Here is a 52726-nt window from a genome sequence, read left to right as displayed (position 1 = left end):
TCCCTGACCTCGGCCTCGAACGGGCCGGACGACCAGGCCGTCGCCTCGCCCGTCGGGACGACGTCCGTGTGACCGGCGAAACAGAGGTTGGGCGAGGCCGTGCCCCGGCGGGCATACAGGTTCTCGATCCGGGCATCGGTCGCGGCCCCGGTCGAACCTTCGAACGCCATGCGCCGGCAGGTGAAGCCCAGATCGGTCAGCACCCGCTCCAGCGTGTCCATCGCGCCCGCATCGACCGGCGTCACCGACGGCCGCCGGATCAGACGCTGCGTCAGTTCGACAGGATCGATCACAGGAGTTGATGCGCCGCTCATGCGGTCATGCTTTAGGGGGACTTCGCCGCCACGAGAAGTGCATGCCCAGGATCGACATCGACGCAGCCCCCGAACGCAACGGGACCGCCTATCCGCCGCCTTTCGACGCGCCGTGCCGGGATCGCCGACGCCGACGGCTGGGCAATGCCGTCGGCCTGACCCAGTTCGGCGTCAACCGGCTGGTTCTGGCCCCGGGCTGCTGGTCGTCCCAGCGACATTGGCACACGGCCGAAGACGAGTTCGTCTGGGTCGTGTCGGGCGAGGTCGTGCTGATCGAGAACGAGGGCGAGGTCGTCCTGAAGGCGGGCGATTGCGCGGGCTTTCCAAAGGGCGTGGCCAACGGGCATCAGCTGGTCAATCGCTCCGCCGAACCCGCCGTGATCCTTGAGGTGGGCGGCCGGAACCCCGAACAGGATGCGGTCGACTATCCCGATATCGATCTGATGATCGCGGGAGACGGCGACACGGCCTATCGACACAAGGATGGAACGCCCTATGAAACTCCGTCCGGACGCGTGAAGTGACCGACGCACCCGGGGCCCACGACACCAATCCGTGGGCGATCAACGATTTCCGGCTGATCTGGCTGGGGCGGATCGCCGCCGTCCTGGCCATCCAGATCCAGTCCTCCGCCCTGCTGTGGCAGGTCTATGAGATCGCACGCCGGGACCATCCGATCGCCGAGGCCAGCCTGTATCTGGGCCTCGTCGGTCTGGCCCAGTTCATCCCGCTGCTGGCCCTGACCCTGCCGGCGGGCGAGATGGCGGACCGGCGCGACCGCAAGGGCACGGTGATCCTGGCCATCGTCGCCGAAGGGGTCTGCGCCCTGTCCTTCCTGGCCATGGCGATCCACGGCAGCCCACCGCTGTGGGGGCTGTTGCTGGTGGCGGTCGGGTTCGGGGCCTCGCGGGCGTTTCTGGCCCCGGCCAGCCAGGCCTTCCTGCCCATGGTCGTCGGCCGGGCCGCCCTGCCGCGCGCCATCGCGGCCCAGTCCATCGCCTTCCAGACCGGGGCCATCGCGGGTCCCGCTCTGGGTGGAGTCATCGTCGGCGTGTCGGTCCCCCTGGCCTATGGCACCGCCCTGGCCCTGTTTCTGCTTGGCCTCTGCTGTTTCCTGTTGATCCGCACCAGCGGCAGACCCGAGGTGATCGAGACCGGGGGCGGCCGCTGGCAGGCGGTGGTGGACGGACTGAAATATGTCTGGGACACCAGGATTGTGCTGGGTGCGATCTCGCTGGACCTGATCGTGGTCCTGTTCGCCGGCGTCGCCCTGCTGACCCCCATCTTCGCGCGCGACATCCTGCATGTCGGCCCCGAGGGGTTCGGCCTGCTGCGGGCCTCGTTCGGGGCCGGGGCCTTTCTGATGGCGCTGGTGCTGGCCCGCTATCCCCTTCCGGGCAAGGGCGGCCTGATGATGTTCGCCTCCGTGGCCGTGTTCGGCCTGTGTACCGTGGTGTTCGGCCTGTCGAAGATCGTCTGGCTCAGCGCGGCCGCCCTGTTCATCGGCGGCGCGGCCGACATGATCAGCGTCAACATCCGCCAGACCCTGATCCAGCTGTCGACGCCCGACCACATGCGCGGGCGGGTGTCGTCGGTGTCCATGCTGTTCATCGGCGCGTCAAACGAACTGGGCGAGGCCTATTCCGGTGTGATGGTGCGGTTCCTGGGGCCGATCGGTGCGGCCGTGTTCGGCGGGGTCGGGGCCCTGACCGCGACGGGAGTGTGGGCCAGGCTGTTCCCGGACCTTAGGAAGGCGGACAAGCTGGTGTGAAGGGGAGGCAGTAGGCAGTAGGCAGTAGGGATTAGGCAGTAGGGATTAGGGAATAGGGATTAGGGTCTGGTTGGCTGCGGCCCAGGCGATCCTTCCACCGCCTACTGCCTACTGCCTACTGCCCCCCTTCATCCCCACGCCCTGAAATGCTTCGACAGCTTCAGCCCCTGACGCTGATAGTGGCTGCCGCCCTCGCCATACAGCCGCGTCGGCCGCTCGGTCAGGGGTTCGTAGACCAGACGGGCGACGATCTGGCCGTGTTCGAGCAGGAAGGGCATGTCGTGGGTGCGGACCTCCAGCACGCCTTTCGAGCCTGCCCCGTGCGCCTCATCGGTGCCGAAGCCGGGGTCGAAGAAGCCGGCGTAGTGGACCCGGAACTCGCCCACGCTGGGGTCGATCGGCGTCATCTCGGCCGCCTGCGTGACCGGGATCTCGACGGCTTCGTTGGACGCCAGGATGTAGAACTCACCCGGATCGAGCAGCAGTTCGCCCCGGCGCAGGGTCAGGGGCTCCCAGAAGTCCTTCGGATCGTGGCCGTCGATCCGGTCCAGATCGACGACGCCCGCATGGCGACGGCCCCGGAAGCCGACGATGTCGCCGCCCTGCAGATCGACGCCGACGCTGCGGGTTTCCAGCTTCGGCGGCTCGCCGGTCTTGAGGCGGAGCTGGTTCAGCCGCGTGCCGGGGCGGACCAGGATGGAGAAGGTCTGGGGCGCGATCTCGAGATACAGCGGCCCCTCATAGCCCTCGTTCACATCGTCGAACGACCCGCCGCGATCGGTCAGCAGCCGCACGAAGACATCGACCCGGCCGGTCGAGGACTTCGGATTGGCGCGGGCGATCAGACCCCCGGGCAGGCTGAGCCTCTCCTGCAGAAGGACGATATAGACGCAGCCCTTTTCCAGCACATAGCCGCCCGACAGATCGATCGAATGCATCGACACGTCAGCGATCCGGTCGGCGACCAGCCGCTGTCCCGGCAGGAAGGAGGCCCGAACCCGCCAGGCGCGCCCGGACAGCCGCAGGTCCAGACTGGCGGGCTGGACCTGATCGGCGTCGAACGGGGTCGCCGAGGTGATCGCGCCCGTGGCGATCAGGGCCTCGATGGACTGGCAGGGCAGGATGCCGGGGACGGAAGATTCGAAGGTCATGCTGAACGCCATACACAGGGATGGTGCCGGACGCACCTCCGGCCGGGCCCGCTGACGCCTGCGGCGCGGTCGCTTGCCGCTTGAGCGTGCTTGAATCGAGCGGCGCGCCGGGCGACGATGCATCATGCACGACGCCCGACCCTATGAAGCCGAAACCGATGGCGTGATCGTTCGGGTCCGGCCCAGCTATCTGGCCGGCCAGTCCGATCCCGACGAGGGACGCTGGGTCTGGGCCTATCAGGTGGAGATCGAGAACCGGGGATCGCAGGCCGTCCAGTTGATGGCCCGGCGCTGGATCATCACCGATGCGACCGGCCATGTGGAAACCGTGCGCGGACCCGGCGTGGTGGGCGAACAGCCGCTGATCGGCCCGGGCGACAGCTATTCCTACGCCTCGGGTTGCCCCCTGCCGACGCCGTCGGGAACGATGGAGGGGGCCTATGTGATGACCGACGCGACGGGCCGCGAGTTCGAGGCCACCATCCCCGCCTTCAGCCTCGACGTGCCGGGCGGCCGGGTGCTGAACTGAAGCGGGCTGATCGTGTACGGGCTTGAGGGCTCAAGCAGCGAGGCTCCGCGAGCCGAGCGTTGGCCCCCTTCTTGAGAAAGAGGTGTGGGGCTGCGTCAACCCGGATAACCGCAGCCCCGTCCCCGCCTTCGCGGGGATGACGATCGACGGGTTGCGCCCACGCCGCGAACGACCGCGTCGCGCGCGACAGGCCCGCGACCCGCGCTCAAGCAGCGAGCGACCGCGTCGCGAACGGTAGCGCCCTTCGCCTAGATGTAACGCCGCAGGCTGCGGGCCAGCTCGTCCTTGCCGCCGCGCTTCATCTGCGGCTGATAGGCGACGCGGGCGTGTTCCTGGCAATAGACGCCCTCCGAGGCGCGACGGCCGCAGAAGCTGAACTCGGTCGAGGACGGATCGCCGATCGGCCATTTGCACATGTGCGCCCCCAGGGTCATCACCGTGGCGGTGCCGGGCATCTCGGCGACGGCAGGCAGGCTGGGCGCGGCCACGGCGGGCCGGGCGGCGGCGGGCTGGGCGGCCTCGGTCCGGCCCGCCTCAAGGCGTCGGGGCGCCGAGGGTTGTGCGGGCGGCGTGGTCCGGGTGCGGGCCGGGCGGAAGGTCGCGGTGCGGGCGGGCTGGGACGGCGTCGCGCGACCCGACAGGCCCAGGCGGTGCACCTTGCCGATCACGGCGTTGCGGGTGACGCCGCCGCCCAGCTGCTTGGCGATCTGGGAGGCCGACTGGCCTTCCAGCCACAGCTTCTTCAGTGCGCCGACGCGATCTTCGGTCCAGCCTGCGGTCATGACACCCTCCGGGTCGAGCGATTCAATATGTGGCGCCTGAAGCCCCCCTCGGGTCCCCTCAGCCACAACTAATCGTAAACGAGCCGTTAAGGGACGCAAGATGTGCGAATCACTCCGTCCACAGAAACCACATCTTGAATCGGCGTTCGACGAGAGGGTCGGTCAGAGTGCGGGTGTCGAAAAAAGTGACTCTGACGTCTTCCGATCGCCGGGGCGCGTCGGCTGGATAGTGACGTCAGTTCCGGTCGTGCCGGAATTAGCGGGCCGAGATCCGGATCAGCTGGCCGTTGTCCTCGTCGGTGATGGCCCAGACGGCACCGTCCGCCGCCACGGCCAGGTCGCGGATACGCTTGCCAAAGTCGGCGATCAGCCGCTCCTCGCCCACCACCCGGTCGCCGTCGAGCACCAGACGGGTGATCGCCTTGCCGCCCAGGCCCGCGATCAGCAGATTGCCGTCCCACCCGCGGAACATCGCCCCGGAATAGAAGGTCTGACCCCCCGGGGCTATGACGGGATCCCAGTAATAGACCGGCTGCTCCAGGCCCTCGCGCGCCGTGATGCCGTCGTTGATGGGGCCGCCCGCATATTCGATCCCATAGGCGATGATGGGCCAGCCATAGTTCCCGCCCGCCTCGGGCCGGTTCAGCTCATCGCCGCCACGGGTGCCGTGTTCGATGGTCCAGACGTGGCCGTTGCCGGGCTGGACGGCCACGCCCTGGACGTTGCGGTGACCCAGGGACCAGATCTCGGGCCGCGCCCCCGCCGTGTTCACGAAGGGATTGTCGGCCGGCACCGAGCCGTCGGCGTTGATGCGGATGACCTTGCCCATGTGCGAGCCGAGGTCCTGGGCCTGGGGCCGCATCGGCCTGTCCGACCGCTCGCCCAGGGTGACGAACAGGTGGCCGGCCGGATCGAAGGCCAGGGAGGATCCGAAATGCTTGTCGCCGTCATAGGTGGGCAGGGCCCGGAAGATGACGCGGACATCGCCCACCGAGGTGCCGTCATCGGACAGCCGCCCGCGCGCGACCGAGGTCGCATTGCCCCCCTCGCGCGGCTCTGCATAGCTCCAGAAGATGGTCCGGTCGGTCGCGAACGACGGCGACAGGACGACGTCCAGCAGGCCGCCCTGGCCGCGCGCATCGACGGCGGGCAGGCCGGAGATCGGCGCGCCGACCTCGCCCCCGGCGGTGATGATCCGCAGGCGGCCCGGCCGCTCGGTGACCAGCCAGCGGCCGTCCGGCAGCAGGGCCAGGCCCCAGGGATGGGACAGGCCGGAGGCCATCACCGTGGTCGTCAGGGCCTGTTCGGTGCGCACGCCCGGCGCGCGCGTCTGGCCCTCGAAAGCCGGGGTCTGGTTCGCACCGTTGGCGGGCCGTGTCTCCACCGGGGCACCGGCGGCCGGGGGCTGGGACTGGCCGCTGGCCTGACAGGCGGCGGCGAGCACGAGGATGGACGTCGAGACGGCGAGCAGCAGCGGGCGCATGGCGATCTCCGGGCCAGTCAGGATGGTCATCTTTGCCCCGAACGGCGCGCGAACTCCAGCGTTCCGACCACCTGCCCTGCCGCGTCTCGCTGTCGCGCGAGGTGCGCACGGAATGGCGACTTGAACCGTGCGGGCCTGAACGATATACGCACGCCTCTCGCGCGCGGCCCCGGCCGCCCGTGCTCTGCCCCACGGGCCAGAGGCTGGGTAGCTCAGATGGTTAGAGCGGTGGATTCATAACCCACAGGTCGGCGGTTCGATCCCGCCTCCAGCCACCAACCGTACGATACTGACGCTCGAGACGGGCTTCGCCGGCCGGGCCTATGCGCCGGACGGTGTTCGATCGATCCGGATCGGCCGGGCGCTTGCGATCAGAGTGTCTAGACGGGAGGACAGGGCCAGCCCGGACTCCGTCAGATACAGATGCCGGGACACCGCTTCGCGACTGTTTGCGGCCATGAACAGCCATCCGCGGGCGGGCGGCAGAACGCCGGGGTCCTCGGCCCCCAGGAGCGCTCGCGAGGCGCGTGACGCGGTCGCGGCGGTCGTCTGCATCAGGGCAGCGAGTTCCTTGACCCGGACGCCGGGATTTTCCGCCACATAGAGAAAGGCCAGAATCTCGGACACCGTGATGCCCGGAGCTTCCCGACGTATCAACACCAGGCTGGCCAGAAGCGTGTTGCGACGACGTCCGGCAGCCTCAGTCGTCAGCATATGGCATCACGACGATCGTCGGGGTGGCCGGGCGACGCGATACCCTGGGTTTTCGCCGCCGGACGTTCAGAATCGTGTGCGGGAAGCGGCGCCGGAGTGCCTGGAATTGCTGCTGAACGGCTGCGGTCTGGCGATCAGCTTCGGACTGATCCGCCGCATCGATGTCGATGGTTACGGTCGCCCGCAAACGGATCGGCGCGTCCGGACCGGGCTCGACCGGTCCGGCCCCGGCCCTGCGATGCTGCCGGGCACCGGCTGCCTGAACCGCGAGCATCGCCCATGCGATGCTGGACTGGACAAGCAGAAGCCACTCGGTACGAAACGGGTGCGTCATGAACCGTGCCTCCTCTGTCGTCGCCCATCCGATGGGCACCCGGTGCCCATGACAATAATGTCGCAAAATGGAGCGTGCGGTAAGTCCATGACCCAGGTCCGGCTTCCCGTGTGATAACCGGTCGCATATTCGCCATCATGGATGGAGGTCGGCGGTGCCGATCCGATGCGGTCCAGAGACGCTTTTTCGCAACCGATCGATCGGACCAGCGTTCACGGCGAAGGTTCATCCCTTTTCGAGGACACTCATGATCAAGCGCCCTGCCTCTCTTTCGATCGCCCTGGCCATCGCTTGTCTGGGAATGGTCGCCTGCTCGCCCGCCGAACAGGAACAGACCGAAGCCCGGGCCGACGCGGCCGGTGACAAGGCCGAGGTCACGGCCGGGAAGGCGGGATCGGCCCTGAAGGAAGAGGCGTCCCAGGTCGGGTCGGCCATCGCCGCCGGTGCCTCCGAAGCCGCTCAGGAGGTCGACGAGGCCACCGACTCCCTGGCCCGAAAGGCCGATGCGCAGAAGGCCGAGACCGCCTCGGACACCCAGGGCAACGCCACGCCGGACTAAGACGACGGCCGGCGTCAGCGCTCCGCCAGCACCGTGTCGATCAGGGCCCGCGCTTCCGGGCTCGACCAGTCCGCTTCGCCCGCGAAGGCCGCGCGGATGCGCCCCTGACGGTCCAGCAGGATCGTCTGGGGCATCTTGCCCTTGCCCGGAAACTCGAACGGCAGCTGGAATTTCGGGTCGCTGTAGAAGGGCAGGGGGTCGTGGACGTCGATGAAGCTCTTCGCATCGGCCAGGGCATCCGCCCCGACGTCGACATTGATCGGCAGGACGACCAGATCGCCGTCTGGATAGGCCGAGGCCAGGGTCGCCAGGGTCGGCATCTCGGTGCGGCACGGCGCGCACCACATGGCCCACAGATTGACCAGCACCACCTTGCCCCGGAAGTCGGCGAAACGGGTGTCGGTGTCGTCGCGGGTCTTGAACACATAGTCGGGGGCGACATCCAAGGCGGCGGGGGTCTCCAGCGCGGTCAACGGACCGGTCGCGAACCGGGACAGTTCGCTCTTTTCGGCCACGACAGGCGCGGACGCTTTGAACGGACCGGCCTTCATCGCATATAGGGTGCCGATCGTCCCGCCCGCGAGGACGCCCGCGATCGCACCCGCGATCAAAACGACCTTCAACGAGCCGCCCATGCCTCAGTCCCCTGCGCCGACGCCCGATGCGGGCGAGACGGCCACGCCGCAATCCGGCCAGACCCTATGGGGTGGACGCTTTTCCGCCAAGCCCGCCGACATCATGCAGGCGATCAACGTCTCGATCGGCGTGGACAGGCGCCTTTGGGCACAGGACCTGGCAGGATCGCGGGCGCATTGCCGCATGCTGATCGCCCGGGGGATCGTCACGGCCGGCGATGGCGCAGCCATCCTGTCCGGTCTCGACACCATCCAGGCCGAGATCGAGGCCGGAACCTTCCCCTTCCGCGACGAATACGAGGACATCCATCTGAACGTGGAGGCCCGGCTGTCCGAGCTGATCGGCGAGCCGTCGGGGCGGCTGCATACGGCTCGCAGCCGGAACGACCAGGTGGCGCTGGATTTCCGCCTGTGGGTCCGCGATGCCTGTGACCGCACCATTGCGCAGCTGATCGCGCTGCAGCAGGCCCTGCTGGCCCGGGCCGAACAGCACGCCGGCGACCTGATGCCCGGCTTCACCCATCTGCAGACCGCCCAGCCGGTGACCCTGGGTCATCACCTGATGGCCTATGTCGAGATGTTCGGACGCGACGCAGGCCGGTTCGCCGACGCCCGCGCCCGGATGAATGAGAGCCCGCTGGGGGCCGCGGCCCTGGCCGGCTCGCCCTTCCCCATCGACCGCCACGCGACGGCGCAGGCCCTGGGATTCGACCGGCCGATGGGCAATTCGCTCGACGCCGTGTCCGACCGGGATTTCGCGCTGGAGACGCTGGCGGCCGCCTCGATCACGGCGGGCCACCTGTCGCGGTTCGCCGAGGAGATCGTGGTCTGGATGACGCCGATGTTCGGCTTTGCGTCCCTGCCCGACGACCTGACGACCGGCTCCTCGATCATGCCGCAGAAGCGCAACCCCGACGCCGCCGAACTGGTGCGGGCCAAGACCGGCCGCATCCTGGGATCGTTCGTCGCCCTGTCGACCGTGATGAAGGGCCTGCCGCTGGCCTATTCCAAGGACATGCAGGAGGACAAGCCGCCGGTGTTCGAGGCTATGGACGCGCTGGACCTGGCCCTGACGGCCATGACGGCGATGGTGACGGCGTTCCGGCCGAACACCGTCCGGATGGCCGAGTCAGCGGGCTGGGGCTTTTCGACCGCCACCGACCTGGCCGACTGGCTGGTGCGCGAGGCCGACCTGCCGTTCCGCCAGGCGCACCATGTGACGGGCGCGGCAGTGAAGCGGGCGGAGGCTCTGGGCGTGGGTCTGGCGCAACTGCCGCTGAAAGAACTGCAGGCCCTGCATCCCGCCATCACCGAAGAGGTTTACAAGGTGCTGACCCCTGAGGCTTCCTGCGCCAGCCGCCAGAGTTTCGGGGGCACCGCGCCGGAACAGGTCCGCGCGCGCATCGTCGAATGGAAGGCGCGTCTCGCATGAAAAAGCTGATCCTCGCGGGCACGCTGGCCCTCACCGCCCTCGCTGCCGCCGGATGTGGTCGAATCGCGGACCTGGAAACGCCCGCCCCGCGCGAGACCGAACGCGCCCAGCGCGACGCCCGCGCGCCTGACCTCCCGGATCCCGCGACCGTCAACCGCCCGTCCAGCCAGGTGCCGATCGACGGCGGCCCGTCGAACCCGTTCGGCTCGCCCGCCGCCGCGCGCGATCCGCGATAGGCCGGCCGGCGCCTTGGATCATTTCCAGCTGCGGGACGGCACCCTTCACGCCGAAGACGTGCCGCTCGACGCCCTCGCGGTCGAGGTCGGGACACCGGCCTATGTCTATTCGACCGCGACCCTGAGCCGGCACTATGGCGTGCTGAGGGACGCCGTCGCCGCCCATCCGGCCGCGTTCGGCGACGCCCTGATCGCCTTTGCGGTCAAGGCCAACGCCAATCTGTCGGTGCTGGCGACCCTGGCCCGGCTGGGATCGGGGGCGGACACGGTGTCGGAGGGCGAGATCCGCCGCGCCCTGAGGGCGGGCATTCCGGCCGGAAAGATCATCTTCTCCGGCGTCGGCAAGACCGATGCCGAGCTGGCCTGGGCGCTGGACGTCGGGGTGCGCCAGATCAATGTCGAGAGCCCGGCCGAGCTGGATCGCCTGATCGCGGTGGCGGCCGAGAAGGGGCGCGTTCCCGACATCGCCATCCGGGTGAACCCCAAGATCGGCGCGGGCGGCCATGCCAAGATCACCACGGGCGGCGAGGGCGACAAGTTCGGCATCCCGGCCGACGAGGCCATGGCCCTGTATGCCCGCGCGGCCGCCAGCCCGCATGTGACTCCCGTCGGTCTGGCCTGCCATATCGGCAGCCAGATCATCGACCTGTCTCCGCTGGAGGCCGCCTTTCGCCTGCTGCGCGAGATGACATTGACCCTGCGCGGACAGGGCCTGTCGGTCACCCGGCTGGACCTCGGCGGCGGTCTGGGCGTGCCCTATTCCGGTGGGGCCGAGACGGCGTCGGTCGCCGACTATGCGGCCATGGCGGCGGGCGTGCTGGACGGGCTGGCGGTCGAGGCCGCGTTCGAGCCGGGCCGCCTGCTGGCCGCCAACGCGGGCGTGCTGCTGGCCCGGGTGATCCAGATCACGGAGCGGGCGGACGGCCGGCGGTTTCTGGTGCTGGACGCCGCCATGAACGACCTGGTCCGGCCGGCCATGTATGACGCCTTCCATGAGGTGAAGCCGGTCACGCCGCGCGACGGCGACCGGATCGCCTATGACATCGTCGGCCCCGTCTGCGAGACCGGCGACACCTTCGCCCGCGCCCGCGACCTGCCCCCGCTCCAGGCCGGAGACCTGGTCGTCTTCACCGGGGCCGGGGCTTACGGCGCAGTCATGGCGAGCGAATACAACAGCCGCCCTCTGGTGCCGGAGGTGCTGGTGGACGGGGAGCGCCGGGCGGTGGTGCGCGGGCGGCCGACGTATGAGGAGATGCTGGCGCGGGAAGCCGTGGCGGGGTGGCTCAGCTAGCTGACTGCCGTTTCTTCAAGACCTCGACGCATCGGCCGTCCCTGACCACGAACTCAAAGTTCTGACCAAGTCCTGGGGTGACGTATCCGACAGCGCAACTGACCGTCTGCCGGTTGGTGAACGACACGCGGATTTCTCCGGTGCCTTCGCATGAGGTGCGACGTCTCCCTCTGAAGCCGTCGCGGGTCTGAGAGAGTGGAAACTCTGAGCCGCAAAGTCCCAATACAGCGCCGGTCGCAGAGCTGTCGGCCACCTGAACCTCGAAGCTGTCGGACGAGGTGCTGCAGGCCGCCAGACCCAAAGCGGTCAATAGTGCGATCGACTTCATCGTCGGCTCCTAACTTAAAAACCGCGTCACCGCCGCCAGGAACCGCCCCGGCTGGTCGATCATGACCATGTGCTCGGCCCCCTCGATCCGCTCGAAGCGTGCGGGGCGGGGCAGGTTGCGGTACCCGGCCTGGAACAGGCCGTCCAGATGCGCCCGGGGCGACCGGTCGTCGGGGCTCCAGCCGTAGACGACGGTGACGGGGGCCATGATGTCGGGCAGGCGGTTCCTCAGGTCGGTGGTCATGACCTCGTACAACCCTTGCGCCAGGACCTGGCGGTCGCCGCCCTGCCAGCCGACGGCGGAAAAGACACTGTCCGACGCTCCGCCCAGCTGGTCGCCCAGCGCCGTGCCCTGGGTGCGCAGGGCCTCGTCGCCGAGGAACAGCAGGGCCTGATAGGCGATCCGCGCGATCGGCTCGACGTCGCCGACCGTGGCTCCGGGGCTGATCAGGGAGGGGAAGAAGGGCGTGGCGTCCACCACCATGACCCGGCCGATGGCCCCGCCCCGCTGGTCCCGCCCGGCATCGGCGGCGGCCCGCAGCGCCACCAGACCGCCCATGGAGTGGCCGATGATGGCCGGGCGATCGAGCCGCGCCCCGGCGATATAGCGGCGCAGCTCGGCCGCGACCGGCCCGACCAGTGTCCCATGGGTGTTGGCTCCGGACGGCACGTCACCGAAGCCCCGGATCGAGACGATGTGGACCCGGTGGGTGTCGTCCAGCCGGTCGGCCGTGCGCCGCCACACCGCGCCGGTCGAGGCCAGACCGGGGATCAGGATGACGTCCGGGCCGCTGCCACGGACCGAAACCACGATCCGGTCGGAGGTGAACGGCCGGGATGGCACCTGGGCCTGGGCCACGGCCAGACCGGGCAGGGTCAGCAGGGCGAGGATCAGCAGGAGGAAGCGGCGCATCCCGACCCCATGGACGGCCATCGCGGCATTTGGTTGGCACCCTTGAAATCCGCGTCTCACAGGCGTGAAATACCGGCAACAACCTCGGGGGAGGACGCGATGAGGACACGTTATCGGCTCAACATCATGACCGCGATGGGCGGCGTTCTGGCCATGGCGGGCCCCGCCCTGGCCCAGGAGGCCCCGGCTCCACAGGAGATGTCGGTTCAGACGCCGCCGCCCGCGCCCGTCGGTCCGGACTGGTGGGTGCTTTCGCGGTCCGACCAGCGCGGCTATCTGATCGACGTGAACAGCGTCGTCCGGACCGGAGACGAACTGACCGTCAGGATCGCGCGGGTCCCGCGCCAGGGTGATCCGTCCGACTACAGCCACACCGAGGATGTGTTCGGCATCCGGTGCGCCGCGCGCGAGGCGCATGTCGATACGTCGATGGACGTGTTCGAGGACGGCGCGCCGACCGAACCCTATGCCACGGGCGAACCGTGGGAGTCCGTTCGGCCGGGCTCGCTGGACGAAGGTGCCCTGGTGATCGCCTGCGAGGACCGTCGCCCGCCCGGTCCGTCCTACCCCGACATCAAGGCCTGGATCGACGCCGGTCGACCCTGAGGCCTGGCGCAAGACGGCCCCGGACTCGCATCCGGGGCCGTCTTCGTCTCAGGCGTGGAGCGGGATCAGGCGGCGGCCTTCACCCCGGTGAAGTTGCCGTAGAAGGTCTCGCCCCTGGCGGCCATGTCGCGCAGCAGCTGCGGTACGTGGAACCGGTCACCGTAACGGTCAGCGTATTCGTCCGCCTGGGCCACAAAGGCCTTCAGCCCGATCTGGTCGATCATGGTGATGGGGCCGCCGGTCCAGGGCGCAAAGCCCCAGGCCAGGATGGCGCCGACGTCGGCCTCGCGCGGGTCGTCGATGACGCCCTCTTCCCAGCATTTGGCGACCTCGACGGCCTGGCGGTAAAGCAGGCGGCGCTTCTGGTCCTCGATCAGCTCGGGTGTGGAGTCGTTGATGGTGACCGTGGCCAGATCCGACAGGCCGGACCAGAGTGTCTTGGGCTTGGTGTCATAGTCGTAGAAGCCCTTGCCGTTCTTGCGGCCATAGCGACCCAGGTCCTCGACCATCTTGCGGACGATCTCGTGGCCCTCGATCGGCACATAGGCGTCGCCGAGGTCCAGCGCCGTCTGTTTGGCGATCTTGACCGACAGGTCCAGCGCGACGTCGTCGTGCATTTCCAGCGGGCCGCGCGGCATGCCGGTCATCCGGCCCAGGTTGTCGATCAGGGCGGGGGCGTAACCCTCCTCCAGCATCGCCAGCCCCTCGGCCACATAGGTGCCGAAGCAGCGCGAGGTGTAGAAGCCGCGGCCGTCGTTGACGACGATCGGCGTCTTCTTGATCTTGATGATATAGTCCAGAGCCTTGGCGATCGCGGCCGGGCCGGTCTTTTCGCCCAGGATGATCTCGACCAGCATCATCTTGTCGACGGGCGAGAAGAAGTGAATGCCGATGAAGTCCTCGGGCCGCACGCTGGCCTCGGCCAGACCGGTGATCGGCAGGGTCGAGGTGTTGGAGCCGAACACGGCACCGGGGGCCAGCTGGGCCTCGGCCCGCTTCGTCACATCGGCCTTGATCTCGCGGTTCTCGAACACCGCCTCGATGACCAGGTCCGAGCCCTTGATCTGGTCGTAGTCCGTGGTGGCGACGACGGAGGCCAGCAGGGCGTCAAACTTCTCTTGCGTAATCTGTCCCTTGGACAGGCGCTTCTTCAGCAGCTCCTCGACATGGGCCTTGCCCTTGTCGGCGCTCTCCTGATCGCGGTCGATCAGGATGGTCTGGATTCCGGCGAGCGCCTGCACATAGGCGATGCCCGCGCCCATCATGCCGGCCCCGATGACGGTGACCTTCTTCGGGTCGGAGGCGGGGATACCGGCGGGACGCACGGCCCCCTTGTCCAGCTCCTGCTTGGACAGGAACAGCGACCGGATCATGCCCTGGGCCTGGGGCGTCATCAGGGTCTTGATGAAATAGCGGGTCTCGATCCGCAGGGCCGCATCCATCGGCACCTGAATCCCTTCATAGACGGCCTTCATCAGGTTCACCACGGCCGGATAGTTGCCGTAGGACTGCTTCCTCAGCATCGCATTGCCGACGAGGAAGTTCTGGATGCCGGCCGGGTGATAGGGGCCGCCGCCGGGCTGTTTGAACGACTTGTCATCCCACGGCTGGACGGCCTTGCCGCCGCCCCTGATCCAGGCCTTGGCCGCCTCGACCTCGGTGCCGGCGGGCACGACCTCATGCACCACGCCCGCACCCCTGGCGTCGTTCGGACGCCAGGACGAACCCGAGCTCATCGCCGTCATCGCCGCCTGGACGCCGATCAGGCGCGTCAGCCGCTGGGTGGCGCCGCCACCGGGGAACAGGCCGACCTTGATCTCGGGCAGGCCCAGCTGGATCTTCGGACTGTCGCCGACCACGCGGTAGTGGCAGGCCAGGGTGACTTCCAGACCGCCGCCCAGCGCCAGGCCGTTGATCGCGGCCGCCACCGGCTTGCCGCAGATCTCCAGCGCCCGCAGCGAGCCGTTCATCTTCCAGCCCGCATCGAAGGCGGCCTGAAGGTCGCCCGAGCCGGACAGCATGCCCGACGCCATGTCGCCCAGGTCCGCCCCGGCGCAGAAGCCGGACGCCTTGCCCGAGGTGATGACCGCGCCCTTGATGGCGTCGTCGGTCCTGATGCGCTCGACCAGGGTCGGCAGCTCATCCATGACCTTGCCGGTCAGGGTGTTCATCGACCGTCCCGGGACGTCGAAGGTGATCAGGGCGATGCCGTCGGCGTCGACGTCGATCTTGAAGTTTTCCATCGTAGTTCCTCCCGAAATCCTCCCCCGTTGGGGAAGGGGGACCGCGAAGCGGTGGAGGGGGCCCACCGCAGACGCTGGCGTATGGGGCCAGCCCCCTCAGTCAGCTTCGCTGACAGCTCCCCCGACGGGGGAGCATTGCGAAAATCAAACGCGCTCGATCACCGTGGCGGTGCCCATGCCGCCGCCGATGCACAGGGTGATCAGGGCGGTTTCCTTGCCGGAGCGTTCCAGCTCATCGAGGGCGATGCCCGTGATCATGGCCCCGGTCGCGCCCAGGGGGTGGCCCATGGAGATGCCGCCGCCGTTCACGTTCATCTTGTCGTGCGGGATATCCAGTGCCTGCATATAGCGCAGGACGACGGCGGCGAAGGCCTCGTTCAGCTCCCACACGTCGATGTCGGCGACGGTCATGCCCAGCTTGCCGAGCAGTTTCTTCGTCACGAACTCCGGACCGGTCAGCATGATCGAGGGCTCCGATCCGATCGAGGCGGCGCCCTTGATGCGGGCGCGCGGCTTCAGGCCCAGGGCCTTGCCGGCTTCCAGGCTGCCGATCAGCACGCCGGCCGAACCGTCGACGATGCCGGAGGAGTTGCCCGGCGTGTGGACATGGTTGACGCGCTCGACCTCGGGATAGCGCTGGTTGATGACGGCGTCGAAGGCCATCTCGCCCATCATGGCGAAGGAGGGGTTCAGCCCGCCCAGCGACTGCATGTCGGTGTTCGGGCGGATGGTCTCGTCGCGGTCCAGCTGGACCAGACCCAGCTGGTTCTTCACCGGCACGACCGACTTCGAGAAGTTTCCGGCGGCCCAGGCGGCGGCGGCGCGCTTGTGGCTTTCCATCGAATAGGCGTCGACGTCGTCGCGGCTGAAGCCGTATTTCGAGGCGATCATGTCGGCGGAGACGCCCTGGGGCACGAAATAGGTCGGGAAGGCGCTGGACGGATCGACCGGCCAGGCCCCGCCGTCCGAGCCCATCGGCACCCGGCTCATGGCCTCGACGCCGCCGCCGACGGCGAAGTCGGCCTCGCCGGACTTCACCTTGGCGGCGGCCATGTTCACGGCTTCGAGGCCCGAGGCGCAGAAACGGTTGATCTGGACGCCGGCCACCGTCTGGGCCCAGCCCGCCGACAGGACCGCCGTGCGGGCGATGTCCGCGCCCTGTTCGCCCACCGGCGAGACGCAGCCCAGGATGACGTCGTCGACCTTCGACGTGTCCAGGCCGTTGCGATCACGCAGGGCTTCCAGCACCTGGGTCGCCAGGCTCAGGCCGGTGATCTCGTGCAGAGACCCGTCCTTCTTGCCCTTGCCGCGCGGGGTCCGCACGGCGTCGTAGATATAGGCCTCGGTCATGGGGTCAGTCTCCAATGAGGACGGATTCGAGCGCGGTGCGTCTAAAGCCTACGTTTACGTCAACGTCAAGTAATGAGGGCAGGCGTCTCGATCTCGCGAACGTGTGGTCGGCGACGGTTATGCCCGGCTGGGGCCATTGAATACGACGCGGCTGACCTCGAAGTCTACGAGTAGCAGCCGTCAGGCTGCGCGTGGTGCAGCGGGGACGGCGGTCAATCTCAGCCCGACCGAGCGGGCTGCACGGTAGAGTCGACCGGCAAGATCGAGTGAGGAATCGGCTGGCAGCGACTTGGCGCGTTCGACCTCACCGACTGCCCGCTCCGTTAAGGCAAGGCTATCGGCCTCAAGCATCTCCGACAGATAGCCAGCGATGTCCTCGTCGTCGCGAAGGAAATCGACGACGTCGAATGCGTGTGTTTCCAGCGGCATCAGATATCCAGTCGTGCAGCCAAGGCCTTCGCCATGATAATGTCACGGGCCTGATCACTCTTGTCGCCACCCAGAAGGATGATGATCAGCGTGTCGCCGCGACGGGTGAAGTATATCCGATAACCGGGTCCAGAGTGAATCCGAAGTTCCGCAACCGTGTCGCCGACGCTCTTCCAGTCCCCGAGGTGACCGTCCTCTTCGATTGAGGCAATCCGCGCCAGGACCTTCTTGCGGGCAATACGATCGCGCAACCCGCTCAGCCAGGCTGCCGCTTCCGGCGTAAACCTGACGGAGAGTTTCATCGAAGATCGGGCGGCGTCGCTTCCCCGGTCAGCAGGCGGATCGCTTCCTCGATGGTGACCACCGTCTGCGCCTGCGACCCCAGTCGGCGGATGGCGACCTCGCCCTTCTCGGCCTCGTTCCGGCCCACGACGGCGATGACCGGCACCTTGCCGACGGAATGTTCGCGCACCTTGTAGCCGACCTTCTCGTTGCGCAGATCGGTCTCGACGCGAAGGCCCGCCGCCTTGAACTTCGCAGCGACCTCATGGGCATAGTCGTCGGCGTCCGAGGTGATGGTCGCCACCACCGCCTGCACCGGCGCGAGCCACAGCGGGAAGGCCCCGGCGTAGTTCTCGATCATGATGCCGATGAAGCGCTCGAAACTGCCCAGAATTGCCCGGTGCAGCATCACGGGTCGATGCTTCTGACCGTCCTCGCCGACGTATTCCGCGTTCAGCCGTTCGGGCAGGACATAGTCGAGCTGCAGGGTGCCGCAGGTCCATTCGCGGCCGATGGCGTCCTTGACCACGAAATCCAGCTTGGGCGCATAGAAGGCCCCGTCGCCCTCGGCGATCACGGGATCGACCCCGGCCAGGCGCGCGGCCTCGCCCAGCATGCCCTCGGCCTTGTCCCAGAATTCATCGGACCCGGCGCGGACTTCGGGGCGGGTGGCCAGGTTGATGTAGGCGGTCTGCATGCCGAGGTCGGCGTGGACGATCCGGGTCAGCTCGATGAACCGGCGCGTTTCCTCGACGATCTGGTCCTCGCGGCAGAAGATGTGGGCGTCGTCCTGGGTGAAGCCGCGCACCCGCATCAGGCCGTGCAGGGCCCCCGACGGCTCATAGCGGTGACAGGCCCCGAACTCGGCCATCCGCAGCGGCAGTTCGCGGTAGGACCGCTGGCCGATGCCGAAGATCTGGACGTGGCCCGGACAGTTCATCGGCTTCAGGCTGAGGGTCTCGCCCTCCACCGTCTCGCAGACGAACATATTGGGCCGGTATTTTTCCCAGTGGCCCGAGGCCTCCCAGAATTTGCGGTCCAGCACCTGGGGCGTCTTGACCTCGACATAGCCGGCGGCATCCAGACGGCGGCGCATATAGGCCTCGATGACCTGCCACAGCACCCAGCCCTTGGGGTGCCAGAAGACCATGCCCCGGCCCTCTTCCTGCATGTGGAAGAGCTCCATCTGCCGGCCGAGCTTCCTGTGATCCCGCTTTTCCGCCTCCTCGATGCGCAGCAGATAGGCGTCGAGGTCCTCCTTGGTGGCCCAGGCGGTGCCATAGATGCGCTGCAGCTGCTCGCGGTTCGAGTCGCCCCGCCAGTAGGCCCCGGCCAGCTTGGTCAGCTTGAAGGCCTTGCCCACCGACCGGGTCGAGGGGAAGTGCGGGCCCCGGCACAGGTCGATCCAGTCGCCCTGCCTGTACAGGGTGATGGTCTGGTCGCCCGGCAGGTCGCGGATCAGCTCGGCCTTGAACCTTTCGCCCCGGGCCTCGAAGAAGGTGATCGCCTCGTTGCGGTCCCAGACCTCGCGCTCGAACTTCGCGTCGCGGTCGACGATCTTCGACATCTCCTTTTCGATGGCGGCGAAGTCGTCGGTCGAGAAGGGCGTCTCGCGGTGGAAATCGTAATAGAATCCGTCCTCGATCGCCGGGCCGATCGTGACCTGGGTGCCGGGGAACAGCGTCTGCACCGCCTCGGCCAGCACGTGGGCCGTGTCGTGGCGGATGGTGTAGAGCGCGTCGGGGTCGTCGCGCATGATCAGGCGGAACGATCCGCCCGTCTCCAGAACCCGGTTCAGGTCGCGCTGCTCGCCGTTCAGCTCGGCCAGGACGGCCTTCTTGGCCAGCGAAGGCGAGATGGCATGGGCCACGTCGCGCGCGGTCGATCCGGCCGGATACTCACGCGTCGCGCCGTCGGGAAAGGTCAGCTGGATCATCGGTCTTCAGTCTCACGGGGCGGAACCGGGTCATATCCCGAACCGCCGAAGGGGTGGCATTTACAGAGCCGACGCAGGGTCAGCCACCCCCCCTTGCGCAGACCGTGCCGGATCAGGGCGTCCCGGCCATAGTCCGAACAGGTGGGCAGGAACCGGCACGACTGGCCAAAGAAGGGGCTGAGCGTCAGCTTGTAGCCGCGATGGGCCGCGCGCACGCCGCGTTCGTAGAGGGTTGTCTGCGTCATCCGGTCAGGCCGCGCCTGCCAGCCCGGCGCGGGCCACGAGCGCCTGGTTCACCGCTTCGAGCGTCGCCTCGAGCGCGACCATCGTGGAGGCGTGGCGGGCGGGATAGTCGGCCACCTCTTTGAGGACGCGCAGCCCGCCGAACCGGCCTTCGGGCCCCTCGCCGCCGGATTTCAGCATGGACAGCATGGCGTCCCGGGCAGATTGCAGGTCGTCGGTCGTGGCCCCCAGGACGACCTCACCGACCACGCCCGCCGCCGCCTGGCCCAGGGCGCAGGCCTTCACGTCCTGGGCGAACTCTGCGACCCGGCCGTCGGCGTCGAGAACGACATCGACCGTCGCCCTCGACCCGCAAAGCCTGGCCACCCGCTCGCCTGTGCCTTCAGGCGCGGCAAGCCTTCCGGCGTGCGGCAGGTTCGCCGCCAGCGTCAGGATGCGCGCGCTGTAGAGATCGTCGATCATGGGTCCAAGATAGGCGGCGGGCGGGTCCGGGAGAAGTCACCCTTTCAGCCCGGCGTCAGAAACCGTGCATTTGTCACAGAGGGGATTGCCGGTTAGCGTTGATCCTTCCCCGTCGCTTCTGTCTTCAAATCGCCAAGGAATATCCATGCGTCTGTCCCTGATCGCCGCCGTTTCCGCCCTCGCCCTGACGGCGATTGCGCCTAGCGCGCTTGCCGCGCCGATGGCCGTGGCCCAGGCCGCCGTATACTCCGACGCGCAGCTTCAGGCCTTCAGCACCGCCATGACCGCCGTCCGCGCCGCCGCACCGACCGACGGCAGCGCCCCCAATGCCGAACAGCAGGCCGCCATGGCCGCGGCCGTGTCGTCGTCCGGCATGGACATCACCGCCTTCAACGCCCTGGCCACCGCCGTGTCGACCGACGAGGTGCTGCAGGCGCGTCTGGCCGTCCTGGCCACCCCTGAATCGCCTGCCGGCTCCGTCGCAGCCTCCGTGTCGGACGCCGAGGTGGCGCGGTTCGGTGCCGCCATGGTCGAGGTTCGCGCGGCTGCCCCGACCGACGGCTCCGCTCCCACGCCCGAGCAGCAGGCGGCGATGGCCTCGGCGGTTTCGGCCTCGGGTCTGGCCCTGGATCGCTTCAACGCCATCGCCCAGGCGGTCTCGTCCGACGAGCGTCTGCGGGCTCGCCTGGAGCTGGCGGCCGTTCAGGCCGACTGACGCCTACTGGGTCTGCAACGAGGACCAGGTCCGGGCCGGAGCCGGCGAGGCGTCGTCCGTCGTCCGGCCCGGCTGGGGTCGGCTCTGGTTCTGCAGCCATCGCAGGTTGCGATCGGCGGCTTCCGGAGGAAGCTCGCGCCGGATGATCTGCTCGGCCTCGCCGGTCTTGCCCTGCAGACCCAGCACCATGGCCAGGTTCAGCCGCATCTTCTGGGTGGCGGCCGGTTGGGCCACGGCGCGGCGCAACAGCGGCTCCGCCCCCGGCGCGTCGCCGTTCGTGGCCAGGGCCATGGCGGCGTTGGTCAGGACTTCCGGATTGTCGGGCGACAGGGTCAGCGCGGCTTTCCAGGCCTCCTGCGCGTCGGCCGTGCGGTTGACCTGCTGATAGGCCACCCCCAGCAGCGACAGCGGCCGCCAGTCGTCCGGTGCCTCGGTCCGGGCCTGTTCCAGGGGCGCGATACCGTAGAAGGCCTGGCCTCGCGCGATCCGGGCCCGGCCGATCTCCAGCATCGCCTCCAGGTTCCGGGGCTGGGTGACGAGGACCTGCTCGCCGATCGCGGCCGCCTGGTCGAACTGGCCCAGCTGACGCAGCGCCTCGGCCAGACGCACGCCGGCCACCGGATCGGCCGGATTGACCTCCATCTCGCGCGACCAGAAGACCGAACGGGCCAGCGGATCGAGACGGCCATAGGCGGCGCGCTCTTCGGCCGAGGCGGGCTGAGGCGGGGCGGCGGCCGTCGTGGCACCGGATGACTGCGCGGCAGCCATGGTGGCGATCGATCCCCCGCTGACACAGGTCAGGATGAGGAGGGCGGCTGACGCCAGGGTCCGGCTGCGTGACATGGGGCGATCCTGTCGGACATCGAGGCCCTCAGAATCGCGCTTTCGTCTCAAGCATTGGTTAACGTTCGCCCCCGGTCGAGGCGCCCGGGAAGCGTCGGTTCAGGTCAGGCCAAGGCCTGCCTGCACAGCTCGAGCGCAACAAGGGCGACGGTCACGCGCAAGATCATCCGGTTGTTGCGATGCAGGAACGTCAGGACTTCGCCAAAGATCATTTTCCATACCCCTCGGAGGAAAGACGCCGCCGCGCCGATCCCACCGCAAGCGGATGAAAAAATTGCTGGCGTGGACAGGGAGCAGGATGACGGGCCAGGCCAGAAAGAAAGGACGGCATGCGGCATGGCCGGGGCCTGACTTTTCGGGCTCGCGCTCTGGTGCTGCGAGATGCATCCGCTAGCATCGCTGCATGTCCAGCATTTCCCTTGATCCCCTTGTGTCGCTGCAGGCATCCGAGGCCGCCGGCGCGACGCCTGTTCGCTTCGTCGGTCCGTCCGGGACGATCGCCCCGGAAGCGCGCGCCTGGGCAGAGCGACTGGGCTTCAAGGGCAAGCCGGGACAGGTCGTCGTCGTGCCCGGTGCCGATGGCGCGGTCGATCATGTGATCGTCGGCGCGGGCAAGGCCTTCGATCCCATGGGCGCCCGCGCCCTGTCGGCCAGGCTGCCGGCGGGTCTGTATCGGCTGGAGGGCGAGCCGGAGGACCAGAAGGTCGCGGCCCTGGCCTTCCTGCTCGGCCGCTACCGGTTCGATCGGTACAGGTCGCGCAATGACGAGGAACCGGTCCGGCTGGTCGCGCCCGATGGGTTCGATGCGATGGAGGCGGGCCGGATCGCCGCCGCCTGCGCCCTGGCGCGCGAGATGGTCGATACCCCTGCGGCCGACATGGGTCCGCTGCAGATGGAGACCATCGCCCGCGAGATCGCAGAGGCGCACGGGGCCTCGATCTCGGTCGTGACCGGCGATGCCCTGCTGGAGGAAAACTACCCCGCCATTCACGCGGTGGGCCGGGCCGCTGCGCCGCATCGCGCGCCCCGCATCATCGAGATCGGCTGGAATCTGGACCATACGGACCGCCCGCTGATCGCCTTGGTGGGCAAGGGGGTCGCCTTCGATTCGGGCGGGCTGGACATCAAGTCCGCCGCCGGGATGCGCAACATGAAGAAGGACATGGGCGGGGCGGCCCACGTCCTGGCCCTGGCCCGGCTGATCATGCAGGCGGAGCTGGAGGTGCGGCTGGTCGTGCTGGTCGCGGCGGTCGAAAACGCCATTTCCGCTGACGCCTTCCGGCCGGGCGACGTGCTGAACAGCCGCAAGGGTCTGACCATCGAGATCGGCAATACGGATGCGGAGGGGCGTGTGATCCTGGCCGACGCCCTGACGCGGGCCGGCGAGCATGAGCCGGACCTGACGCTGGATTTCGCCACCCTGACCGGGGCTGCGCGCGTGGCCCTGGGGCCGGAACTGCCGCCGCTCTTTACCGATGAAGAGGCCCTGGCCGCCGACCTGCTCGCGGCCGCCAGCGCTGTGCGCGACCCCCTCTGGCGGATGCCGCTGTGGGCGGGTTACCGCGCTGCCATCGAGTCCGACATCGCCGATGTGCGGAATGACTCGGCCGGCTGGGCCCAGGGCGGCTCGATTACCGCCGCCCTGTTCCTGCAGAAATTCGCCCCGACCACGGGTGCCTGGGCCCATCTGGACGTCTTCGCCTGGAACAACCGCAACCGCCCCGGCCACCCCGAGGGCGGCGAGGCGCAGGGGCTGCGCGCGGCCTATGCGATGCTGAAGGCGCGATACGCCGGGTGAACCGACCCCGCCGGGCCGTCGTCGTCGGCGTTCTGTCGCGTCGGCCGGGAGGACGAACTGACCCGACGTGCCCGGGCCGCGCATCGGCGTATGATCGTTGATACCTGACGGGGTAAGGCGGTCGCCTGCGCCCGGATCGCGCGCAGACCGTTGGTCGCCAGGATGGCGGCCGTGATCAACAGGGCGTCCACGAAGACCCCGACGTCGAACATGGCGAACCACATCAGCGTATCCGGCAGCAGGAAGCCGAACAGCCGCATCCCCTCCGCCTCGAACAGCAGCACGAGCATGAGTCCGAGGATTGCCAGCATGCCGCAAAAGACGGCCTTGCCTCGCCCGACACGATTCAACCGTCGCGCCGGCATCTCGATAAGCCAGCGATTCAGCCCGCGACCGATCTCCGTCTCCGGGAACACCAGCATCATCCCGATGACCATCGCCATCAATCCAGGAACCAGCAGCATTCGCCCTCCGCGATCACACCGGATTGAGTTGGCGTGGCCGGACGGTGATTCAAGATGCTCAAGCCGTGTCACGCCATTAACGGGACTTTCGCCTTCGTCCGGCAGAAGGGTGGACCAATGTCAGGGCCTTCGCGTTTGACCGACCCCGTTTTTCCCTTCGATCCGGCGACGACGCTGGCCCGGTCCGATCTGGCTGCGCTGGCGCTGGAAGGCCGCGTCCGGGCCGAGGCCTATCGCGCGACCGAGCCGATGCGCTGCATTCAGGCCGTCGCCGATATCCAGGCCGAGGCCTCATCCGCATCCGGGCGGATCGACCAGCTGCTGTTCGGCGAGATGTTCGATGCCCTGGAGCGCCGGGGCGGACGTGTCTGGGGTCAGGCGCGCAGGGACGGGACCGTCGGCTGGATGGATGCCGGGGCCCTCGACCCGGCCCGTGCCCTTCCGACCCACCGGATCGCCGCCATCGATGCCGACCTGCCGCTGAATGCCCTGGTGCGGAGCGGCGACGGTTCACAAGAAGGCGCGGTTACGATCGGTGCGTTCGATACGGACCCGGTCGCGGTCGCAGAACGGCTCCTCGGCGTGCCCCACAGCCCGGGGGCCCGTACGTCGATGTCGACCGACTGTTCGGGGCTGGTACAACAGGCCCTGCTCGCCTGCGGCCTGGCGGGACCCCGCCGTGCGCACGAACAGGCCGGGCTTGGCCGTGGCGTATCGCGGAGCGAGGCCCGGCGCGGCGATATCGTCGTATGGCTGGACCCGCAGCCGGGACAGAGCTGGACCGGGCACTCCGCCTTCATGCTGGACGGTGCCCGGGTGCTGCACGCGACCGGTCACCATGGCGCGGTGGTGATCGAGGCTTTCGATGACGCCGATGCCCGCTGTCTCGGCGATGGCTTCCAGCCTGCCGTCTTCCGTCGCCTGAACCCCTGATACGCAAACAGGCGGCCCGGGGGCCGCCTGTCGGGATCGTCATGCCGTCCGTGCGTCAGGCGGCCGGTGCGGCCTCTGCAGCGGGCGCGGTTCCATCAGCGGCCGGAGCCGCCGCTGCGTCCGCCGGAGCGCCGCCGTCGACGGGCGCGGCGCCCTCCGCCGGTGCCGCACCCGGCTGACGGGTCGGGTCGGGGGCCGGAATGGCATAGCCGGGCGACCCCTGGCTGCGCATATAGGCGATCAGGTTCACGCGGGCGGCGGTATCACGCAGGCCGGCGAAGGACATCTTGGTGCCAGGCACATATTTGGCCGGTGCCGTGATGAAGTGATCGAGAGCATCCAGCGACCAGGTCGCGTCCACTGAAATGTGGCCCTTCATCGCGTCGGAATAGGCGAAGCCCGCATGGCTGGCGACGGGCCGGCCCACGACCCCCCACAGGTTCGGACCCGTGCCGTTCGCACCGCCCTGAGCCACGTTGTGACAGCCCTGGCAGCGCGCGAAAGCAGCCTCTCCGGCAGCCAGGTCTGCGGTCGGCAGCAGGGTGCCCCAATCGGGTGGCAACTCGACGTCCTCGGCTGCACCGGTCTCGGTCTCTTCCGGCGCATTGACGGCATAGCCGGGCTTCTCGGGGGCCTTGGTCGTGTAGACCGCCTGCGAGACCTGCTGGACCATCAGGATGGCGAGCGCCGTCCCCAGGCCCGCACCGAAAATCTTGTTCAACTTCAGATCGCCGCTCATCGCGTCGTCGCATCCCGTCTTCTAGAGGCCCTGTGCCATGCAGCAAACCGGGCGAATTTCTTGCGTGGGGGTCTCTGACACGCTAGCGCCGCCTTCGCAACCGGCCCGGCCCCTGTTCGCGGGTGTCGGTGCGTCGCAGGCAGGAAACGTATCGATGACGCCTCTGATCCTCATTCCGACCCGGATGGCCGCCACGCGTCTGCCGGGCAAGCCCCTCAAGGATATCGGCGGCAAGGCGATGATCGTGCGGGCGTGGGAGAAGGCGATGGAGTCCGGCCTGCCCGTCGCCGTGGCCGCGGGCGACCCGGAGATCGTCGCCGCGATCGCGGCCGTCGGCGGTCGCGCGGTCCTGACCGATCCTGAACTGCCCAGCGGTTCGGACCGGGTGCTGGCGGCGCTGGAGGCGCTGGATCCGGACGGCGAATATGACGCGATCATCAACCTGCAGGGCGACATGCCCTTCGCCGATCCGGGGATCGCCATGGCCTGCGCGGCCCTGCTGCACGGCGAGCCGTCGTGTGACATCGCGACCCTGGTTGCCGCCGAAAGCGATCCGTCGGACCGGACCAATGTCGATGTGGTCAAGGCAGTGCTGGCCATTGAAGAGGGTCACCGCCACGGCCGTGCGCTCTATTTCACCCGCTCCACCCTGTACGGCGATGCGCCCGTCTGGCGCCACATCGGCGTCTATGGCTATCGCCGCGAGGCGCTGAAGCGGTTCTGCGCCGCCCCGCCCTCGCCGCTGGAGACACGCGAGAAGCTGGAACAGCTCCGGGCGCTGGAGATGGGGCTGTCGATCTGGGCCACCGTGATCGGGGAGGCACCGATCTCGGTCGACAATCCGGCGGATCTGGAGGCGGCGAGGCGGTTGGTTATCGGGGATCAGGGATTGGGGATTAGGGATTAGGGATTAGGGATTGGGGATGGCGTCGTCGCACAGGGATCTCGTGGTCTGGCAGAAGGGCGTAGATCTCGCGTGCGATATCTACCGGCTGACCCGCCTTATGCCGAGGGAGGAGGCCTACAGGATTTCAGGTCAGATTATCCGGGCATCGAGTTCCATCCCGGCCAATCTTGCAGAGGGAAACGGTCGGGCCACGCGACGAGACTATGCTCATTTCGTCAGCATCGCGCGAGGGTCGGCGGCCGAGTTGGAAACATTCCTGATCATCATCGGAAGGCTTGAGCTCGCGCCGAAAGAGCAGGTGAGCGAACTGTTGGTGAGAACGGAAGAGATCGGCCGAATGCTCACCGCACTTCGATCAAGGCTGGCCACCACCACCAAGGCACCACCCGATACCTAATCCCTAATCCCTAATCCCTGTTCCCCCTCCACCCAGTGCTCCAGAAGCGTCCGGGCAATCGCGAACCTGGGTGGCGCCTTCACCTCGTGCGCGCCCGCCAGAACCGCCCGCGCCTCATCCCGCGTGAACCACCGCACCTCTTCCAGCTCGGTCTGGTCCGGCGTGGCGTCGTCGTGGCTGACGTCCGCGATCAGGCCGATCATCAGCTGCGACGGAAACGGCCACGGCTGGCTGGAGTGATAGCGGACGGCGGTGACCGTCAGGCCCGCCTCCTCCCTGATCTCGCGCGCGCAGGCCTCCTCGATCGTCTCGCCGGGTTCGAGGAAGCCCGCCAGGGCCGACATCCGCCCCGTGGGCCAGGCCGCCTGGCGACCCAGCAGGCAGCGATCACCGAACACCGGCAGCATGATGGTGACCGGATCGACGCGGGGGAAATGCTCGGCGGTGCAGGCCGGGCAGATGCGCTTCCAGCCCCCGCAGGCCGTCCGTGTCTCATGCCCGCAGTTGGCGCAGAAACCATGCCTCCGCCGCCAGTCGAACAGCGACTTGGCCCCGCCCGCGATGGCGGCGTCCGTTCCCGACAGAACCGCCGCCGCCTCGCGCATCCCGGAGAAGCGGCCCAGGCCCTGGACCGGCCCCGTCGCCGGATCGGCCGCGCCGCCGAACTCGATCGCGAAACACGGCGATCCCTTCCACAGGCCCAGGAACAGCTCGCGATCCCCGTCGCGGATCATGTCGCGGGCATGGCTCAGGGCCAGCCAGGTCAGGCGCGGACCGTCGGCATGATCCTCCAGCAGCGGCTGTCCGTCCCAGAAGACGCAGGCCAGGGCCTCGGGGCTCGCCGCCTGTTCGGACAGCCAGTCGGAACTGTTCCTCTGGTCGCCGGCGCGATCCAGCGGATTGCCGGCGAAGGTGTTCAGGACGGGGAGGACCATGACTCTTCCTAGCCGGGATCGTCCAGCCTTGGGAGAGGCGGGTTGATCTCTGTGCGATGAGTCGCGATATAGAACCCGGAGATCGCGGGCGAAGGCTTCGCCAACCTGGTCAGGGCCGGAAGGCAGCAGCCACAACGAATTCCCCTTCGGGTCGCGGTCTCCACCTTCCCACGCTTTTCAGTGGGCTACCGCTCGACGCGCGGCGTCTCGCTGCTTGAGCGCGGCTTAGTGCGCTACCGCTCGACTCTTGGCATCTCGCTGCTTGAGCGCGGGTTGTTGTGCCAACGCCCGGCTTGCGTTCGGGCCGGTCGCTTGCGACATCGAAGCCATGAACTTCAAGGTCGAAAAACGCGTCGGCGTCCGCGCCACGTCCGAGCGCATCTGGGACGTCATCGCCGATTTCCCGGGCTGGAACGCCTGGAACCCGGTCGAGACGGATGTATCCGGCACCCTGGCCTTTGGCGGCTCCATAGCCCTGAGCGAGGCCGTCCCCGGATTGCCGCCCCGCCAGTATACGGGGCGCATTGGCGACTGGCAGCCCAACGGCCGGCTGGTCTGGATGGAGCGGCGCGGCCTCCTGTTCAACGTGCTGCGCTACTACGAGATCGAGCAACTGGAGCCCGGCAGTTGCATCCTGTCCAACGGCTTCATCTTCTCCGGCTTCCGGGGTGAGGGCTTTTACGAGAAGCATCGCAGGACCTTGCGCGCCGCCTGCGAGACGATCAGCGAGGGCCTGAGGGTCACGGCCGAGTCCTGAAGCATGATCGTTTGAGACGGACCCGCTGCGTCGGTCCGTCAAGGGCGTGAATCAGGCTGTCGCCTGTGTCTGGCCTCGCGATCAGATGGCGGTTAATCGATAGCCTCTGCGGTCGCGGAGGCGGCCTCGCCGCCGGCCTTCATCGTGTCCTGAATGTTGATGATCGCAGGCCCCAGGATCACGACGAACAGCACCGGCAGGAAGAAGATGATCATCGGCACGGTCAGCTGGGCGGGCAGGGCGGCTGCCTTCTTCTCCGCCGCCGACATCCGCAGGTCCCGGTTTTCCTTGGCCATGGTGCGCAGGGCCATACCCAGCGGAGTGCCGTATTGCTCGGCCTGGATCATGGCGGTGGAGACTGATCGCACGCCCGGGTGGTTGGTCCGTTTGGCCAGCCCCTCATAGGCCATGCGCCGTTCGGGCAGAAAGCTCAGCTCGGCCGAAAGCAGGGCCAGTTCCTCTGCCAGGTCGACCGATGTGGTGCCGATTTCCTGGCTGACTTTCATGATGGCGGCCTCGATCGACATTCCGGACTCGACGCAGATCAGCAGCAGGTCGAGCGCATCGGGAAAGGCCTGCATGATCGACTGCTGGCGCTTGGCGATGCGGTTCTTCAGGAAGATGTTGGGGGCGTAGAAGCCGGCCACTGCCGCGAACATGACGATGCCCAGCCGGACAGTAACCGTCAGGCCGAAATCGTTCATCACGAAGACATAGAGAATGGCCGCGAACATGAAGACGAACGGGGTGGCCAGGCGGAAGAAGTAGAAGGTCGTCAGGGGCCGCGGTCCGCGAAGTCCGGCCTGGATCATCTGCTCGGCGACCTTGGGGTCTTCCAGCAGCTTGGCCAGTTTGAGCTGGTCGACGACCCGCTTCTTGAAGCCGTCGTCGGTGTGCCGCAGGGTGCTCTGGCCGCTGACGATGGCCTGGCGCGAGCGCCGCTTCAGCTCGTCCCGCCGCGCCGAGACCGCCTGCATCCGTTTGTCCAGATCGACGCCGCCGCCCTGCGAGCCGAGCAGGGTCAGAATGGTGGCGAATACCAGCACGCCGACGATGATGCTGATCAGCGTCCGGGGATCTACGAACGCGCGAATGAACTCTTCCATGTCGCCCTCCCCCTAGATCTTGAACGAGATCATTTTCTTCATCATCAGTATGCCCATCCCCATCCACAGGGATGCACCCAGCAGCATCACCTGGCCGCGGGGATCGGTGAACATCAGCGCCATGTAGGAGGGCGTCGTCAGACCGACGAGGGTCATGACCACCGGGGGCATGGAACCGATGATGCCGGCCGATGCGGTCGCCTCGGACGACATGGCCTTGATCTTTTCGCCCATCATCCGGCGCGCGCGCAATACGGTGGACAGATTGGAAAGCGCCTCGCCCAGGTTGCCGCCGGTCTTCTGCTGGATGGCGATGACGATCGAGAAGAATCGCAGCTCCGGTGTGGGAATGCGCTCGTACATCTTGTCCAGCGCCTGACCCAGGGTCAGGCCGACCGCCAAACCCTCGACCAGGGTCTTGAACTCCGGCCCCACGGGCGACGGGCTCTCGCGCGAGATGATCCTGAAGCAGTCCTGAACAGGCAGGCCTGACTGGATGCCGCGCACGATGATGTCCACGGCGTTGGCGAATTCCATGGAGAACTTCTTCAGTCGGCGCTTGCCGATGAAGCCAACGACCCAACGCGGAAGACCCAGGCCCGCGACAACGGCGATGCCGAGGGCGACAAGGACGTTCAGGCCGAGGGCCAGGGGGACCAGGAAGGCCACGACGCCCAGACAGCCGCCGATGATCCAGAAGGTCCGGATGCTCATGGTCATGCCGGCGTGCTTCAGCTTCGCCTTCATCGTCATGCGCGCCTTGCGCTCCTTGCGCTCGGCCTCCTTGAGCTGAAGCTCGATGCCCTTGCGTCGGGCTTCCGGCGTATTGGCCTCCGCCTTCGCTGCCTTGTCGCGGGCGATGCGGTTGCCGACGGAGGTGAATCCCTCGGCGCGCTTCACGGCCTTTGCACTGGAATCGTCTCCGCCGACAAAGACCCACCCCAGTCCGCCGATGGTGACGAAGGCGAGAAACGCCGCGAGGATCGCAAGCATCATCCCTACTCCGCCGCGTCCAGGGCCTCGGCCAGCTCGCGCTCCAGCCCATAGTAGCGGGCGCGGTCCCAGAAGCGGGGGCGGGCTATGCCGGTCGAGCGATGACGACCGACGACCTTGCCGTTCTCGTCCTCGCCGGTGATGTCGTAGACGAACAGGTCCTGGGTCACGATCACGTCGCCTTCCAGACCCACCACCTCGGTGATGTGGGTGATCCGGCGCGACCCGTCGCGCAGACGGGAGGCCTGGATGATCACATCGACCGAGCCGACGATCATCTCGCGGATTGTCCGGGAGGGCAGGCCGTAACCCCCCATGGTGATCATCGATTCCATCCGGCTGATGGCTTCGCGCGGGCTGTTGGCGTGCAGGGTCCCCATCGAGCCGTCATGGCCGGTGTTCATGGCCTGAAGCAGATCGAAGGCTTCCGGTCCACGGACTTCGCCGACGATGATCCGTTCCGGGCGCATCCGCAGGCAGTTCTTCACCAGGTCACGCATGGTGATCGTGCCCTGGCCCTCCAGGTTGGGCGGCCGGGTTTCCAGGCGGACGACATGCGGCTGCTGCAGCTGCAGTTCGGCCGCATCCTCGCAGGTGATGACGCGCTCGGTCGGGTCGATGAAGGCGGTCAGGGTGTTCAGCAGGGTCGTCTTGCCAGAGCCGGTGCCCCCAGAGATGACGATGTTGCAGCGGCAGGCGCCGATGACGCCGAGGACGCGGGCCCCTTCCGGGCTGATGGAGGCGTACTCCACCAGGTTCTTCATCGTCAGCTTGTCTTTCTTGAACTTCCGGATCGTCAGGGTCGCGCCGTCGATGGCCAGGGGCGGGGCGATGACGTTGACGCGGCTGCCGTCGGGCAGGCGGGCGTCGCAGATCGGGGAGCTTTCGTCCACGCGGCGGCCGACCTGGCTGACGATCCGCTGGCAGATGTTCATCAGCTGGGTGTTGTCGCGGAAGCGGACGTTGGTCAGCTCGACCTTGCCGTTCACCTCGATGAAGACCCGGCCCGCGCCGTTGACCATGATGTCGGCGATGTCGTCGCGGCCCAGCAGGGGCTCAAGCGGGCCGTAGCCGAGGACGTCGTTGAGGATGTCCTGAACCAGGTGCTCCTGCTCGGCCACCGACATGGAGACGTTCTTGATCGCCACCAGTTCGGCCACGATGTCGCGGATCTCTTCCGACGCCGCCTTGGTGTCCAGCTGCGCCAGCTGGGCCAGGTCGATGGTGTTCATCAGCGCATTGAAGATCGTCGTCTTCGTAGCGTGATAGTAGTCGCTCTGTTCACGGACGATCTCTGTGACCGCCTGGGCCTTCTTGAGCTGCTCGAGGCCGGGGGTGGCCTTGGGGCCGGGTCCGGAGTTCTGTGGCGGCGCAGAGGCGGCCTTGGGGCGCTGGGCCAGCGCATCCAGCCGGTCTGCGGCGGGCGAGCTCGGGGCATCGACCGGCCGCCCGCTGCTGTGAGCAAAGCCGCCGGCGGGGGCTGCGCTCTCGGCGGGATAGGCGAAAGCCTGTGTCTGATGCCCCTGGGTGGGCTGCGGCGGTGTGCCGGCGTCAAAGGACGGCGCAGGCGCAGGCGCGGGTACGGTGGCCGGTGCCGGGCGCGGGGCCGCCTCCGCGCTGCCGGGTTGTCCTGTGCGCTTGCCGAACACGCCTCAGGTCTTCTTCTTGAAGAGGCCGGAGAAGATCGACTTGCCTTCGCCCCTGCCCTTGCCGGGCGCGGCCGGCAAGGGCAGCTCACGGCGCGACACGATCTGGGCCAGGGTCTGGAAGGCCTCTGCGGACTTCGACCGGGCTCCGGCGTCAAGGACCATCTGGCCGTTGTTGGCGGCCGCGCCGAACAGCCTGGCGTCGAACGGGATCGACAGGCAGGGGTGGATGCCAAGGGCGGCCCCGAAATCCTTGGCCGGAATCTCCGGACGGCCCGGCACGCCGACCTGGTTCAGCACCAGGCGAGGGGGCGCGTCGTTGGGGCGGCCCGAACGGATCAGATCGATCATGTTCTTGGCATTGCGCAAGGACGCCAGATCGGGCGTGGCGACCACCACCACCTCGTCGGCCGAGATCAGGGTCTTGCGCATCCAGCCGGACCACAGGTGGGGTAGATCCAGCACAACGAACGGGGCGGTCCCCCGGATCTGGGTCGTGACCTCCTCGAAGGCGTCGGCATGGATTTCCCAGTCGTTGTCCAGGGTCGCAGGCGCGGCGAAAAGGCTCAGCTTGTCTGTGCAGCGGACCATCATCCGGTCCAGCAGGACGGGATCGAGCCGGCCGGGCTGTCCGAGGGCGTCGGCCACGCCGTTCAGCGGATCCTGATTGAAGTCAAGGCCTGCCGTGCCGAAGGGCAGGTCGTAGTCGACGATGACGGTATTGGCCCCGATCTTCTCGGATATCGCATAGGCGGTGTTGTGCGCCACCGAGGACGATCCTGCCCCGCCGCGCGCACCGACAAAAGCGATGGAACGGCCGATGAAGGGTTGGGCCGGATCGGAAAACAGTCCACCGATGGCCGCGATCAGCTGCAGCGGCTGGACCGGGGCGACCATGTATTCGCTGACGCCGCGCTTCATCAGCTCGCGGAACAGGATGATGTCGTTGGTGGCCCCGATGACGACCACCTTGGTGCCGGCATCGCAGCATTCGGCCAGGCGATCGACCTGCAGGAGCAGGCTCTGGGGATCCTGCAGGCATTCGACGATGATCAGCGGCGGCGTCGGCTCGTGGCCGTAAGCCTCGACAGCGGCGGGAATGCCGCCGATGCGGACCTGCGTCGTGGCGCGCGACATGCGCCGATCCTGGCCCGCACGCGCCGCTGCGGCCAGCGTGTCCTGGCGCTCCCCGAAGACGTGGATGGCGATACGCGGAACATTGACTTCTGCGGTCATGGCGGCCGCGCCGGGAGCCAGGGCCATGGAGGCTTCTGCCACGAGGTCGCCCACCGGATTGTAGCTCGCCGTCGGCAGACCGCCCGGGCCGGCGGCCATCGGAGCACCCGGGTGCGCCATCACCATGCCGGTGGTCGGTTTCGGCACCATGCCGGGGGGCATTGCAAACTGATGCTGCTGCCGCGGATCGCCTCTCACGGCAGGGTTCACTGCGGCGAAGTCGAGGTCGGCATCGAAGTCTTCATCTATGGCGTCGAAGGCGCGGGGGGCGAAGGCGTTGCTCATGATCGCTCAGTTCACCGCGCTCGAAACTTGCGCCTGGGTCAGGAGCGCTTCCCGCTCGGCGGCGGTCGGTGCGCCCTGACGATAATGATCGAACACCACCGCCCGGCGGCCCGCATCGACCGGCGTCATGGCTCGCGGCTGAACGATATCGCGCGGATTGGCGATCTGGGCGGCCAGATTGGCGTTCACCGCGCATCCGAAGTTGCCATAGCCTGCGTTCGAACCGGTCCGCGTCAGGTTGGTCCAGTGGGTCCCGCACTGCGGCACGACGGCCCGAACCGAATCGAATCCGACAAGGACGGGCGCGCGCGGGTCCGGGGCGACATAGGTCACGACCTGGACCTGATACGAAGACACGCCCGAAGCTTCCAGCGCGCCCTTGATCCGCGAGGCCATCTCGCTGGCGGCCGGATCATCGCCCGAAGGGGCCTCTATCCGAAGGACCGGGGCGCCCTCGGCATGGAAGCGACCGGCGATGTCCTGCAGCGCCCGGGTCTGGTTGGCCGACAGGCCGGTGTCGTGCACGGCCAGGGCGACGCGCTCGATCCCCGGCTCGACCTGCAGGCTGAAGCGCGACGCCGGGTTCAGGGGTGTCGGGTCCTGACCTTCGGCGGGCAGGCCGGCGCAGCCGGTCAGGATCAGGGCTCCGGAAGCGACGATAAGGGAACGGATCATGGGTGCGCTCACTCGATCACATAGCCGACGGGGCCCTGCCAACCGGCCGAGGCGGTGTCGGTCGGGGCTGGAGAGCCATAGGCCTGGTTCAACTGGCCAAAGAAGATGGTCTGGGCGTCGGTCGCGATCCGCAGGCCGTCGGCGGGCGTCTGCATCCGGTCCGGCGAGGTCGGGCTGACGATGTAGGGCTCGACGATCACCACCAGCTCGGTCTCGCCCGACAGATAGTCGCGCGACCGGAACAGCTGGCCCAGCACTGGCAGGCCGCCAAGGCCGGGCAGGGAATCGATCGCCTGGCGGGTGGATTCCTGCAGCAGACCCGCGATCATCATGGATCCGCCGGACGGGATCTCGACCGTGTTCTGGACCCGGCGCACATTGAGGCCGGCGATGTTCAGCGACGAGGCCGTCCCCGCCCCCAGGGTAATGCCGCCCGTCTGGGTCAGCTCGGACACCTCGGTCGAGATCTGCAGGCTGATGCGGCCCTGGGACAGGACGACGGGGCGAAAGGCCAGGCTGATGCCGTAGGGCTTGAACTCGATGGTGACGTTGCCGTCGCGGTCGCGACCGGTCGGAACCGGATACTCGCCGCCCGCCAGGAAGGTGGCGCTCTCGCCATTGACCGACGTCAGGTTGGGCTCGGCCAGGGTGCGGATCAGCCCGACCCGCTCGAACGCCTTGATCGTCGCATTGCCGCGGTTCAGCTCGTTGGAACCCGGACCCGTTCCAGGCTGGGCCGTATCCCAGTTCGCTGCGTCCTCGGGGCCGTTGACGGCGAACGGGCAAAGCGAATCGGCTGGAAAGCCGGGCCCGCAGGGTCTCTCGAGCTGGAAGTTCCGGGTCGTGTCGCGTGAAACGCCCGCACTGATGCCGCCGAGAAGGCTGCCATTGACGCCGAAGCCGGGGACCTGGCTCAGAAGGAACTGGGTATCGCCGACCTGGCCGAGCGCGGCCGCGGTATCGAAGCCCAGCTGTTTGATGGCGTTGCGCTGCACCTCGATGACGCGGACCTTCAGCGTCACCTGATCGGACCCGGCGATGCTCAGCATATTCAGCACCTTTTCGGGTGCCGAGACGAAGGCGCGGGCGACCTGGGCGACCTGTTCGGACTGCGCGGCGCTGGTCACCAGGCCGGTCAGGACGATGCTGTCGTTGACGGCCTCGGCGCGAACCTGGGCTCCCGGAGCGACGCGGCTGAGGGTGTCCTGCAGGGCGGCCACCCCCGCGTCGACGCGGACCCGCAGCGTCAGGATCGACCGACCGGCGGCGTCAAGAAAGACGGCGTCCGTCTCGCCCGGCGCGATGCCGATGACGGTGATGCGGCGTGGCGAATGCACATTGGCCTCGGCCACGGCCGGGTTGGACACGATGACGTCGCGCGCATCGGTCGGCAGGTCGACGGCGAAGGACGTCCCGCGTGGCAGATTGATCAGGCGCGGGCCGGATCCGGCGGCCACGGTCCGGGTGCTCCCATCGTCCTGGGCCAGCACGGCTGAAGGCAGGGTCACGGGTGCCGTGGCCATCAGGGCAGCGGTGGCCATGGCGACGATGCGGGTCAGGGTCGAGGTCATCGGGCGCGCGCTCATGGGACTTTGACCACCTCGGGCTCTCCGCCCCGGAAGACGCGGATCGCGCTCGACCGTTCGGAGGTGAGGGACGTCGGGGCGACACGCCCGGACGGCCCGGAAGTGTCCGCATAGGACCGGAGCACCAGTGACAGGGTGCCGGCCGCCTTTGCCAGGGCCACGACCTCGGCATCCTGGGGCGCGACCTCCAGGGTGGCGGTCGCGCCGACGACGGCCTGCTGATCGTCGCCCGCCCGTGTGGACTGGTCGATGGCCAGGACCTTGACGTTCTGCATGACGATGCGGCTGGCGAAGTTGGCCCCGCCCTCCTTGTCATCGTCTCCGCCCTGTCGCTCGACGGTGACGATCACATCGACCCGGTCGCCGGGCAGGATGAATCCGCCCGCCGCGCTCTCGACCGAGACGCCGATGGCCATGGCACGCATGCCGGGTTCCAGATAGGCCGCCATATAGCCGCTGTCGCCGGCGCGCACGATCTTGCGTGCGACGATGGGTTCTCCGGCCAGAATGGTTTCACGCACGACCGAGCCGAAATAGTCAGCCTTGGCCCCGCCGGTCGCCAGATCGCTGGCCGCGCGCGAGACGCGGGCCATGGCGCTTCCGGCCGTCGCATCGGTCTGTGCCGGTTTGGCCGCATCGCCTTCAGCAGCGGCAGCCGCCGGAGCCGCAATGGAGCCGTCGGTGATGAAGGCGGGGTTGACCTCGTCGACCGGCCAGTCCTTCCAAGCCAGATCGGCATCGACCAGTCGCTGTCCAGGCGCGAGATCCCGCGCGGCGACCAGGACCCTGGCCATGGGGCGGGATGGCGCGGTCGGTGCCGTCGCCGCCGTCGCCACGGCGGTCGGTTCGCCGGAAGGTGAGCCCATGGCACGCACCACGAACGCCAGACCGATGGCGGACACGGCAGCGATGCAGATGACGGCGATGCGGGCGGGTTTCATCCAGGGTCTCCGGCACGGACCCCGCACGCGATTCGAAACGCAGGGGGCTTACCGTTAACGATCATGCCGGGCCGGGGTTAACGCGGACCTAAGCGTCCGGAGGCCCGACCTATCCCGCCGCGTAGGTCAGAAGCAGGGGGCTGGACGGGAAAGCTGCCAGGGCACCGGCGCAGATGGCCACGCCGTAAGGCAGGTCTCCGCGGGGGGCCATCAGGGTGGCGACCCAGCCTGGGGTGGCGTGCGCGGGCAGGACGACGGACTTTCGCGCCGCGATCAGGGCCAGGCACAGCAGGCCGCCGAACAATCCGGTGTAGAGCAGGAACGTGCCGGCACCGCCGAAGCCCAGCCAAAGGCAAGTCGCCGCCATCAACTTGGCGTCGCCGCCGCCGATGATCCGGCCGGCGAACAGGCCCATGCCGACGAGCAGGGCACCGACCGCTACGGCGACGTTCATTCCCACCTCGGCCGGCGACAGGCCGACGGCGAAGGCCGACGGGAAGAAGCCCAGGATGAGCAGACCCGAAATCCAGTTCGGGATCTTCATGGTCGTCAGATCCGACAGCCCCGCGACGATCACAAGGGCGGGCAGCACGCTGAGCAGCAGGAGGGTGAGACTGTCCATGACCATCACCCTAGCGACAACGGGTTAAGCCACGGTTTTCGCGACGGCGAGTGAAGCCCGAAACGACAAAGCGCCGGAGCGATGTCCCGCTCTGGCTCCCGGCCACAAGACCGTTTTGATCCGGTCTTACCCATGCATTCCGTCTTCGAGCCTGGAGAAGGTGCCGGTGATCTTGTTGCCGAGTCCTTGGACCGCGCTGAGGATGACGACGGCGATCAGGGCCGCGATCAGACCGTATTCGATGGCCGTGGCACCCGATTCGTCTTGAACGAACCTGGTGATGAACTTGGTCATGACGGCCTTCTTCCTTGAATGATGGGCAGGCGAGCGAGGCGTCTGGAGGTCCCTGGTTCGACCTCAATCACAGAGTCATCCTCGTTCAAGCCCGTTAAGGTTACGTCGGAAAACCTGGTTACTGACTTGGTGACGATCTCCGGGTGTAAAATGACTAGGGGCCGGAGCGGTTTCCCGCTCCGGCCCCAGGCGACAAGACCTTTCTGGTCCGGTCTTACGCCGGCATCGCGTCGCCCACCTTGGTGAAGGCGCTGCTGACCTTGGTGCCGAGCGTGGTGACCGCGCCGATGATGACGACGGCGATCAGGGCTGCGATCAGGCCGTATTCGATGGCCGTGGCGCCCGATTCGTCTTGAGCGAACCTGGTGATGAACTTGGTCATGATGGTCTTTCTCCTGGAATGATGGTCAGGCGAGCGAGGCTTCTGGAGGTCCTTGATCGGCCTCCGTCACAGGATCATCATCGGTCGAGCCCGTTAAGGTAGCGTCAGAGAATCTGATTACCGCTCTGGTAATGATCCCAGGGCGCAAAACGGCAAAGGGCCGGAGCGGTTTCCCGCTCCGGCCCCAGGCGACAAGACCTTTCTGGTCCGGTCTTACGCCGGCATCGCGTTGCCCACCTTGGTGAAGGCGCTGCTGACCTTGGTGCCGAGCGTGGTGACCGCGCCGATGATGACGACGGCGATCAGGGCTGCGATCAGGCCGTACTCGATGGCCGTGGCGCCCGACTCGTCTTGAGCGAACTTGGTGATGAACTTGGTCATGATGGTCTTCCCTTTGCAAAATCTGTTAAGCGAGCGACACTGGCTGGAGGTTCCGGTCGCCCGCTTGACCTCCAAACACAGGAGCATAATGCCACTCACCAGTTAAGGGCTGGTCAGAAGGCATGGTTACGTGAATATTTACATCGAAAGCCCGTCCAGAGACGTCAGGAGCCAGTTTTTTGTGGTGCTCATGACTATATATTCTGACCATCGATCACTCGGACTATTTTATGGATGTTAACCAGAATGACTCAAGTCCTGCCGCAGGAGTTTGATTTCAGACTTTCTTGAGGTTTCCCGGCCATCGTGCGCCCGCGACGCCCGTGTGCGCGTCGATCTTCGGAGTGTCGCTCATGGCAGGTCGTCCATTTTGCCCCGCCGTACGCCCGGCTGCTGTGCTCGCGGGTGTCATGTGCCTGTTCGCTGCGGGTGTTGCTCACGCACAGTCCCTGAATGTCGGGATCGACCGATCGGCGCGCGTGGCGCTGCGCGGGGCGGCGTCCTCCGTCATCGTCGGCAACCCCGCGATCGCGGATGTGACGGTCGTCGACGCCAACACCCTGTTCGTTACGGGCAAGGGCTATGGCGTGACCGAGGTCGTCGCCTTGGATGGCCTGGGCCGCACGATCTATCAGGGCGAGGTCGTGGTTACGGGCGACTCGACAGGATCGATTCGCGTCTGGCGTGGGGCGCAGGCGACGGAGATGGCCTGCGCGGCCTCCTGTTCGGCCAGTATTCGCAACGCCGCCGCGCCTACCGCTACCCCCTGATGGCCATGCGTCCCGACCTGCTGACAGCTGTGCGAAGGACCGACCGGCGACGCCCCCCGCGTTCAGGGGTCGCAGCGGTCGAGTTCGCCATGGTCGCCCTGCCGTTCTTCTTCCTGATCTTTGCTGTGATGCAGCTGGGTCTGTTGTTCCTTGTTGATGCCATCCTCGAAAACGCGACGCTTCAGGCCGGGCGTCTGATCCGGACGGGAGAGGCCGCGACCCGAAACCTCAGTGCTGGACAGTTCAAGGCCGAGCTGTGTTCGAAGATGAGCGTGTTCGCGAGCGAGTGCAGCAGCCGCGCCACGGTCGAGGTTCGGGAAATCGCCCAATTCCGCAACCAGACCCTGCCCGATCCGGTCGTCAACGGCGAGCTACCCACGTCACCGCCCTATACCAATGGCACGACCAGCAGCCTTATCCTGATCCGTGTCTGGTACAGACAGCCCTTGATCGCCCCCACGATGTTCCAGGCCATGTCGAGGCTGTCGTCCGGCGATACCGTGCTGTCGGCCACCACGGCCTTCCGTAGCGAGCCCTACTGATGACCGCGCTGAAGACGTTCATCGCCAGGTTCCTGCACGACCAGAGGGGCGTGTCGGCTGTCGAGTTCGCCCTGATCGCGCCGGTCATGATCACCCTCTATTTCGCCAGCTCGGAGTTCTGCCAGGCCTTTATGGTGCAGAGGCGCATGGACCATGCGACCTCCCAGATCGCCGACATCACTTCCCAGGACGACGTGGTCACCCGGGACGAACTCGACGACACCTTTGCAGTCGCCTATCTGATCATGTCACCCTTTCCGACAGCACCGCTGAAGATGCGGGTGTCCGGCGTGACCCGGGACTCGAACGGCGTGGCCAAGATCGACTGGAGTCGGGGGTCTGGCCTGACAGCCCGGAGCACCGGCTCGGTCGTCACCGTACCGGTCGGCATGATCGCCAATGGTGAAAGCGTGGTCCTGAGCGAGTCGGCCTACGACTACTTGTCGCCGCTCGGTTACGTGCTGCCCAATCTGGTCCGGTTCCGCCGGACCCTCTACCTGCGGCCCCGTCTGGAGGACAAGGTGATCTGCAGCAACTGCTGATCGGTCAGGGACCGATCAGAGCGCGTCGGATGGCCATGATCTTGATGTCCGTTTCAGCACATTCCGCATCGGGATCGCTGTCCGCGACGATCCCGGCACCGGCCAGGGTCCGGAACCGCCAACCCTCCCCGTCACGCCAGAACGATGCGGTCCGGATCAGCACGGAGGCCGTCATCCGCGCCCGGTCATCGAGCAGGAACAGGGATCCGCACCAGGGACCGCGCGGCGGTTCGTGATCGGCGATGACCTTCATCGCCTGATGTTTCGGTGCCCCCGTGATCGACCCGGGCGGGAAGGTGGCCTCCAGAATGTCGGCCGGGCCGGCGCCCTCGGTGGCGGTCGACACGACGGTCGATACGAGGTGGTGCACGGTCGCGAAGCTCTCCAGCATCAGCAGTCGCTCCACGATGACCGAGCCGGGCTCGGAGACCCGCGCCAGATCGTTGCGCATCAGATCGACGATCATCAGGTTTTCGGCCCGGTCCTTGGCGCTGGCCACCAGGTCGGCTGCGTTGGCGGCGTCCTGGTTGGGATCAACGTCCCGGGCGCGCGTTCCCTTGATGGGCCGGGTCTCGAGGCGACGGTCTGCGGGATCGAAGGTCAGGAAAAGCTCCGGCGAATTGGAGACCAGGACCCGATCCCCCAACTGCCAGAAGGCCCCGTATGGTGCGGCCCCCTGCGCCAGCCGCAGGAAGACGTCGAAGGGATCGGCGTCGTCACGCAACCGCCCCCCCCAGGCGCGCGCGATATTGGCCTGGAACAGCTCTCCGGCCGCGATCCGGGCCACGACGTCGGCGACCGCCGACGTATAGGATGTCTCCGAAGTCTCGCCGTCGAACTCTCCGGCCGGCGCGGCAGGTCGCGGGGCGGCCTTGCTCCGGGCGATCCACCCCGCCGCGCGCCTGGCCTGGGCTTCCGCGTCCGGGCCCGTGCCGATGGCCTGGATCGTCCGGCTGGGATGATGAAACCGAAGCAGGGCCGGATAGCGGGCCAGCATCAGGTCGGGCCAGTCTCCGGCCGCCGGCTCCCGGGGGCCTGTCGCAGGCCTGGCACCGGCATCGTAGGCGGCCAGGCCAACCACCTGGCGTTCAAGGCCGGCCTGTCGAAGCGCTATGAACGGGTCGTGGTGGTCCAACGGGCCAGCCTGGACGACATCGGGGTCCGCGCCCACCCAGGACACGCGCCCGTTCGGCCCGCCGTCCGACAGCAGACACAGGGCCCCCTCCTGCCCGGCAATCCCGGCCGCGACCTCCAGCGGCGGTGTCCACGCCAGGGTCAGGGCGAAGCGGTTCGGGCTCACGCCACCAGCCGTTCCTGGATCCGGGCCCGCAACCTGTCGTCCACCCCCAGCGCCTGTTCGAGATAGGCGTCGATCGAGCCATGACGCGCCTCGATCGCCGCGATCGCGGCATCCAGATAGGCCTCTTCCACCCCCATGAAGGCCACCACCGCGTCGTGCGAGGCCGTGCGGCCAGTGAAACCCTTCAGCTGTTCCGCGATGGCCGGGGCGCGACCTGCAAGGTCCACGGCCACATTGGTCAGCAGATAGTCCTCGATCAGGTCGTCGCGGCTGACGCCCAGCAGGTGGTGGGTCAGGGCGGCCAGCATGCCCGTCCGGTCCTTGCCGGCGGCACAGTGGATCAGGACCGGTCGATCCGACTCGCCCAGAGCGCGGAAATAGCGGGCGAACAGGTCGATGTGGGCGGGGGCGAAGGGCAGCTGACGATAGGTCCCGGTCATGAATCGACGGCCCGACTCGGGCGTCAGGTCGGCGGTCTTCAGGAAGGTGATGTGCGGTGCCTCTCCCGCCTCGTCCAGATCGCTCTCGAACACCTGACCCGAGAAGCCTGCGGGGCGTCTGGAGGGCTGGCGACGTCGTTCGACCGGCCGGCGCAGATCCACAACCGTGCCGATGTCCAGAGCCGCGAGCCGCGCCAGATCCGCTTCCGAGACCGAGGCCTGGTGCGCCGACCGGAACAAATGCCCGGTCTTCAGGGCCCGGCCCGCGGCGGTGTCATAGCCACCGTAGTCGCGGAAGTTGTCGAGGGCGTCGAAGGCGTGGATGCGGGAGGTCATGGCCTCCCTATAGAACGGGCACGGGCGCGTGCGACAGGGGGCCTAACCGCGCGGTGTCACCAGACCGGCCATGGCGTCCAGATAGGCGACGAAGGCCCTTCGCCCGTCCTCGGTCATCGAGGCTTCGGTCAGGGGCTTTCGCCCGACGAACCGCTTGGTCACCGCGACGAAGCCGGCTTCCTCGAGCTTGCGCAAATGGACCGACAGATTGCCGTCCGTGGTCTGAAGGCGGGCCTTCAGGGTGCCGAAGTCGGCGCTTTCCGCTCCGGACAGGGCCGCCATGATGCCGAGCCGGACCCGTCCGTGAATCACGTCGTCGATCCGGCCGATATCGAAATCGTCGGCCATGCTCAGCCCCGCTTCGCGACGCGCATCAGCAGATAGCCGGGCAGCGCCATCAGCAAGAACAGGGCGGCGGCGTAACCGAGATACAGGCTGGCGTCTCCCGTCAGGGCAGCCAGCGCCGCAGCCGCGACGAAGGACCCAAGGCTCAGCCACCACAGGCGGCCGTTACCATACAGGCTCGCCGTCACCGCCCAGCCGAGAGCGTAGAAGACCATGATGATGGACGGGACCAACCACAAGGCACCTATGTCCACGCCGTCGCCCATCCGGGCATCCTTGATGGCCATGCAGGCGAACAGGACGAAGATCGACCAGCCGACGCAGCCCCAGACCGTACTGACCACCCGATTGGCGGTCGTTGTGACCCCGGCCGTGCGCCTCATTCGCCAGATCAGGATCGGCAGGGTTGCGAGAAAGAGCACCGTCGCAACCAACCACTGGACGCCATTTCCGGTCAGGTCGCGGGACACCAACCCGGTGAGGGACGCCCATTGCAGGAGACTGCCCGCGCCGTAGATGAGGCCGGCAGAAACCATGACCGAGCCCCCTCGATAGGGTGTCCGGGCGTTCTCGGCGGCGAGGGTTCTCAGCCATGCGATGTCGGCGGTGTCGTTGTGGGGTTCGGTCATGCTCAGGGTTCCGTATGCGATTCGGGGTCAGCGTGCGCGGCCGAGGGCCAGGACGAGACCAGGGATCAGGGTGAAGGCGATCAGTCCGCAGGCATAAGCCAGGTACTGCGTCGGCGTGCCGACCAGCACCGCAACACCGCCCGCTGCCGCTGCAGTGGTGACACCGAGGGTGCCCATCCAGGCTGCGCCGCCTCGCATGGAGGCGACCAGCCAGGCGATGGCGTAGACGCCCAGACCGATCGGCGACATCCACATCATCAGGGACCAGTCATGCAGCGCGGCCGACAGGGCGGCCAGAGACAGGGCTGCCCCGATCTGAAGCAGGATCGCCCCGCGCGACCATCCGGCGGCGCGGACGGCTGCAGGCCCTCCGGAGCTCCGGAGTCGGCGCAGGATGACGATGAACAGGGTGACGGCCAGCGGCCAGCTCAGGGACAGCATCGCAGGATGCAGATGCAGGGCGCCGCTCATCACGCTCCACTGGAACAGGTTGGCCAGGCCGAAGAGGGTTCCGGCAGCGACAAGATTGCGGCCCGCAGCGACCGCCAGGGTCGGATCGGACCGTGAGGGCCCGGCGAAGGCGAGTGTGACGGTGGTCATCGGTGTGCTCCCAACTGTGGAGACTCAAATGCCCCAAATACTTTGCATTGTAAAGTGCTTTTCCACAAGCGACTTCACAAGGGCTGCGGGAGGGCTAAACCGGCAGGATGATCCCGACCTATCATCGCATCGCCTACGAGGGTTTCGCGGTCGCAAACCCGGTCGAGCTGGACCGCATCCTGGCCGTCCTGGCGCAGGCCGGGCTGCCGTCCGGGGCCGTGGCGCTCGATATCGGCGCGGGCGCGGGCGGGGTCTCGGTGGCCATGGCGAAGGCCCATGATCTGACGGTTCATGCCATAGAGCGCGATCCGGCCATGGCGCGCATGATCGCGGACCGCGTCGCGGCCGCCAGTCTGGCGGACCGGGTGCAGGTCGTCGTCGAGAACTCCGCGACCGTTCTGGACCGGCTGTCGCCGGTCGATCTGATCGTCGCGCTGGGAACGACCGAGGCTGCGGGCGAAGGTGTGCGCGATCCCGCGGGAATTCTCCGCGGCCTGACCCGCCATCTGCGGGTGCCGGGATACATCCTGTGGGGCGACCTGTTCTGGAAGGGCGACCCGCCGGCACCCCTGCGCCAGATCATCGGCCTGATCGGCGACTATGCCACCGACGAGGGATGGCGCGCGGCGGGCCGGGAGGCCGGCCTGGACTGTGTCGCCAGCGAGGTCTCGTCAGACGCGGCCTGGGACGCCTTCTTTGGCGGAGCGGATTCGAAGGTTCGCGCCTGGCTGGCGGCGCACCCCGATGCGCCCGAAGCGAACGGCATCCGCGCCCGCGCCGATCAGATACGGACGACCTTCGACTTCGGTCGTCCGTATCTGGGCTTTGGCCTGTATCTGTTTCGCAAGGGTGACTGACAGGCTCACCGGCGCCCGGGGCGCGACGGGCCGATCGCCAGCGTCGCCTTAACGGAAGGGCGGCTCGTCAAAGGCGCGAAGCTTTCTGGAATGCAGGCTGGAGCCTTCCTTGCGCAGCAGGTCGATGGCCTGAATGCCGATCTGCAGGTGCTCGGAGATCGACCCCTCATAGAACCGGTTCGCCTGGCCCGGCAGCTTGATCTCGCCGTGCAGCGGCTTGTCGGAGACGCACAGCAGGGTGCCGTAGGGGACGCGGAACCGGTATCCCTGGGCGGCGATCGTGGCGCTTTCCATATCGATGGCCACGGCGCGCGACTGGTTGAAGCGCAGCGCGGACTTGGAATAGCGCAGTTCCCAGTTCCGGTCGTCGGTGGTCACCACCGTGCCCGTCCGCAGGCGGCGTTTGACCTCTTCGCCCGGCGCGCCGGAGACCAGTTTTGCGGCGTCATAGAGGGCGCGCTGGACCTCGGCGATCGAGGGGATCGGAATGTCCGGCGGCAGCACGGCGTCCAGCACATGGTCGTCCCGCAGATAGGCGTGGGCCAGGACATAGTCGCCGATGGTTTGCGAGGGTCGCAGGCCGCCGCAGTGTCCGATCATCATCCAGGCATGGGGCCGGGTGACGGCCAGGTGATCGCAGATCGTCTTGGCGTTGGATGGGCCGACCCCGATGTTGACCAGGGTGATTCCGTCGTGGCCCGGCGCGGTCAGATGATAGGCGGGCATCTGGTGCTTCTTCCAGGCCGCGTCCATGACCGCCTCGGCGTCCGCCGTTTCGCGCGTGATCATCACGCCGCCGGCACAGGACAGGGTCTCGTAGGGGCTGTCGGGATCCTTCAGCTGGTCGCAGGCCCAGCGGACGAAATCGTCGACATAGCGGTTGTAGTTGGTGAACAGCACATAGGACTGGATGTGCTCGACCGGCGTGCCGGTGTAGTGCCTCAACCGCGCCAGCGAGAAGTCGGTCCGCAGTCCGTCGAACTGCGACAGGGGAAAGTCCTGGTCCAGGGCGAACAGGCCGTCGGAGATCTCGTCGCCGATATGGGCGAGATCGGTGGTCGGAAAGTAGCGCGCGATCGCCGCCGTCTGCGACGGGTCCAGCACGACGTCCGAGCCGTCCAGCACATAGGGGAAGGGAATTTCCTGTTCCGACGGACCGACCTCGAACGTGGCGCCATAGTCCTCCTGCAGCAGGGTCAGCTGCTCCATCAGATAGGGGCGGAACAGGTCCGGCCGGGTGACGGTGGTGGAATAGATGCCCTGCCGCGACATCCGGGCATAGGACCGGATCGGCAGCTGGCTCGGGCGGTCGCCGAACCAGCTGACCTTCAGCGAGGGATAGGAGAACAGGCCCCTGGCGCGGGCATCGGGATCCGCGCGCTCGCCCGTGGCAAGGAAGGTCCGCACGGCCTCGCGCAGCGCGGCGACGGATCGGGAGTAGAGGGTTTCGAGGCGATCCAGCGCCTCGGGCGCCGACAGCGCCCCGGTCATGTGTTCTGTCATGACCTCCTCTAGCGGACGATCGTGACCTTGGCGAGACAGCCTGGTCTATGGGGGCTACCGCTCGCGACGCGGTCGCTCGCTGCTTGAGCCCGGCCTATGGGGGCTACCGCTCGGCTCACGGAGTCTCGCTGCTTGAGCCCGGCTCGCGATCGGATCAGCCGAGCTCGCGATGGAAGAACGCGCTGACGTCGGCCAGGACAGGGGCCTTCCTGCGGAACAGCGGGGCGAAGGTCGCGATCAGGTCCGCGTGGTTCAGGCCGGGATAAAGCTTCGCCTCGCTGCGTCCGCCCAGCCGGCGCATCTTCGCGTCCAGCAGGATGGTATCCTCGTCATGCACGACGACGTCGGCCGTCCCGTGACCCAGCCAGAGCGGCGGCGCGTCCGCGCGAGCATAGGTCAGGGGCTGGGTCTGGCGCGGGGTGGGCCACTGGCCGAAGGCGTTGATCGATGCCGGCACGTCGAACGGCAGGAAGTCATAGGGGCCCGCCAGCCCGGCCGCGGCCCGGATCAGGTCCGGCTGGCCGATATCCGCCAGATAACGGGCATCCAGCGTGATCATCATGGCCAGATGCGCCCCGGCCGAATGGCCCAGCACGCCCAGCCGCGCCGGATCGCCGCCGCAGGTCGCCGCCACCTCTGCGACCTTCGCGGTCGCGGCGGCTGCGTCCTCGACGAAGGTCGGAAAATGGACCTCGGGCACCAGTCTGTAGTCGGGCAGGGCCACGACGAAACCCCGGGCCGCCAAGGCCTGGGCCGCCCAGCCATAGACATCCTTCGATCCCGAATCCCAGCCGCCCCCGTAGAATAGCACCAGGACGGGTCGCCGTGCCCCGGCCGGTGCCGTTGGAGCAAAAACGTCGAACGTCTGACGCGGGTCCTCGCCATAGGCGACGTCGCGTGCGACGCGACGCACGCCGGGGTCGCGGGGGCCAATGGCGTTCAGCACGGCCAGGGGGCTGAAGGCCGCAGCCACGGAGGCGAGGAACGCACCGAGCGCGGGAACGAGAAGGCCTCTGCGGGTCATGGGTCTCTGGTGAATCGGGAGAGTATTGCCGTCAGATACGCGCAAACGCCGGATTTGGCGCATCGAAGCGTCTGCGACCCGATCAGCATGCAATGGCGATCAGAGTGCCGCAGCTCGCGTCTCTGGTCAGACCGGGGTCGACGACGGCGAACAGGGCCGCCACGCCCGGGACCAGGAGTTTTTTTGATCCGAAGTCGGCGTAATTGTCTTATTTTCTTTACAGACGCGAAAAGTGGCGCATTATTGCTCCGAACCCTGACATCTTTCAGGCACGGGAGGAGCCCGCCATGAACCGTTTCGCCGCCCTGTCCACCCTCATCGCCCTCGCCGCATCGGCGTCCGCACCGGCCTTCGCCGAACAGGCCATGCCGGCCGCCGCGCCCGCAGGGGCCCAGCGTGTCGTCATGCTGTGCGATTCCAGCGTGGCCACACGCGCCGCCTATCGCCGCGACTTCGGGTCTCGCCCGGTCTTCGTGACCGCCGAACAGGCCCTGCGCGCCCGCGCCACGGGCGAAGTCTGGGCGACGCCACGCTGCATGACCGCCCGCGAGCACGCAAGGCTGACCCAGACGCTGAACAGCTACGCCGCCGTTCGCTAGGGCGAACTATCCCTGGGCGCTGCGGATCGCCGCGGCGCCCGCCGGGGGGGCGATCACGACCGCGAACAGGACGTAGGCCGCCAGCAGGGCCAGGGCCGACATCGGGCTGATGCCCGCCGCCGCCCGATCCAGTGCGCCCGATCCGAACACGACCGGCGGGATGAACAGCGGCAGGACGACGACCGCAATCAGCAACCCTCCACGTCTGGCCCCAAGCGCCAGGGCGGCCCCGAGCGCGCCGGTGAAGGCGAACCCCAGTCCCCCGATCAGGGCCGACACGGCCGTCAACGGGGCCAGCTCGACCGACTGGCCGAGGGCCAGGGCGGCGATGGGTGCTGTCAGGGCCAGCGGCAGCCCCGTAGCCAGCCACTGGCTGACGGCCTTGACGGCGAACACGACCTCGAGCGGCACCGGCCCGGTCGCCAGCAGATCCAGCGCCCCGTCCTCCAGATCGCGCTCGAACAGCCGTTCGAGGGACAGGAGGCTCGACAGGGCCAGCGCCAGCCAGGCGATGCCCGCCGCGACCGGTTTCAGCACCGCCGGATCGCCGCCCGCCGCGAGGGGAACGACGGTCGTCAGACAGGCGAAGAAGCCACAGGCCAGCAACGGCCCTCCCCCTCCGCCCCAGGCCAGGGCCAGCTCGCGCCGGAACAGGACGCCGACGGCGCTCACGACCGTGCCCCGAGATCGAAGCCACGCGTCGGGATCGGCAGGGGGTCATGCACCGCCGCCACGATCAGACCTCCGGCGGCCAGATGTCGGGCCATCATCGCACCGACGACCGCGCGCCATCCGGAATCCAGCGGCGACAATGGCTCGTCCAGGAGCCAGAGTGCGCGGGGCGAACCGATCAGACGGGCCAGAGCCAGACGGCGTCGCTGGCCTGCGGACAGCTTGCGCACCTCCAGATCGAGCAGGGGTTTCAGCCGCAGGATCTCGATGGCGTCGTCGATGCCGTCGTGGCTGCGACCCAGCCACTGAGACTGGAACATCAGTTCCTCGCGAGCGACGCGGCCACCCTTCAGCCCGTCGAGGTGGCCCAGCATATGGACCTCGTGCGCCCGGGCCTCGGACGCTTCGATGGCGTTGGCATCGGCATCGGAAAAGGCGATGGAGCCCGCTTCCGGTCGCAGGAAGCCTGCGATGGCCCGCAGCAGGCTCGTCTTGCCCGCCCCGTTCGCACCCGTAAGGGCGATCGCGTCGCCTGTCTTCAGGTCAAGGTCCAGGTCCCTGAACAGGGTCCGCTCGCCGCGCGTCAGGGTCAGGCCGGAAATCGTCAGGCCAGCAATCATTGAGCAGCCCTCTTGCGATCCGTTCTCAATGTCCATGCAGCCATCGCGGATACATGGACGAGTTCGCCGGCCACGTTTATAGCCAGCGTCGCCGCAGCAGGCTGTCGCCGCGCGCGCCGGGGACCTGTGCGCCCCGTCGTTTGCCGCGAGACGGCGCGACCGAATCTTCGGGCGGCTTTGACCAGAGGAAAACTCCCATGCCGTCAGTCGACAGCCTTTCCACCCGCCGGGACCTTACCGTCGGGCGCAAGAAATACGCCTATTACAGCCTTCCGGCCGCGCAGGAAGCGGGTCTATCCGGCATCGACCGCCTGCCGCGCTCGATGAAGGTCCTGCTCGAGAACCTGCTGCGCAACGAGGACGGGGTTTCCGTCACCGAGGCCGACCTCAAGGCCGTCGCCGCCTGGGTCGAGAACAAGGGCTCGGTCGAGCACGAGATCGCCTTCCGCCCGGCGCGCGTCCTGATGCAGGACTTCACCGGTGTGCCCGCGGTGGTCGATCTGGCCGCCATGCGCGACGCGATGGCGAAGCTCGGTGCCGATGCGGCCAAGATCAATCCGCTGGTGCCTGTCGACCTCGTGATCGACCACTCGGTCATGGTCGACAATTTCGGCACCCCTGCCGCCTTCGGCCAGAACGTCGAGCGCGAGTACGAGCGCAATATCGAACGCTACAAGTTCCTGCGCTGGGGCTCGTCGGCCTTCAACAACTTCCGCGTCGTGCCCCCCGGCACCGGCATCTGCCACCAGGTGAACCTCGAGAACCTGGCCCAGACCGTCTGGACCGCGCCGGAAGGCAAGGCGACCGTCGCCTATCCGGACACCGTGGTCGGCACCGATTCGCACACCACCATGATCAACGGCCTGGCCGTTCTGGGCTGGGGCGTCGGCGGCATCGAGGCCGAGGCGGCCATGCTGGGCCAGCCGATCCCGATGCTGATCCCCGAGGTCATCGGCTTCAGGCTGTGGGGCGCCATGCCGGAAGGCACGACGGCGACCGACCTGGTGCTGACCGTCACCCAGATGCTGCGCAAGAAGGGCGTCGTCGGCAAGTTCGTGGAGTTCTTCGGTCCGGCCCTGCCGAACATGACGATCGAGGATCAGGCCACCATCGCCAACATGGCCCCCGAATACGGCGCCACCTGCGGCTTCTTCCCCGTCTCGGCCGCGACGATCGGCTATCTGACGGCCACGGGCCGCGACAAGGCGCGCATCGCCCTGGTCGAGGCCTATGCCAAGGCCCAGGGGCTCTGGATCGACGAGACGAGCGAAGACCCCGTTTTCTCCGATGTTCTGGAACTGGACATCTCGACCGTCGTCCCCTCGCTGGCCGGACCCAAGCGTCCCCAGGACAAGGTGGAACTGACCGTCGCCGCGCCGTCGTTCGAAACGGCCCTCGGTGACGTCTTCAACCGCGCCACCGACGCCGCGCGCTTCCCGGTCGCGGGGCAGACGTTCGACATCGGCGACGGCGACGTCGTCATCGCCGCGATCACATCCTGCACCAACACCTCCAATCCGTCGGTGCTGATCGCCGCCGGTCTGGTGGCGCAGAAGGCCAACAAGCTGGGTCTGAAGACCAAACCCTGGGTCAAGACCTCGCTGGCGCCGGGCTCCCAGGTCGTCACCGACTATCTGACGGCCGCCGGCCTGCAGAAGGAACTGGATGCGCTCGGCTTCAACCTGGTCGGCTACGGCTGCACCACCTGCATCGGCAACTCCGGCCCGCTGGACCCGGCGATCAGCCAGACCATCAACGACCATGCGATCGTCGCCACCTCGGTCCTGTCGGGCAACCGCAATTTCGAAGGTCGCGTGAATCCCGACGTCCAGGCCAACTACCTGGCCTCGCCGCCCCTGGTCGTGGCCTATGCCCTGGCCGGATCGATGCGGATCGACATCACCACCCAGCCGATCGGCCAGGACAAGAAGGGCAAGGACGTCTTCCTGAAGGACGTCTGGCCGACGACCGCCGAAATCGCCGCCATCCAGAAGAAGGCCGTCACCTCGGCCATGTTCGCCAAACGCTATGCCGACGTCTTCAAGGGCGACGCGCACTGGCAGGGGATCGCCGTCGAGGGCGGCCAGACCTACGAATGGGACGCCGCTTCCACCTATGTCGCCAACCCGCCCTATTTCGAGGGCCTGTCCATGGAGCCCGCGCCGGTCACCGACATCGTCGAGGGTCGCGTTCTGGCCATCTTCGGCGACTCGATCACCACCGACCACATTTCCCCGGCCGGTTCGATCAAGAAGACCTCGCCTGCCGGCCAGTATCTGACCAGCCGGGGCGTCGAGGCCGAGGAGTTCAACTCCTACGGCGCGCGTCGCGGCCACCACGAGGTGATGATGCGCGGCACCTTCGCCAACATCCGCATCAGGAACCGCATCACGCCGGACATCGAGGGCGGGGTGACGAAGCATTTCCCGTCCGGGGATACGATGTCGATCTACGACGCCGCCATGCGGTATCAGTCGGAAGGTCGCCCGCTGGTCGTGTTCGCCGGCAAGGAGTATGGCACCGGCTCCTCGCGCGACTGGGCGGCCAAGGGCACGCGCCTGCTGGGCGTCCGCGCCGTCATCGCCGAGAGCTACGAGCGCATCCACCGCTCCAACCTGGTTGGAATGGGCGTGGTGCCGCTGCAGTTCAAGGCGGACGGCTGGTCCAAGCTGGGCCTGACCGGCGAGGAGATCGTCACCATCCGCGGCCTGTCCGACGTCAACGTCGGTCGCCTGCGGCCGCGCCAGGACCTGTGGGTCGAGCTGTTCCGCCCGTCGGACGGCAAGATGGCCCGCTTCCCGGTCCGCTGCCGCATCGATAATCAGACCGAGCTGGACTACTTCAGGGCCGGCGGCGTGATGCCGTATGTGCTGCGGAACCTCGCGGGCTGATCTCCCAGCAACCGGAACGAGGGTCGGCTGCGCAAGCGCCGGCCCTTTTTTCTTGTCCTCAGGCCAGTCGCATGGCCTCGGCCAACAACCGCGCCTCTGCGGCACGACTGGACCCCGAGCGCCAGGCCACGACGATCTCGCGTCGGGGTGCTTCGGCGGCGAAGTGACGGGTCACGACGCCCTTGTCGTCCGCCAGCCCGGCCCGCACCGCCATGGCGGGCAGGAAGGACACGCCAAGCCCCGACGACACCATCTGCACCAGGGTATGAAGCGAGGTCGCGGCGAAGACGTCCTCGCCCCTCGGAGCCTCCATATCGATCCCGGCCAGGGCCTGGTCGCGCAGGCAATGTCCGTCCTCCAGCAGAATGAGGTCCCCGGACTTCAGCGACCCCGGCTCGA

At 67.6% G+C, this 52726-nt stretch carries 61 protein-coding genes, 1 tRNA gene and 1 other RNA gene (2 of these 63 only partly in view); 22 read left to right on the top strand and 41 right to left on the bottom strand.

Going from position 1 to position 52726, the window contains the following annotated elements:
• Positions 1-314, bottom strand: the 5' portion of a protein-coding gene (gene dapE / locus HZ989_RS01165; RefSeq protein ID WP_209321827.1) for a succinyl-diaminopimelate desuccinylase. It extends 889 nt beyond the left edge of the window; 314 of the gene's 1203 nt are visible here — the first part of the coding sequence; its start codon is at positions 312-314; the stop codon falls past the left edge of the window.
• Between the two features lie 41 nt (positions 315-355).
• On the opposite strand from dapE, the gene HZ989_RS01160 reads away from it, so the two are divergent.
• Together HZ989_RS01160 and HZ989_RS01155 are read left to right on the top strand one after the other, a co-directional pair.
• On the top strand, positions 356-838 hold the full coding sequence (locus HZ989_RS01160; protein WP_209321826.1) for a cupin domain-containing protein: 483 nt from the start codon (positions 356-358) through the stop codon (positions 836-838).
• Positions 835-2085: an MFS transporter gene (locus tag HZ989_RS01155; RefSeq protein WP_209321825.1), complete on the top strand. Its 1251-nt coding sequence runs from the start codon at positions 835-837 to the stop codon at positions 2083-2085. Before HZ989_RS01160 ends, HZ989_RS01155 begins: the two co-directional genes overlap by 4 nt.
• A 128-nt stretch (positions 2086-2213) precedes the next feature.
• Here the strand turns inward: HZ989_RS01155 and HZ989_RS01150 are convergent, their stop codons facing one another.
• The gene (locus tag HZ989_RS01150; RefSeq protein ID WP_209321824.1) at positions 2214-3236 is read right to left on the bottom strand and encodes a 2'-deoxycytidine 5'-triphosphate deaminase; all 1023 of its coding nucleotides are present in this window, start codon (positions 3234-3236) and stop codon (positions 2214-2216) included.
• Between the two features lie 124 nt (positions 3237-3360).
• On the opposite strand from HZ989_RS01150, the gene apaG reads away from it, so the two are divergent.
• The gene (apaG, locus tag HZ989_RS01145) at positions 3361-3765 is read left to right on the top strand and encodes a Co2+/Mg2+ efflux protein ApaG (RefSeq protein ID WP_209321823.1); all 405 of its coding nucleotides are present in this window, start codon (positions 3361-3363) and stop codon (positions 3763-3765) included.
• A gap of 248 nt (positions 3766-4013) precedes the next feature.
• On the opposite strand, the gene HZ989_RS01140 is transcribed toward apaG, so the two are convergent.
• Both HZ989_RS01140 and HZ989_RS01135 read right to left on the bottom strand, forming a co-directional pair.
• On the bottom strand, positions 4014-4547 hold the full coding sequence (locus HZ989_RS01140) for a GcrA family cell cycle regulator (protein ID WP_209321822.1): 534 nt from the start codon (positions 4545-4547) through the stop codon (positions 4014-4016).
• A 256-nt stretch (positions 4548-4803) separates the two neighbouring features.
• Positions 4804-6030, bottom strand: a complete 1227-nt coding sequence (locus tag HZ989_RS01135; RefSeq protein ID WP_209323007.1) for a PQQ-dependent sugar dehydrogenase — start codon at positions 6028-6030, stop codon at positions 4804-4806.
• A gap of 201 nt (positions 6031-6231) precedes the next feature.
• On the opposite strand from HZ989_RS01135, the gene HZ989_RS01130 reads away from it, so the two are divergent.
• A tRNA-Met gene (locus tag HZ989_RS01130) sits at positions 6232-6308 on the top strand.
• Positions 6309-6351: 43 nt separating this feature from the next.
• Here HZ989_RS01130 and HZ989_RS01125 read toward each other — a convergent pair.
• Positions 6352-6744 (bottom strand): MarR family transcriptional regulator, encoded by a 393-nt coding sequence (locus HZ989_RS01125; protein WP_209321821.1) that lies wholly within the window; start codon positions 6742-6744, stop codon positions 6352-6354.
• Complete coding sequence (locus HZ989_RS01120) at positions 6731-7078, bottom strand: hypothetical protein (RefSeq protein WP_209321820.1); 348 nt, start codon at positions 7076-7078, stop codon at positions 6731-6733. Before HZ989_RS01120 ends, HZ989_RS01125 begins: the two co-directional genes overlap by 14 nt.
• A gap of 247 nt (positions 7079-7325) precedes the next feature.
• Between HZ989_RS01120 and HZ989_RS01115 the strand changes: the two genes are divergently transcribed.
• Positions 7326-7637: a hypothetical protein gene (locus HZ989_RS01115; RefSeq protein ID WP_209321819.1), complete on the top strand. Its 312-nt coding sequence runs from the start codon at positions 7326-7328 to the stop codon at positions 7635-7637.
• 14 nt (positions 7638-7651) lie between these two features.
• Here HZ989_RS01115 and HZ989_RS01110 read toward each other — a convergent pair whose 3' ends face one another.
• Entirely contained in the window at positions 7652-8272 is a 621-nt protein-coding gene (locus HZ989_RS01110) for a TlpA disulfide reductase family protein (RefSeq protein ID WP_209321818.1), read from the bottom strand.
• A 103-nt stretch (positions 8273-8375) separates the two neighbouring features.
• Between HZ989_RS01110 and argH the strand changes: the two genes are divergently transcribed.
• Genes argH through lysA form a run of 3 tightly spaced genes read left to right on the top strand, consistent with a single transcriptional unit; the run spans position 8376 to position 11231 of the window.
• On the top strand, positions 8376-9704 hold the full coding sequence (argH, locus tag HZ989_RS01105; protein WP_245162496.1) for an argininosuccinate lyase: 1329 nt from the start codon (positions 8376-8378) through the stop codon (positions 9702-9704).
• Positions 9701-9940 (top strand): hypothetical protein, encoded by a 240-nt coding sequence (locus HZ989_RS01100; protein WP_209321816.1) that lies wholly within the window; start codon positions 9701-9703, stop codon positions 9938-9940. Before argH ends, HZ989_RS01100 begins: the two co-directional genes overlap by 4 nt.
• 13 nt (positions 9941-9953) lie before the next feature.
• Positions 9954-11231 (top strand): diaminopimelate decarboxylase, encoded by a 1278-nt coding sequence (gene lysA / locus HZ989_RS01095; protein WP_209321815.1) that lies wholly within the window; start codon positions 9954-9956, stop codon positions 11229-11231.
• Here lysA and HZ989_RS01090 read toward each other — a convergent pair.
• Complete coding sequence (locus tag HZ989_RS01090; protein WP_209321814.1) at positions 11224-11559, bottom strand: hypothetical protein; 336 nt, start codon at positions 11557-11559, stop codon at positions 11224-11226. The two genes, lysA and HZ989_RS01090, sit on opposite strands and share 8 nt — an antisense overlap.
• A 9-nt stretch (positions 11560-11568) precedes the next feature.
• Positions 11569-12471, bottom strand: a complete 903-nt coding sequence (locus tag HZ989_RS01085; RefSeq protein ID WP_209321813.1) for an alpha/beta fold hydrolase — start codon at positions 12469-12471, stop codon at positions 11569-11571.
• Between the two features lie 99 nt (positions 12472-12570).
• Between HZ989_RS01085 and HZ989_RS01080 the strand changes: the two genes are divergently transcribed.
• Positions 12571-13077, top strand: a complete 507-nt coding sequence (locus HZ989_RS01080; protein ID WP_209321812.1) for a hypothetical protein — start codon at positions 12571-12573, stop codon at positions 13075-13077.
• A gap of 65 nt (positions 13078-13142) precedes the next feature.
• Here HZ989_RS01080 and HZ989_RS01075 read toward each other — a convergent pair whose 3' ends face one another.
• From HZ989_RS01075 to HZ989_RS01045, 7 genes are all read right to left on the bottom strand, one after another.
• The gene (locus HZ989_RS01075) at positions 13143-15320 is read right to left on the bottom strand and encodes a 3-hydroxyacyl-CoA dehydrogenase NAD-binding domain-containing protein (protein WP_209321811.1); all 2178 of its coding nucleotides are present in this window, start codon (positions 15318-15320) and stop codon (positions 13143-13145) included.
• A gap of 144 nt (positions 15321-15464) precedes the next feature.
• Positions 15465-16670, bottom strand: a complete 1206-nt coding sequence (locus HZ989_RS01070; RefSeq protein ID WP_209321810.1) for an acetyl-CoA C-acetyltransferase — start codon at positions 16668-16670, stop codon at positions 15465-15467.
• Positions 16671-16850: 180 nt separating this feature from the next.
• Entirely contained in the window at positions 16851-17099 is a 249-nt protein-coding gene (locus tag HZ989_RS01065) for a hypothetical protein (RefSeq protein ID WP_209321809.1), read from the bottom strand.
• Positions 17099-17401: a type II toxin-antitoxin system RelE/ParE family toxin gene (locus HZ989_RS01060; protein ID WP_209321808.1), complete on the bottom strand. Its 303-nt coding sequence runs from the start codon at positions 17399-17401 to the stop codon at positions 17099-17101. The genes HZ989_RS01065 and HZ989_RS01060 overlap by 1 nt, the downstream gene beginning before the upstream one ends.
• Positions 17398-19317, bottom strand: coding sequence for a threonine--tRNA ligase (thrS, locus tag HZ989_RS01055; RefSeq protein ID WP_209321807.1), 1920 nt, complete (start codon positions 19315-19317; stop codon positions 17398-17400). The genes HZ989_RS01060 and thrS overlap by 4 nt, the downstream gene beginning before the upstream one ends.
• Positions 19314-19562, bottom strand: coding sequence for a membrane protein insertion efficiency factor YidD (yidD, locus tag HZ989_RS01050; RefSeq protein WP_209321806.1), 249 nt, complete (start codon positions 19560-19562; stop codon positions 19314-19316). The genes thrS and yidD overlap by 4 nt, the downstream gene beginning before the upstream one ends.
• Before the next feature lie 4 nt (positions 19563-19566).
• Positions 19567-20022: an iron-sulfur cluster assembly scaffold protein gene (locus HZ989_RS01045; RefSeq protein ID WP_209321805.1), complete on the bottom strand. Its 456-nt coding sequence runs from the start codon at positions 20020-20022 to the stop codon at positions 19567-19569.
• Between the two features lie 145 nt (positions 20023-20167).
• Here HZ989_RS01045 and HZ989_RS01040 point away from each other — a divergent pair, with 145 nt between their 5' ends.
• The gene (locus HZ989_RS01040) at positions 20168-20737 is read left to right on the top strand and encodes a DUF4168 domain-containing protein (protein ID WP_209321804.1); all 570 of its coding nucleotides are present in this window, start codon (positions 20168-20170) and stop codon (positions 20735-20737) included.
• A 3-nt stretch (positions 20738-20740) separates the two neighbouring features.
• On the opposite strand, the gene HZ989_RS01035 is transcribed toward HZ989_RS01040, so the two are convergent.
• A complete protein-coding gene (locus HZ989_RS01035; protein WP_209321803.1) occupies positions 20741-21580 on the bottom strand; it encodes a tetratricopeptide repeat protein in 840 nt (279 codons plus the stop codon).
• Positions 21581-21983: 403 nt separating this feature from the next.
• Here HZ989_RS01035 and HZ989_RS01030 point away from each other — a divergent pair, with 403 nt between their 5' ends.
• Positions 21984-23378 (top strand): M17 family metallopeptidase, encoded by a 1395-nt coding sequence (locus HZ989_RS01030; protein WP_209321802.1) that lies wholly within the window; start codon positions 21984-21986, stop codon positions 23376-23378.
• Here HZ989_RS01030 and HZ989_RS01025 read toward each other — a convergent pair.
• Complete coding sequence (locus HZ989_RS01025; protein ID WP_209321801.1) at positions 23345-23842, bottom strand: hypothetical protein; 498 nt, start codon at positions 23840-23842, stop codon at positions 23345-23347. The two genes, HZ989_RS01030 and HZ989_RS01025, sit on opposite strands and share 34 nt — an antisense overlap.
• A 135-nt stretch (positions 23843-23977) precedes the next feature.
• Between HZ989_RS01025 and HZ989_RS01020 the strand changes: the two genes are divergently transcribed.
• A complete protein-coding gene (locus HZ989_RS01020; protein WP_209321800.1) occupies positions 23978-24775 on the top strand; it encodes an NlpC/P60 family protein in 798 nt (265 codons plus the stop codon).
• A gap of 55 nt (positions 24776-24830) precedes the next feature.
• Here HZ989_RS01020 and HZ989_RS01015 read toward each other — a convergent pair whose 3' ends face one another.
• Positions 24831-25496, bottom strand: coding sequence for a cytochrome c family protein (locus HZ989_RS01015; protein WP_371812964.1), 666 nt, complete (start codon positions 25494-25496; stop codon positions 24831-24833).
• 172 nt (positions 25497-25668) lie between these two features.
• Here HZ989_RS01015 and HZ989_RS01010 point away from each other — a divergent pair, with 172 nt between their 5' ends.
• Both HZ989_RS01010 and HZ989_RS01005 read left to right on the top strand, forming a co-directional pair.
• The gene (locus tag HZ989_RS01010) at positions 25669-26421 is read left to right on the top strand and encodes a 3-deoxy-manno-octulosonate cytidylyltransferase (protein WP_209321798.1); all 753 of its coding nucleotides are present in this window, start codon (positions 25669-25671) and stop codon (positions 26419-26421) included.
• Between the two features lie 16 nt (positions 26422-26437).
• The gene (locus HZ989_RS01005) at positions 26438-26818 is read left to right on the top strand and encodes a four helix bundle protein (RefSeq protein WP_209321797.1); all 381 of its coding nucleotides are present in this window, start codon (positions 26438-26440) and stop codon (positions 26816-26818) included.
• Here HZ989_RS01005 and nudC read toward each other — a convergent pair.
• Positions 26815-27753: an NAD(+) diphosphatase gene (nudC, locus tag HZ989_RS01000; protein WP_209321796.1), complete on the bottom strand. Its 939-nt coding sequence runs from the start codon at positions 27751-27753 to the stop codon at positions 26815-26817. The genes HZ989_RS01005 and nudC overlap by 4 nt on opposite strands.
• A gap of 74 nt (positions 27754-27827) precedes the next feature.
• Here nudC and ffs point away from each other — a divergent pair.
• An RNA gene (ffs, locus tag HZ989_RS00995) (signal recognition particle sRNA small type) lies at positions 27828-27921 on the top strand.
• A gap of 160 nt (positions 27922-28081) precedes the next feature.
• A complete protein-coding gene (locus HZ989_RS00990) occupies positions 28082-28510 on the top strand; it encodes an SRPBCC domain-containing protein (RefSeq protein ID WP_209321795.1) in 429 nt (142 codons plus the stop codon).
• A gap of 92 nt (positions 28511-28602) precedes the next feature.
• Here HZ989_RS00990 and HZ989_RS00985 read toward each other — a convergent pair whose 3' ends face one another.
• The 11 genes from HZ989_RS00985 to HZ989_RS00935 form a co-directional block, all read right to left on the bottom strand.
• A complete protein-coding gene (locus HZ989_RS00985) occupies positions 28603-29616 on the bottom strand; it encodes a type II secretion system F family protein (RefSeq protein WP_209321794.1) in 1014 nt (337 codons plus the stop codon).
• A 12-nt stretch (positions 29617-29628) separates the two neighbouring features.
• Positions 29629-30609 (bottom strand): type II secretion system F family protein, encoded by a 981-nt coding sequence (locus tag HZ989_RS00980; RefSeq protein WP_209323006.1) that lies wholly within the window; start codon positions 30607-30609, stop codon positions 29629-29631.
• 5 nt (positions 30610-30614) lie between these two features.
• Positions 30615-32258, bottom strand: coding sequence for a CpaF family protein (locus HZ989_RS00975; RefSeq protein WP_209321793.1), 1644 nt, complete (start codon positions 32256-32258; stop codon positions 30615-30617).
• Between the two features lie 3 nt (positions 32259-32261).
• Positions 32262-33776, bottom strand: a complete 1515-nt coding sequence (locus tag HZ989_RS00970; RefSeq protein WP_209321792.1) for a CpaE family protein — start codon at positions 33774-33776, stop codon at positions 32262-32264.
• 6 nt (positions 33777-33782) lie between these two features.
• Positions 33783-34451 (bottom strand): CpaD family pilus assembly protein, encoded by a 669-nt coding sequence (locus HZ989_RS00965; RefSeq protein WP_209321791.1) that lies wholly within the window; start codon positions 34449-34451, stop codon positions 33783-33785.
• Between the two features lie 8 nt (positions 34452-34459).
• Positions 34460-36037: a type II and III secretion system protein family protein gene (locus HZ989_RS00960; protein WP_245162416.1), complete on the bottom strand. Its 1578-nt coding sequence runs from the start codon at positions 36035-36037 to the stop codon at positions 34460-34462.
• Positions 36034-36978, bottom strand: a complete 945-nt coding sequence (cpaB, locus tag HZ989_RS00955) for a Flp pilus assembly protein CpaB (RefSeq protein WP_209321790.1) — start codon at positions 36976-36978, stop codon at positions 36034-36036. The genes HZ989_RS00960 and cpaB overlap by 4 nt, the downstream gene beginning before the upstream one ends.
• Before the next feature lie 109 nt (positions 36979-37087).
• Positions 37088-37600, bottom strand: coding sequence for a prepilin peptidase (locus tag HZ989_RS00950; RefSeq protein ID WP_209321789.1), 513 nt, complete (start codon positions 37598-37600; stop codon positions 37088-37090).
• A gap of 126 nt (positions 37601-37726) precedes the next feature.
• Positions 37727-37894, bottom strand: coding sequence for a Flp family type IVb pilin (locus HZ989_RS00945; protein WP_209321788.1), 168 nt, complete (start codon positions 37892-37894; stop codon positions 37727-37729).
• A gap of 214 nt (positions 37895-38108) precedes the next feature.
• Complete coding sequence (locus HZ989_RS00940) at positions 38109-38276, bottom strand: Flp family type IVb pilin (protein WP_209321787.1); 168 nt, start codon at positions 38274-38276, stop codon at positions 38109-38111.
• A gap of 213 nt (positions 38277-38489) precedes the next feature.
• Positions 38490-38657, bottom strand: coding sequence for a Flp family type IVb pilin (locus tag HZ989_RS00935; protein ID WP_209321786.1), 168 nt, complete (start codon positions 38655-38657; stop codon positions 38490-38492).
• 353 nt (positions 38658-39010) lie between these two features.
• Here HZ989_RS00935 and HZ989_RS00930 point away from each other — a divergent pair, with 353 nt between their 5' ends.
• Genes HZ989_RS00930 through HZ989_RS00920 form a run of 3 tightly spaced genes read left to right on the top strand, consistent with a single transcriptional unit; the run spans position 39011 to position 40511 of the window.
• Positions 39011-39427 carry a pilus assembly protein N-terminal domain-containing protein gene (locus tag HZ989_RS00930; RefSeq protein ID WP_209321785.1) on the top strand — a complete coding sequence of 139 codons (417 nt, stop codon included), beginning with the start codon at positions 39011-39013 and terminating at the stop codon, positions 39425-39427.
• Positions 39427-39969, top strand: coding sequence for a TadE/TadG family type IV pilus assembly protein (locus HZ989_RS00925; protein WP_245162415.1), 543 nt, complete (start codon positions 39427-39429; stop codon positions 39967-39969). Before HZ989_RS00930 ends, HZ989_RS00925 begins: the two co-directional genes overlap by 1 nt.
• A complete protein-coding gene (locus HZ989_RS00920; protein ID WP_209321784.1) occupies positions 39969-40511 on the top strand; it encodes a TadE/TadG family type IV pilus assembly protein in 543 nt (180 codons plus the stop codon). The genes HZ989_RS00925 and HZ989_RS00920 overlap by 1 nt, the downstream gene beginning before the upstream one ends.
• A 4-nt stretch (positions 40512-40515) precedes the next feature.
• Here the strand turns inward: HZ989_RS00920 and HZ989_RS00915 are convergent, their stop codons facing one another.
• From HZ989_RS00915 to HZ989_RS00895, 5 genes are read right to left on the bottom strand one after another with little or no spacing between them, the layout of a single operon-like run.
• Entirely contained in the window at positions 40516-41811 is a 1296-nt protein-coding gene (locus HZ989_RS00915) for an anthranilate synthase component I family protein (RefSeq protein ID WP_245162414.1), read from the bottom strand.
• Positions 41808-42587 (bottom strand): tyrosine-protein phosphatase, encoded by a 780-nt coding sequence (locus tag HZ989_RS00910; protein WP_209321783.1) that lies wholly within the window; start codon positions 42585-42587, stop codon positions 41808-41810. The genes HZ989_RS00915 and HZ989_RS00910 overlap by 4 nt, the downstream gene beginning before the upstream one ends.
• 42 nt (positions 42588-42629) lie before the next feature.
• A complete protein-coding gene (locus tag HZ989_RS00905) occupies positions 42630-42935 on the bottom strand; it encodes a transcriptional regulator (RefSeq protein WP_209321782.1) in 306 nt (101 codons plus the stop codon).
• Positions 42936-42937: 2 nt separating this feature from the next.
• A complete protein-coding gene (locus HZ989_RS00900; protein WP_209321781.1) occupies positions 42938-43561 on the bottom strand; it encodes a hypothetical protein in 624 nt (207 codons plus the stop codon).
• A gap of 27 nt (positions 43562-43588) precedes the next feature.
• Positions 43589-44161 carry a hypothetical protein gene (locus HZ989_RS00895; RefSeq protein ID WP_209321780.1) on the bottom strand — a complete coding sequence of 191 codons (573 nt, stop codon included), beginning with the start codon at positions 44159-44161 and terminating at the stop codon, positions 43589-43591.
• 107 nt (positions 44162-44268) lie between these two features.
• Here HZ989_RS00895 and HZ989_RS00890 point away from each other — a divergent pair, with 107 nt between their 5' ends.
• On the top strand, positions 44269-45018 hold the full coding sequence (locus tag HZ989_RS00890) for a cyclopropane-fatty-acyl-phospholipid synthase family protein (protein ID WP_209321779.1): 750 nt from the start codon (positions 44269-44271) through the stop codon (positions 45016-45018).
• 48 nt (positions 45019-45066) lie between these two features.
• Here HZ989_RS00890 and HZ989_RS00885 read toward each other — a convergent pair whose 3' ends face one another.
• Both HZ989_RS00885 and HZ989_RS00880 read right to left on the bottom strand, forming a co-directional pair.
• Entirely contained in the window at positions 45067-46509 is a 1443-nt protein-coding gene (locus HZ989_RS00885; protein WP_371812991.1) for an AMP nucleosidase, read from the bottom strand.
• A 166-nt stretch (positions 46510-46675) separates the two neighbouring features.
• A complete protein-coding gene (locus HZ989_RS00880) occupies positions 46676-47545 on the bottom strand; it encodes an alpha/beta hydrolase (protein WP_209321777.1) in 870 nt (289 codons plus the stop codon).
• A gap of 287 nt (positions 47546-47832) precedes the next feature.
• Here HZ989_RS00880 and HZ989_RS00875 point away from each other — a divergent pair, with 287 nt between their 5' ends.
• Positions 47833-48144, top strand: a complete 312-nt coding sequence (locus tag HZ989_RS00875; RefSeq protein ID WP_209321776.1) for a hypothetical protein — start codon at positions 47833-47835, stop codon at positions 48142-48144.
• A 6-nt stretch (positions 48145-48150) separates the two neighbouring features.
• On the opposite strand, the gene ccmB is transcribed toward HZ989_RS00875, so the two are convergent.
• A complete protein-coding gene (ccmB, locus tag HZ989_RS00870) occupies positions 48151-48816 on the bottom strand; it encodes a heme exporter protein CcmB (RefSeq protein WP_209321775.1) in 666 nt (221 codons plus the stop codon).
• Entirely contained in the window at positions 48813-49436 is a 624-nt protein-coding gene (gene ccmA, locus HZ989_RS00865) for a heme ABC exporter ATP-binding protein CcmA (RefSeq protein WP_209321774.1), read from the bottom strand. Before ccmA ends, ccmB begins: the two co-directional genes overlap by 4 nt.
• A 197-nt stretch (positions 49437-49633) precedes the next feature.
• On the opposite strand from ccmA, the gene acnA reads away from it, so the two are divergent.
• Positions 49634-52327: an aconitate hydratase AcnA gene (acnA, locus tag HZ989_RS00860; RefSeq protein WP_209321773.1), complete on the top strand. Its 2694-nt coding sequence runs from the start codon at positions 49634-49636 to the stop codon at positions 52325-52327.
• Between the two features lie 58 nt (positions 52328-52385).
• On the opposite strand, the gene HZ989_RS00855 is transcribed toward acnA, so the two are convergent.
• Positions 52386-52726 carry the end of a hydrogen peroxide-inducible genes activator gene (locus tag HZ989_RS00855; protein ID WP_209321772.1) on the bottom strand. Its footprint extends 547 nt past the window's final position, so 341 of the gene's 888 nt are visible here — the last part of the coding sequence; its start codon lies off the right edge, out of view; its stop codon occupies positions 52386-52388.

Origin of the sequence: Brevundimonas sp. AJA228-03 (assembly GCF_017795885.1) — a bacterium.
Taxonomy (GTDB): domain Bacteria; phylum Pseudomonadota; class Alphaproteobacteria; order Caulobacterales; family Caulobacteraceae; genus Brevundimonas.
Note: the sequence above shows the minus strand (reverse complement) of the source record. Positions and strands in the feature narration are given on the sequence as shown.

What these genes read in the sequence shown, in the direction of transcription:
- HZ989_RS01160 (WP_209321826.1), top strand. Translation starts at nt 356, where the DNA reads ATGCCCAGGATCGACATCGACGCAGCCCCCGAACGCAACGGGACCGCC.
- HZ989_RS01150 (WP_209321824.1), bottom strand. Translation starts at nt 3,236, where the DNA reads ATGACCTTCGAATCTTCCGTCCCCGGCATCCTGCCCTGCCAGTCCATC.
- apaG (WP_209321823.1), top strand. Translation starts at nt 3,361, where the DNA reads ATGCACGACGCCCGACCCTATGAAGCCGAAACCGATGGCGTGATCGTT.
- HZ989_RS01140 (WP_209321822.1), bottom strand. Translation starts at nt 4,547, where the DNA reads ATGACCGCAGGCTGGACCGAAGATCGCGTCGGCGCACTGAAGAAGCTG.
- HZ989_RS01135 (WP_209323007.1), bottom strand. Translation starts at nt 6,030, where the DNA reads ATGCGCCCGCTGCTGCTCGCCGTCTCGACGTCCATCCTCGTGCTCGCC.
- HZ989_RS01125 (WP_209321821.1), bottom strand. Translation starts at nt 6,744, where the DNA reads ATGCTGACGACTGAGGCTGCCGGACGTCGTCGCAACACGCTTCTGGCC.
- HZ989_RS01120 (WP_209321820.1), bottom strand. Translation starts at nt 7,078, where the DNA reads ATGACGCACCCGTTTCGTACCGAGTGGCTTCTGCTTGTCCAGTCCAGC.
- HZ989_RS01115 (WP_209321819.1), top strand. Translation starts at nt 7,326, where the DNA reads ATGATCAAGCGCCCTGCCTCTCTTTCGATCGCCCTGGCCATCGCTTGT.
- HZ989_RS01110 (WP_209321818.1), bottom strand. Translation starts at nt 8,272, where the DNA reads ATGGGCGGCTCGTTGAAGGTCGTTTTGATCGCGGGTGCGATCGCGGGC.
- argH (WP_245162496.1), top strand. Translation starts at nt 8,376, where the DNA reads ATGCAGGCGATCAACGTCTCGATCGGCGTGGACAGGCGCCTTTGGGCA.
- HZ989_RS01100 (WP_209321816.1), top strand. Translation starts at nt 9,701, where the DNA reads ATGAAAAAGCTGATCCTCGCGGGCACGCTGGCCCTCACCGCCCTCGCT.
- HZ989_RS01090 (WP_209321814.1), bottom strand. Translation starts at nt 11,559, where the DNA reads ATGAAGTCGATCGCACTATTGACCGCTTTGGGTCTGGCGGCCTGCAGC.
- HZ989_RS01085 (WP_209321813.1), bottom strand. Translation starts at nt 12,471, where the DNA reads ATGCGCCGCTTCCTCCTGCTGATCCTCGCCCTGCTGACCCTGCCCGGT.
- HZ989_RS01080 (WP_209321812.1), top strand. Translation starts at nt 12,571, where the DNA reads ATGAGGACACGTTATCGGCTCAACATCATGACCGCGATGGGCGGCGTT.
- HZ989_RS01075 (WP_209321811.1), bottom strand. Translation starts at nt 15,320, where the DNA reads ATGGAAAACTTCAAGATCGACGTCGACGCCGACGGCATCGCCCTGATC.
- HZ989_RS01070 (WP_209321810.1), bottom strand. Translation starts at nt 16,670, where the DNA reads ATGACCGAGGCCTATATCTACGACGCCGTGCGGACCCCGCGCGGCAAG.
- HZ989_RS01065 (WP_209321809.1), bottom strand. Translation starts at nt 17,099, where the DNA reads ATGCCGCTGGAAACACACGCATTCGACGTCGTCGATTTCCTTCGCGAC.
- HZ989_RS01060 (WP_209321808.1), bottom strand. Translation starts at nt 17,401, where the DNA reads ATGAAACTCTCCGTCAGGTTTACGCCGGAAGCGGCAGCCTGGCTGAGC.
- thrS (WP_209321807.1), bottom strand. Translation starts at nt 19,317, where the DNA reads ATGATCCAGCTGACCTTTCCCGACGGCGCGACGCGTGAGTATCCGGCC.
- yidD (WP_209321806.1), bottom strand. Translation starts at nt 19,562, where the DNA reads ATGACGCAGACAACCCTCTACGAACGCGGCGTGCGCGCGGCCCATCGC.
- HZ989_RS01045 (WP_209321805.1), bottom strand. Translation starts at nt 20,022, where the DNA reads ATGATCGACGATCTCTACAGCGCGCGCATCCTGACGCTGGCGGCGAAC.
- HZ989_RS01040 (WP_209321804.1), top strand. Translation starts at nt 20,168, where the DNA reads ATGCGTCTGTCCCTGATCGCCGCCGTTTCCGCCCTCGCCCTGACGGCG.
- HZ989_RS01035 (WP_209321803.1), bottom strand. Translation starts at nt 21,580, where the DNA reads ATGTCACGCAGCCGGACCCTGGCGTCAGCCGCCCTCCTCATCCTGACC.
- HZ989_RS01030 (WP_209321802.1), top strand. Translation starts at nt 21,984, where the DNA reads ATGTCCAGCATTTCCCTTGATCCCCTTGTGTCGCTGCAGGCATCCGAG.
- HZ989_RS01025 (WP_209321801.1), bottom strand. Translation starts at nt 23,842, where the DNA reads ATGCTGCTGGTTCCTGGATTGATGGCGATGGTCATCGGGATGATGCTG.
- HZ989_RS01010 (WP_209321798.1), top strand. Translation starts at nt 25,669, where the DNA reads ATGACGCCTCTGATCCTCATTCCGACCCGGATGGCCGCCACGCGTCTG.
- HZ989_RS01005 (WP_209321797.1), top strand. Translation starts at nt 26,438, where the DNA reads ATGGCGTCGTCGCACAGGGATCTCGTGGTCTGGCAGAAGGGCGTAGAT.
- nudC (WP_209321796.1), bottom strand. Translation starts at nt 27,753, where the DNA reads ATGGTCCTCCCCGTCCTGAACACCTTCGCCGGCAATCCGCTGGATCGC.
- HZ989_RS00990 (WP_209321795.1), top strand. Translation starts at nt 28,082, where the DNA reads ATGAACTTCAAGGTCGAAAAACGCGTCGGCGTCCGCGCCACGTCCGAG.
- HZ989_RS00985 (WP_209321794.1), bottom strand. Translation starts at nt 29,616, where the DNA reads ATGGAAGAGTTCATTCGCGCGTTCGTAGATCCCCGGACGCTGATCAGC.
- HZ989_RS00980 (WP_209323006.1), bottom strand. Translation starts at nt 30,609, where the DNA reads ATGCTTGCGATCCTCGCGGCGTTTCTCGCCTTCGTCACCATCGGCGGA.
- HZ989_RS00970 (WP_209321792.1), bottom strand. Translation starts at nt 33,776, where the DNA reads ATGAGCAACGCCTTCGCCCCCCGCGCCTTCGACGCCATAGATGAAGAC.
- HZ989_RS00965 (WP_209321791.1), bottom strand. Translation starts at nt 34,451, where the DNA reads ATGATCCGTTCCCTTATCGTCGCTTCCGGAGCCCTGATCCTGACCGGC.
- HZ989_RS00960 (WP_245162416.1), bottom strand. Translation starts at nt 36,037, where the DNA reads ATGAGCGCGCGCCCGATGACCTCGACCCTGACCCGCATCGTCGCCATG.
- cpaB (WP_209321790.1), bottom strand. Translation starts at nt 36,978, where the DNA reads ATGAAACCCGCCCGCATCGCCGTCATCTGCATCGCTGCCGTGTCCGCC.
- HZ989_RS00950 (WP_209321789.1), bottom strand. Translation starts at nt 37,600, where the DNA reads ATGGACAGTCTCACCCTCCTGCTGCTCAGCGTGCTGCCCGCCCTTGTG.
- HZ989_RS00945 (WP_209321788.1), bottom strand. Translation starts at nt 37,894, where the DNA reads ATGACCAAGTTCATCACCAGGTTCGTTCAAGACGAATCGGGTGCCACG.
- HZ989_RS00940 (WP_209321787.1), bottom strand. Translation starts at nt 38,276, where the DNA reads ATGACCAAGTTCATCACCAGGTTCGCTCAAGACGAATCGGGCGCCACG.
- HZ989_RS00935 (WP_209321786.1), bottom strand. Translation starts at nt 38,657, where the DNA reads ATGACCAAGTTCATCACCAAGTTCGCTCAAGACGAGTCGGGCGCCACG.
- HZ989_RS00930 (WP_209321785.1), top strand. Translation starts at nt 39,011, where the DNA reads ATGGCAGGTCGTCCATTTTGCCCCGCCGTACGCCCGGCTGCTGTGCTC.
- HZ989_RS00925 (WP_245162415.1), top strand. Translation starts at nt 39,427, where the DNA reads ATGGCCATGCGTCCCGACCTGCTGACAGCTGTGCGAAGGACCGACCGG.
- HZ989_RS00920 (WP_209321784.1), top strand. Translation starts at nt 39,969, where the DNA reads ATGACCGCGCTGAAGACGTTCATCGCCAGGTTCCTGCACGACCAGAGG.
- HZ989_RS00910 (WP_209321783.1), bottom strand. Translation starts at nt 42,587, where the DNA reads ATGACCTCCCGCATCCACGCCTTCGACGCCCTCGACAACTTCCGCGAC.
- HZ989_RS00905 (WP_209321782.1), bottom strand. Translation starts at nt 42,935, where the DNA reads ATGGCCGACGATTTCGATATCGGCCGGATCGACGACGTGATTCACGGA.
- HZ989_RS00900 (WP_209321781.1), bottom strand. Translation starts at nt 43,561, where the DNA reads ATGACCGAACCCCACAACGACACCGCCGACATCGCATGGCTGAGAACC.
- HZ989_RS00895 (WP_209321780.1), bottom strand. Translation starts at nt 44,161, where the DNA reads ATGACCACCGTCACACTCGCCTTCGCCGGGCCCTCACGGTCCGATCCG.
- HZ989_RS00890 (WP_209321779.1), top strand. Translation starts at nt 44,269, where the DNA reads ATGATCCCGACCTATCATCGCATCGCCTACGAGGGTTTCGCGGTCGCA.
- HZ989_RS00885 (WP_371812991.1), bottom strand. Translation starts at nt 46,509, where the DNA reads ATGACCGGGGCGCTGTCGGCGCCCGAGGCGCTGGATCGCCTCGAAACC.
- HZ989_RS00880 (WP_209321777.1), bottom strand. Translation starts at nt 47,545, where the DNA reads ATGACCCGCAGAGGCCTTCTCGTTCCCGCGCTCGGTGCGTTCCTCGCC.
- HZ989_RS00875 (WP_209321776.1), top strand. Translation starts at nt 47,833, where the DNA reads ATGAACCGTTTCGCCGCCCTGTCCACCCTCATCGCCCTCGCCGCATCG.
- ccmA (WP_209321774.1), bottom strand. Translation starts at nt 49,436, where the DNA reads ATGATTGCTGGCCTGACGATTTCCGGCCTGACCCTGACGCGCGGCGAG.
- acnA (WP_209321773.1), top strand. Translation starts at nt 49,634, where the DNA reads ATGCCGTCAGTCGACAGCCTTTCCACCCGCCGGGACCTTACCGTCGGG.